General features: G+C 48.1%; 51 protein-coding genes (1 of these 51 running past the window's edge). 26 read left to right on the forward strand and 25 right to left on the reverse strand.

What is annotated here, in order from left to right:
• Positions 1–443: 443 nt before the first annotated feature.
• The 4 genes from RYZ26_RS04815 to RYZ26_RS04830 all read right to left on the reverse strand — a co-directional run bounded on the left by RYZ26_RS04815 (position 444) and on the right by RYZ26_RS04830 (position 2756).
• Positions 444–1496: a D-alanine--D-alanine ligase family protein gene (locus tag RYZ26_RS04815; protein ID WP_317682026.1), complete on the reverse strand. Its 1053-nt coding sequence runs from the start codon at positions 1494–1496 to the stop codon at positions 444–446.
• An 83-nt stretch (positions 1497–1579) separates the two neighbouring features.
• Positions 1580–2251, reverse strand: coding sequence for a hypothetical protein (locus tag RYZ26_RS04820; RefSeq protein WP_317682027.1), 672 nt, complete (start codon positions 2249–2251; stop codon positions 1580–1582).
• Positions 2248–2445, reverse strand: a complete 198-nt coding sequence (locus tag RYZ26_RS04825) for a hypothetical protein (RefSeq protein ID WP_317682028.1) — start codon at positions 2443–2445, stop codon at positions 2248–2250. The genes RYZ26_RS04820 and RYZ26_RS04825 overlap by 4 nt, the downstream gene beginning before the upstream one ends.
• A 2-nt stretch (positions 2446–2447) precedes the next feature.
• Entirely contained in the window at positions 2448–2756 is a 309-nt protein-coding gene (locus tag RYZ26_RS04830) for a hypothetical protein (protein ID WP_317682029.1), read from the reverse strand.
• 285 nt (positions 2757–3041) lie between these two features.
• Between RYZ26_RS04830 and RYZ26_RS04835 the strand changes: the two genes are divergently transcribed.
• A complete protein-coding gene (locus tag RYZ26_RS04835; RefSeq protein ID WP_317682030.1) occupies positions 3042–3953 on the forward strand; it encodes a sensor domain-containing diguanylate cyclase in 912 nt (303 codons plus the stop codon).
• Between the two features lie 255 nt (positions 3954–4208).
• On the opposite strand, the gene RYZ26_RS04840 is transcribed toward RYZ26_RS04835, so the two are convergent.
• Positions 4209–5444, reverse strand: a complete 1236-nt coding sequence (locus RYZ26_RS04840) for a DEAD/DEAH box helicase (protein ID WP_317682031.1) — start codon at positions 5442–5444, stop codon at positions 4209–4211.
• A 502-nt stretch (positions 5445–5946) separates the two neighbouring features.
• Here RYZ26_RS04840 and RYZ26_RS04845 point away from each other — a divergent pair.
• The gene (locus RYZ26_RS04845; RefSeq protein ID WP_317682032.1) at positions 5947–7119 is read left to right on the forward strand and encodes a hypothetical protein; all 1173 of its coding nucleotides are present in this window, start codon (positions 5947–5949) and stop codon (positions 7117–7119) included.
• Positions 7120–7238: 119 nt separating this feature from the next.
• Entirely contained in the window at positions 7239–9878 is a 2640-nt protein-coding gene (locus RYZ26_RS04850; RefSeq protein WP_317682033.1) for a hybrid sensor histidine kinase/response regulator, read from the forward strand.
• 326 nt (positions 9879–10204) lie between these two features.
• Here RYZ26_RS04850 and RYZ26_RS04855 read toward each other — a convergent pair whose 3' ends face one another.
• Positions 10205–10501, reverse strand: coding sequence for an MTH1187 family thiamine-binding protein (locus RYZ26_RS04855; RefSeq protein ID WP_317682034.1), 297 nt, complete (start codon positions 10499–10501; stop codon positions 10205–10207).
• A gap of 165 nt (positions 10502–10666) precedes the next feature.
• On the opposite strand from RYZ26_RS04855, the gene RYZ26_RS04860 reads away from it, so the two are divergent.
• Entirely contained in the window at positions 10667–11101 is a 435-nt protein-coding gene (locus tag RYZ26_RS04860; RefSeq protein ID WP_317682035.1) for a hypothetical protein, read from the forward strand.
• 4 nt (positions 11102–11105) lie between these two features.
• Here RYZ26_RS04860 and RYZ26_RS04865 read toward each other — a convergent pair whose 3' ends face one another.
• Positions 11106–12005, reverse strand: a complete 900-nt coding sequence (locus RYZ26_RS04865; protein WP_317682036.1) for a DMT family transporter — start codon at positions 12003–12005, stop codon at positions 11106–11108.
• 148 nt (positions 12006–12153) lie between these two features.
• Between RYZ26_RS04865 and RYZ26_RS04870 the strand changes: the two genes are divergently transcribed.
• The gene (locus tag RYZ26_RS04870) at positions 12154–13023 is read left to right on the forward strand and encodes a helix-turn-helix domain-containing protein (protein WP_317682037.1); all 870 of its coding nucleotides are present in this window, start codon (positions 12154–12156) and stop codon (positions 13021–13023) included.
• Between the two features lie 123 nt (positions 13024–13146).
• Positions 13147–14868, forward strand: a complete 1722-nt coding sequence (locus tag RYZ26_RS04875) for a bacteriohemerythrin (protein WP_317682038.1) — start codon at positions 13147–13149, stop codon at positions 14866–14868.
• Positions 14869–14908: 40 nt separating this feature from the next.
• Here the strand turns inward: RYZ26_RS04875 and RYZ26_RS04880 are convergent, their stop codons facing one another.
• From RYZ26_RS04880 to RYZ26_RS04895, 4 genes are read right to left on the reverse strand one after another with little or no spacing between them, the layout of a single operon-like run.
• Positions 14909–15682, reverse strand: coding sequence for a substrate-binding periplasmic protein (locus tag RYZ26_RS04880; protein WP_317682039.1), 774 nt, complete (start codon positions 15680–15682; stop codon positions 14909–14911).
• 21 nt (positions 15683–15703) lie between these two features.
• Positions 15704–16252, reverse strand: a complete 549-nt coding sequence (locus RYZ26_RS04885) for a SiaB family protein kinase (protein ID WP_317682040.1) — start codon at positions 16250–16252, stop codon at positions 15704–15706.
• Positions 16253–16266: 14 nt separating this feature from the next.
• Positions 16267–16644, reverse strand: a complete 378-nt coding sequence (locus RYZ26_RS04890; protein ID WP_317682041.1) for a DUF1987 domain-containing protein — start codon at positions 16642–16644, stop codon at positions 16267–16269.
• 18 nt (positions 16645–16662) lie between these two features.
• Positions 16663–18150: a SpoIIE family protein phosphatase gene (locus RYZ26_RS04895; protein WP_317682042.1), complete on the reverse strand. Its 1488-nt coding sequence runs from the start codon at positions 18148–18150 to the stop codon at positions 16663–16665.
• A 95-nt stretch (positions 18151–18245) separates the two neighbouring features.
• On the opposite strand from RYZ26_RS04895, the gene RYZ26_RS04900 reads away from it, so the two are divergent.
• Entirely contained in the window at positions 18246–19013 is a 768-nt protein-coding gene (locus tag RYZ26_RS04900) for a substrate-binding periplasmic protein (RefSeq protein WP_317682043.1), read from the forward strand.
• Here RYZ26_RS04900 and nikR read toward each other — a convergent pair.
• The gene (nikR, locus tag RYZ26_RS04905) at positions 19010–19417 is read right to left on the reverse strand and encodes a nickel-responsive transcriptional regulator NikR (RefSeq protein ID WP_317682044.1); all 408 of its coding nucleotides are present in this window, start codon (positions 19415–19417) and stop codon (positions 19010–19012) included. The two genes, RYZ26_RS04900 and nikR, sit on opposite strands and share 4 nt — an antisense overlap.
• A 126-nt stretch (positions 19418–19543) precedes the next feature.
• Between nikR and RYZ26_RS04910 the strand changes: the two genes are divergently transcribed.
• Positions 19544–20311, forward strand: a complete 768-nt coding sequence (locus RYZ26_RS04910) for a DUF4198 domain-containing protein (RefSeq protein WP_317682045.1) — start codon at positions 19544–19546, stop codon at positions 20309–20311.
• A gap of 15 nt (positions 20312–20326) precedes the next feature.
• Here the strand turns inward: RYZ26_RS04910 and RYZ26_RS04915 are convergent, their stop codons facing one another.
• The 5 genes from RYZ26_RS04915 to RYZ26_RS04935 all read right to left on the reverse strand — a co-directional run bounded on the left by RYZ26_RS04915 (position 20327) and on the right by RYZ26_RS04935 (position 25291).
• On the reverse strand, positions 20327–21958 hold the full coding sequence (locus tag RYZ26_RS04915; protein WP_317682046.1) for a sensor histidine kinase: 1632 nt from the start codon (positions 21956–21958) through the stop codon (positions 20327–20329).
• 386 nt (positions 21959–22344) lie between these two features.
• A complete protein-coding gene (locus RYZ26_RS04920; RefSeq protein WP_317682047.1) occupies positions 22345–22752 on the reverse strand; it encodes a hypothetical protein in 408 nt (135 codons plus the stop codon).
• A gap of 104 nt (positions 22753–22856) precedes the next feature.
• Complete coding sequence (locus RYZ26_RS04925; RefSeq protein WP_317682048.1) at positions 22857–23636, reverse strand: substrate-binding periplasmic protein; 780 nt, start codon at positions 23634–23636, stop codon at positions 22857–22859.
• A 197-nt stretch (positions 23637–23833) separates the two neighbouring features.
• Positions 23834–24337 (reverse strand): peroxiredoxin, encoded by a 504-nt coding sequence (locus RYZ26_RS04930; RefSeq protein WP_317682049.1) that lies wholly within the window; start codon positions 24335–24337, stop codon positions 23834–23836.
• Positions 24338–24391: 54 nt separating this feature from the next.
• Entirely contained in the window at positions 24392–25291 is a 900-nt protein-coding gene (locus RYZ26_RS04935) for a LysR family transcriptional regulator (protein WP_317682050.1), read from the reverse strand.
• A gap of 97 nt (positions 25292–25388) precedes the next feature.
• Here RYZ26_RS04935 and RYZ26_RS04940 point away from each other — a divergent pair, with 97 nt between their 5' ends.
• On the forward strand, positions 25389–26012 hold the full coding sequence (locus tag RYZ26_RS04940; RefSeq protein ID WP_317682051.1) for a class I SAM-dependent methyltransferase: 624 nt from the start codon (positions 25389–25391) through the stop codon (positions 26010–26012).
• A gap of 7 nt (positions 26013–26019) precedes the next feature.
• Here the strand turns inward: RYZ26_RS04940 and RYZ26_RS04945 are convergent, their stop codons facing one another.
• Complete coding sequence (locus tag RYZ26_RS04945) at positions 26020–27846, reverse strand: DEAD/DEAH box helicase (protein ID WP_317682052.1); 1827 nt, start codon at positions 27844–27846, stop codon at positions 26020–26022.
• 97 nt (positions 27847–27943) lie between these two features.
• Positions 27944–28570, reverse strand: coding sequence for a cell wall hydrolase (locus RYZ26_RS04950; protein ID WP_317682053.1), 627 nt, complete (start codon positions 28568–28570; stop codon positions 27944–27946).
• Positions 28571–28858: 288 nt separating this feature from the next.
• On the opposite strand from RYZ26_RS04950, the gene RYZ26_RS04955 reads away from it, so the two are divergent.
• Positions 28859–29509, forward strand: coding sequence for a pseudouridine synthase (locus RYZ26_RS04955; protein ID WP_317682054.1), 651 nt, complete (start codon positions 28859–28861; stop codon positions 29507–29509).
• Between the two features lie 63 nt (positions 29510–29572).
• Here the strand turns inward: RYZ26_RS04955 and RYZ26_RS04960 are convergent, their stop codons facing one another.
• Both RYZ26_RS04960 and RYZ26_RS04965 read right to left on the reverse strand, forming a co-directional pair.
• A complete protein-coding gene (locus RYZ26_RS04960) occupies positions 29573–30220 on the reverse strand; it encodes an MlaC/ttg2D family ABC transporter substrate-binding protein (protein ID WP_317682055.1) in 648 nt (215 codons plus the stop codon).
• A 15-nt stretch (positions 30221–30235) separates the two neighbouring features.
• Positions 30236–31042, reverse strand: coding sequence for an MlaA family lipoprotein (locus tag RYZ26_RS04965; protein WP_317682056.1), 807 nt, complete (start codon positions 31040–31042; stop codon positions 30236–30238).
• Positions 31043–31339: 297 nt separating this feature from the next.
• Here RYZ26_RS04965 and RYZ26_RS04970 point away from each other — a divergent pair, with 297 nt between their 5' ends.
• From RYZ26_RS04970 to RYZ26_RS04995, 6 genes are all read left to right on the forward strand, one after another.
• Positions 31340–32266, forward strand: a complete 927-nt coding sequence (locus RYZ26_RS04970; protein WP_317682057.1) for an ArsR/SmtB family transcription factor — start codon at positions 31340–31342, stop codon at positions 32264–32266.
• 19 nt (positions 32267–32285) lie between these two features.
• Entirely contained in the window at positions 32286–33206 is a 921-nt protein-coding gene (metF, locus tag RYZ26_RS04975; RefSeq protein WP_317682058.1) for a methylenetetrahydrofolate reductase, read from the forward strand.
• On the forward strand, positions 33203–34270 hold the full coding sequence (locus RYZ26_RS04980; RefSeq protein ID WP_317682059.1) for a homocysteine S-methyltransferase family protein: 1068 nt from the start codon (positions 33203–33205) through the stop codon (positions 34268–34270). Before metF ends, RYZ26_RS04980 begins: the two co-directional genes overlap by 4 nt.
• Before the next feature lie 95 nt (positions 34271–34365).
• Positions 34366–37002 (forward strand): methionine synthase, encoded by a 2637-nt coding sequence (metH, locus tag RYZ26_RS04985; protein WP_317682060.1) that lies wholly within the window; start codon positions 34366–34368, stop codon positions 37000–37002.
• 176 nt (positions 37003–37178) lie between these two features.
• Positions 37179–38156 (forward strand): hypothetical protein, encoded by a 978-nt coding sequence (locus RYZ26_RS04990; protein WP_317682061.1) that lies wholly within the window; start codon positions 37179–37181, stop codon positions 38154–38156.
• Between the two features lie 17 nt (positions 38157–38173).
• Complete coding sequence (locus RYZ26_RS04995) at positions 38174–38566, forward strand: hypothetical protein (RefSeq protein WP_317682062.1); 393 nt, start codon at positions 38174–38176, stop codon at positions 38564–38566.
• 75 nt (positions 38567–38641) lie between these two features.
• Here RYZ26_RS04995 and RYZ26_RS05000 read toward each other — a convergent pair whose 3' ends face one another.
• The 3 genes from RYZ26_RS05000 to RYZ26_RS05010 form a co-directional block, all read right to left on the reverse strand.
• A complete protein-coding gene (locus RYZ26_RS05000; RefSeq protein ID WP_317682063.1) occupies positions 38642–40054 on the reverse strand; it encodes a mannan-binding lectin in 1413 nt (470 codons plus the stop codon).
• Positions 40055–40234: 180 nt separating this feature from the next.
• A complete protein-coding gene (locus tag RYZ26_RS05005) occupies positions 40235–41134 on the reverse strand; it encodes a response regulator (protein ID WP_317682064.1) in 900 nt (299 codons plus the stop codon).
• Positions 41135–41199: 65 nt separating this feature from the next.
• The gene (locus RYZ26_RS05010) at positions 41200–42780 is read right to left on the reverse strand and encodes a hypothetical protein (RefSeq protein ID WP_317682065.1); all 1581 of its coding nucleotides are present in this window, start codon (positions 42778–42780) and stop codon (positions 41200–41202) included.
• Positions 42781–42906: 126 nt separating this feature from the next.
• On the opposite strand from RYZ26_RS05010, the gene RYZ26_RS05015 reads away from it, so the two are divergent.
• The 7 genes from RYZ26_RS05015 (at position 42907) to RYZ26_RS05045 (ending at position 51540) form a co-directional block, all read left to right on the forward strand.
• Positions 42907–43392 (forward strand): thioesterase family protein, encoded by a 486-nt coding sequence (locus tag RYZ26_RS05015; RefSeq protein WP_317682066.1) that lies wholly within the window; start codon positions 42907–42909, stop codon positions 43390–43392.
• 97 nt (positions 43393–43489) lie between these two features.
• Entirely contained in the window at positions 43490–44536 is a 1047-nt protein-coding gene (locus RYZ26_RS05020; RefSeq protein ID WP_317682067.1) for a GGDEF domain-containing protein, read from the forward strand.
• A gap of 68 nt (positions 44537–44604) precedes the next feature.
• Entirely contained in the window at positions 44605–46383 is a 1779-nt protein-coding gene (locus RYZ26_RS05025; protein ID WP_317682068.1) for a chloride channel protein, read from the forward strand.
• 72 nt (positions 46384–46455) lie between these two features.
• Positions 46456–47142, forward strand: coding sequence for a hypothetical protein (locus RYZ26_RS05030; RefSeq protein WP_317682069.1), 687 nt, complete (start codon positions 46456–46458; stop codon positions 47140–47142).
• 54 nt (positions 47143–47196) lie between these two features.
• Entirely contained in the window at positions 47197–49497 is a 2301-nt protein-coding gene (locus tag RYZ26_RS05035; protein WP_317682070.1) for an ATP-dependent helicase, read from the forward strand.
• A gap of 147 nt (positions 49498–49644) precedes the next feature.
• On the forward strand, positions 49645–50643 hold the full coding sequence (locus RYZ26_RS05040) for a lipid A deacylase LpxR family protein (RefSeq protein ID WP_317682071.1): 999 nt from the start codon (positions 49645–49647) through the stop codon (positions 50641–50643).
• Between the two features lie 21 nt (positions 50644–50664).
• Positions 50665–51540, forward strand: a complete 876-nt coding sequence (locus RYZ26_RS05045) for a 50S ribosomal protein L11 methyltransferase (protein ID WP_317682072.1) — start codon at positions 50665–50667, stop codon at positions 51538–51540.
• Between the two features lie 89 nt (positions 51541–51629).
• On the opposite strand, the gene RYZ26_RS05050 is transcribed toward RYZ26_RS05045, so the two are convergent.
• Complete coding sequence (locus RYZ26_RS05050) at positions 51630–53330, reverse strand: methyl-accepting chemotaxis protein (protein WP_317682073.1); 1701 nt, start codon at positions 53328–53330, stop codon at positions 51630–51632.
• A 203-nt stretch (positions 53331–53533) separates the two neighbouring features.
• On the opposite strand from RYZ26_RS05050, the gene RYZ26_RS05055 reads away from it, so the two are divergent.
• The 3 genes in view from RYZ26_RS05055 to cysS are tightly spaced (at most 1 nt apart) and all read left to right on the forward strand, a layout consistent with a single transcriptional unit that may run on beyond the window.
• On the forward strand, positions 53534–55180 hold the full coding sequence (locus tag RYZ26_RS05055) for an NAD+ synthase (protein WP_317682074.1): 1647 nt from the start codon (positions 53534–53536) through the stop codon (positions 55178–55180).
• Entirely contained in the window at positions 55177–56511 is a 1335-nt protein-coding gene (gene gltX, locus RYZ26_RS05060; protein WP_317682075.1) for a glutamate--tRNA ligase, read from the forward strand. The genes RYZ26_RS05055 and gltX overlap by 4 nt, the downstream gene beginning before the upstream one ends.
• Position 56512: 1 nt before the next feature.
• Positions 56513–57671, forward strand: partial view of a cysteine--tRNA ligase gene (gene cysS / locus RYZ26_RS05065; protein ID WP_317682076.1) — the 5' portion only. 212 nt of this gene lie beyond the right edge of the window; 1159 of the gene's 1371 nt are visible here — the first part of the coding sequence; the start codon lies at positions 56513–56515; its stop codon lies beyond the right edge, outside the window.

Below are 57671 nucleotides of genomic sequence, written 5' to 3' on the forward strand. Positions count from 1 at the left end.
GCCTTGAGGCAGTGGGAGCCATTGCTCAACAGGCGACCTTTAAAAAAGCAGGAACGCTGCCGTCTCATGAACCTGCTCTATGAAGCTATCGCGTCTCTTATTGTGCCCGAACGCCCAGGCAGACGGGAGCCAAGATGCGTGAAACGAAGGCCAAAAAACTTCCAGCGTCTAACCGCCCCGAGACATGAAATGATTGAGTGCCTTCACCGAACCAAATACAAACCCAAAAACGCCTTAACTTAGTGCCATTCGAGGCTGCCCCCGGAATTAAGGACTGCCCGAATTAAGGACTGCCCCGGAATTAAGTGAAAGGCGTTCAATATAAATCACAATGTACAGAGAGACTCGGAATATCAGATGAACCGAAAATAACAGTAACGCATAACTGTGCGATATTTTGAACCCTCCTTATGCACTTAAAAATTAATAAAATCAACACCAATCTAAATTGCTGGTTTTAAATCGACAAAAGAAGAACATGTTCTGCTCTGTTCTATACAAGTGTGTTGGCTACTACGTTTTATCGCAAATTCAATGATGTTTAGAATTAACGCGTCATAAGGCATGGCCCCATCCATGTTACAGGAACGCGGGAAGTAGCTTGTTTCAGGAGTAAGGCCGGGTACAAGGTTAGCCTCAATAAAATGAGGGATACCTTTTGCGTCCATTTTGACATCTATACGGCCAAAATCTTTTACTTTAAGAATTGAAAATACTTTCTTTGCCAGTTCGGATACACTGTCCGAAACAGGACTTTCAACAGCCAAGACATGCTCTTGATTACTTGATTTTTCAAACGCCCCCAGAACACGATCTCCCTTCGAGTTTTTCTGTGCAATAATCTCTACAGGGTATGCGTGTCGGGTGTTCGTACTGAGGTCTTCGAGTACAGCGACTGTGAATTCTCTTCCAGGCAAAACTTCTTCAACAATTGAACTTCCGCCGTACTGATTGAAGATTTCTTCAACTTTCTGAGTATAGCTGAGCCAATCATGAACGATAGAATTTTCATCCACCCCATTTCCGTTGGCGGCGTTTAAGGGTTTAACAAATAATGGAAGTGGCAGAGGAAGTTGCGTCTCACTCTTTATGCCATCTGGCTGTGTTAAAAAGAATTTAGCCGTGGGAATGCCATTCTCTAACAAAATCGTTTTGGCCTTACCTTTGTTAGAGTCATATTCAAGGGTTGCTTCACCTGAGCCTGTATGGGCGATATGATGCTTTGTAAAGAAATCAGATAGATTGATTTTGTTTGGATCACAGATGTATTTGACACAAAGAACAACAAGGTCAGGTTGACGCTTTACAATATCTTCCAAGTCCCCTTTGTTGTGTGCTTCTCTGAAACTAACATCCGTATAATGTTGCTGTAGGATGTCCCTGATTATTCGACAGGTTTTTATTGACCCAAAACCCGTTTCTTTCATCGCTCTGGTATCTGTCGAGACAATTTCAATGCGTTTGTTTATTTTTGTAACTGCATGGTTGGTTTTCATTATTTGATCATTTCATCGAATGAATAAGTGGAAAGGGACTTCCAAAAAGCAGCAGTCGTCCCTCATGAATGGAATTGAATAAGTTATGGGCGTAAGCAACTGTTGGCAGATTGGGTAAATGAGGCATCGCATTCCCAATCGTTACCTGAATAATCAAGATGGGCATTTGCAGGAAGTTTGACAGGGTTACATTTCCCTTGGTCTGCTTTGAAACCCCGCAGGCATTTCCAACCGACCTTGTAGCCACTGTCGTCAAGATAAGCATTTTCAGGGACTTTTATTTTGATGCATGCGTTACTTGTTGCTTGGAAGCCGCGAATACATTCCCAGCCTTTTTCATATAGATTTGGAGACAGAAAAGCATTTTGAGGGATGTTAATTTTCAAGCACGTGCCACTTTGCTCTCTATATCCCCGCTCACACTCCCATTCATATCCACCATGACTTAAAAAGGCGTTCTTTGGGATTTTTATTGCGATGCACCTTTTATTGTTTCGTTTATATCCACGTAGACAATCCCAGCCTTCGCTATAAGAACGCCCTGTTAAAAATCCATATTTAGGGACTTGAATTTGTTGGCACTTATTTTTTGATTTTATATAACCTTTATTACACTCCCAACCTGAGCCGTATTTCTCTGCATGAGCGTTTTTTGGGATCGTTTCAGCAATCGTTGGATAAGGCCAGTTCAAGGAAAGGGCGAAAACTATAACTGTTAAGTTTCGCAATAATCTCGATTGAGAATGATTGTTCATTTTTTGCTTTCATGTTTTCGTTCTGCTCGATCCATTCTGTATTGAGTAATGATGTTTTTTAATTGAGCGGCTAGTCCATAAATACTCAATTCATTTTTGTCAGAGCTTTCCTCTTCGACATTATCTAAGGTATCAAATGTTTGGGGTTTTCCATCATCTTTGGCAGAATGCTTTGCCGTTTTTTTGTAGGACATCATTATCCTCCAAACTTATAGTCAATGTGCAAGTCTTCCAGAATATTACCATTTGCAAGCCGGTCATTTTGCAGGGCTTCTGTAAGTTCTTTTGATGTGACGATTAATGCACGGGTAAGTGACTTGATCTTATTTTTGCTGTGTAAGTGAATAACCGTCAGAACTCTCTTATACGCAATGAAGTTCAGTCCTTCGATCAGTTCCTCATCCGTATCGACCTTATAAGAACCAGCCGGTTGGATTTCATCTAAAGCACCAATTTTAAAGGGATGCCTGAAAATGACGAGTTTTGTGCTTGTACGAATAGTCATGGCGGCCTCCTATCAAGGTGGCGTTACGTTACTGTGATATACAAGAAAGAAAGTGACTCTATTATTTATGGAGTCTAAAAAAAATTGTATAATGCGATTATCAGATAGATAAATTATAATATTTTAAGGGCTATCCCCGGTAAATATCGCATATTTTATTATAATACATCCTGAATAAAATAGATATTTTTTTTATTTTTTTCTTCAAATGGAAGATTGTTATTATTTTTCAGATGGGGTTAATGTCTGATTATTTAGGCCTTTTCAAAGAGAGGATCACTCCAAGTGCCTGATGATGATAACAATCAACAAGATTTGATTGAGTGCATTTTAGAAACAATCCGGGAGCCTTTTTTGGTTTTGGATCGTCATTACAATGTGATTAAAGCCAGTAAGAATTTCTGCCATTCTTTTGGTCTCAACAAACCTGATGTAGAAAACCAACTTCTTTTCAATGTAGGAGAAGGCGAGTGGGATATTGCTAAATTGAAAAGGCTTCTTGATGAAGTCATGACTAAAGGCACGACTATAGAGGCATTTCTTGTTGAACACCGTTTTTCAGATATTGGCGATAAAGTATTTTTGCTAAACGCCCGAACCGTCATTGCACAGGAAGAAAGCGATTTAAAAATCCTGCTCGCCTTTGAAGATATTACTGAACGTAAGAAAAAAGATGATGAGATACTTCGCCTCGCGATGACCGACCCGCTAACGGGACTCTCAAACAGAAACAGTTTTACATCTGGCCTTGAGAGAGCAATTAAATTTGCTCGACGCTATGGGCATGGCATTTCTCTTTTGATTATCGACCTTGATAAATTTAAAGCGGTTAATGATCACCATGGACATCCTGTTGGAGATCAATTGCTGAAACAGGTTGCAGCTATTCTTACCAGCAGAATTCGAGAAGTTGATCAAGTAGCAAGACTGGGGGGAGATGAATTTGCTGTTATTTTGGGAGGTGTGACAAAGAAAGAAATGGTCAATGAGATCGCCCAAAATTATATAAACAAAATTATGGAACCCTTTCATATTGAGAAAAGCGAAATCCTAATAGGAGCGAGTATTGGACTAGCCCATTTCCCGGAAAACGCTAACAATGCAACAAACCTCATTAAATGCGCAGATGTCGCTCTCTATAGTGCAAAAAAGGACGGCGGGAATATTTTTCGGGTTTATCAAGGTTACCTGGGATAGTTCCCTGTGAATTGTGCCTTTTCCGGCTGTCTGTTATTGGCTAAAAGCAGACTTTGCATTTTCAGTAACAGTACTCAGCTATGGCGCAACAGCGGCAAGCCATTAACGCGTTAATTCCTCTCTCAGATGTCATTACGCAATAAATGCGGGATGAAAGATAGAAAAGGCGGCCATAGTGGTCGCCTTTTTGATTCTACTAAGAGATAAATGATGTCATCTAATGACCCATAGCGGAAACAATCTTTCGCTTTGGTTTTATCCTGCCCTTTTCTTAGGCTTACCTCGATAACGTTTTGACTTTGCCCGGCGGTTTGGTGACGGGCGAGAACCTCGTTTTGTTGGCTTGGGCTCGTGCTGAGAGGGTTGACCACCTGAAATATCAAGTTGGTGCTGCATCAGTTTTTCAATATCACGAAGGTAGGCCTGTTCACTTGGGTCACACATGGAAATCGCAGCACCAGATGCCCCGGCTCGTGCTGTACGGCCGATACGGTGGACGTAATCTTCGGCTACATTTGGAAGTTCGAAGTTAATGACGTGGCTGACATTGTCGATGTCGATGCCGCGTGCGGCAATGTCTGTTGCCACCAAAACACGAACGTCACCGTTACTGAAGTTCTTAAGCGCTTTTTGCCGCGCTCCTTGTGACTTGTTGCCATGAATAGCCGCTGCTGTGATACCCGCCTTCTCAAGCTGTTGCGCCACCCGGTTGGCGCGATGTTTCGTCCGTGTGAAGACGATGGTTTTATGTATGGATTTGTCACCCAGGATATTGGTCAGCAACGTCTTTTTATCGGTGGCGGGCACGTAGTATACGCTTTGGGCAATCCGTTCAACCGGTGTTGATTGCGGTGTCACCTCGATACGGATGGGGTCGTGCAATATACTGCTGGCGAGCCCTGAAACCGTTTTGGGCATGGTTGCAGAAAAGAACAGGGTTTGGCGTTCTTTTGGCAGAGCAGCAATAATTTTTTTAACATCATGGATGAAACCCATGTCCAACATACGGTCCGCTTCATCCAATACAAAATGCCAAATGTAATCGAGTGAAATATGCCCCTGGTTCATAAGGTCTAAAAGACGACCAGGTGTCGCAACAACAATATCAACACCGCGCTGAAGTGCGTTCACCTGACGTTTTTGACTGACGCCACCAAAAATAACAGTATGTCGGATGGGCAGATGTCGCCCCAGGCTTTCAATTGATTCACCGATTTGAATTGCCAATTCACGGGTAGGTGCAAGAATGACGCTCAAGGGAAATTTTGGTGCAGGTGGCTCCCAACCTTCAGCAAGTTCATGCAAGATGGGCAGGCTGAATGCTGCTGTTTTGCCCGTGCCTGTTTGTGCAATCCCCAATAAATCGCGTTTTTCTAAAAGAGAAGGAATTGATTGTTCTTGAATGGGTGTTGGATTTTCAAACTGTTGTTCTCGCAGTGCACGCAACAATGGCTCAGACAGGCCAAGGGCCTCAAAATTATTAGATTGCATAAAGATTCTTCCGGCCGCGCATAACATCCAGCTTCGATATAGGGATGAACTTCGGCATTTTTTAGCATCCCGAAGCGCAGGGCGGGGCATTTAATAAATTATTTTCAAATTCGAGATATTGTCACGCTGGTTTTTCAGCGGAATTGCGCGATCACGAATGAATAATGAACGCCTGATTTGCGCCTAAAAACGGAATTTGTCAATCGATCAATTGAATTTATATTATAATTGCTATGCATAATGGTGCATTTATTGCGGCTTGTCTCAAATAGTTGAGCCCCCAAATTTCCTGCGATTACATAAAAATAAGCACTATAGATTTTACTTTCTGGCTATAAACAGACTCTACTTTTTCCTCCTCTGCGCTTTTACTGTTAACTGGAGTTACGACGAAAACATCTTCGCCATTTTCTGTATCATCGTTGTAAAATATGCTATAATTTTTGCTCAAATTTGATCAATAGTAGAATTAAATCAATGAATTATAAGCTGAGAATGTTCTATGTCGGATAGCACAATTGCAACAGCTGAGAAAGACAATGGCCCGGATTGGGAGAAAATTTTCACGGACCCTGAACGCGGATTGATTTCCCTTTTGGAACGGAGCGATAGCAAAGAAAAGCTGCTGCAGGTTTTCGAAGTTATTTTGGGGACTCTGTTTGATCGTGACGGTGATAGCGCGATTAAAGAGCGCTATATCAACGAGCTGAAGTTCTTCACTTCCGGGGATAAAAAGACCTTTGAAGGCTGTGTATCCATTTCCAAAACGATCCTGCTGACGATTAAGGAAGACCGCCTGCAGAAGGCATCTCAAGCTGCTGTGGTGGAAGCCGAACCTGTTCGCCGTGTGGAGAAGAAGAAAGATAAAAAGCTCGAACAGCTGGGCGAGATTATCATGGGGGATTACAGCAAGACCCTGAATGCCATCGCCCTTGGCACAACGGACGGCCCGTTGGGGAAGACGCCGTTTATCCTGTCACCGGAATTCCATGAAGCTTTCTGCGCTGCCTTTGAAGGTAAGTGTCTGGATCGCATGGCATTGGAGTGTGCCCAATTCGCCAAGGATAATCCGCGCTATCAAAAAGACTATGAAGAAGTCTTTACCAAAAACACGCTGAAAGATCTGAATTTTCGCGAAAAGGCGTGGGACGTCTGGCGCGAGGTCTGGAGTGATGAGTTAAAGCCGCACAAACTGCCAAAGAAACCTGCTGCCCCCAAGGGGGTGAAGGCCTTGGGGGCGGCCTTTAGTAATAAACATACGGAGGCCCTGTCAGAGTGGGAAGATGCCTGTTTTCACGTTAAAGAATATAATCTGGAATTTGAGAACTTCACCAAGACCCTGTGTTCTCCACATGATCAGTATGATGCGCCGACCGCAGATGACATCACTCTGATGGTCAAAATTTTCGGGATGACCCCCAACGTGTTTGAGAAGCAAATCACGGGTATTCATCAGTTGATTGAACAGGATATCGAAAATAAAGCGGGGGCCTTTGCGGAATTTGCAGGCAAGCGCAATATCGATCTGAGCTTGCTCTATGTTTTTTACAAAACACCCGATTATATTCTGGGGGAAGAAAACTATCTGACGCTTCTGATGCGCAGTTATAAGAAAAGCCAGGTACAGGGGAGTTTCCCTTACACGTTCAAATATCTGCAAAGCTATATTGCTTAATGCGATTAATGTTTGTCTTTATGGAAGTGCGTAGACCGAAATTTCCTCAATTCATTTGAAACCGCTGATGTTCTATGGAAAGATAAACTTCATAAACACTAAGATCATAAAAAGGTTTCATGAGAGCAAAAAACGACGAGAAATTTCCGCTCCATATTTTCTCGATAGTGCTGGGTGTAGCGGCATTGTTGCTGTTGTCGATTGCCTGGTTTGCGTATCATAACATGCAGACATCCACGGTGAATGAGGCAAGGCTGGCGCAGCTCAGCAGGCTGCAGTCCGATATCGTCTATCTGGATGAAGTTCTGACCATGTCGGCCTATATGGCGGCCAAGACCGGGGATCGGGACTGGATCTTGCGCTATAACAGTTTTGAACCCAAGCTCATTTCAGCCATTGAAGAAGTGATCACGGAAGTTTCTGATCCGGACCTTATTCAGGCGATCCGGTCTACTCAATCGGCAAATGATATTCTGATCAAATTGGAAAGACAGGCCTTTGGTGAGATAAACCGGGGCAATTCAGATCAGGCCTGGTTGCTTTTATCCGGGGCGCAATACCAGAAGCAGAAGCAGATTTATAAAGCAGGTATGGATCAGGCCTTAAATCGTCTTTCTCAATTGTATCAGGATTTAAAAACCGAACAGAAGACCCAGACCGTCACTCAGATTACTTTAATTTTTATGTTGGTGTGCTTGCTGTTTGTTTTTTTCACGCTGGTCGTTATTCGGATTAAATATTGGAACAAGAGGGTTGAGACGCTGGTTTTTAAACGCACAGAAAAGCTGCGTGTTGCACAGCAGGCGTCCAAGCAGGCTGAGCAGTTTTTGAAGCGTGCGCAATCTGTGGCACAGATTGGCAACTGGCGCCTGGACCTTCAGAAAAAGGAACTATGGTGGTCCGATGAGATTTATCGGATTTTCGGCCTGGATCAGGAAAAAGACAGCGCGACCTATGAGACTTTTTTAAGCCTGATTCACCCCGATGATTTCGAAAAGGTCGAGGAAAATTATCGCAAATCCCTGTCCTTAAATGCTTTCTCTGATATTGAATATCGCATCCTTCGTAAAGATAATGGGGACGAACGATGGATTTCGGGGAAGTGTGAGCATCGACGCGCCCCCGACGGGACGGTCATTCGTTCTGACGGGACCATTCAGGATGTTACTGAACGGGTCGCTGCACGGATGGAAAATAGAAAGAAAGACCAGCAGCTTCGCCTCGTTTTGGAAAATATTCCCGGTGCAGTTGTTGCAACTGATCAGGATCTACATATTGTCTTTGCCAGTAGCCACTTTGCCAACCTATACAACGTCCCGGGCGAACTTTTGGAAGTCGGGGCTTATTATCCGAATCTCCTTCATCACCTTGCCAAGCGGGGAGATTATGGCTACGACAATATCGAAGGTATTATTGCTGATCGACTGGTGTCGTTGCGAAATCCGCAGGATAAAGTGTTTGAGGATTATTCACCGGACGGGACAATCTTTCGGGTGTCCCGAAAGACAACGGATGAAGGCATCACTATTACGATTGTCAGTGACATTACGGAACTGAAAAAAGCCAAGCAAAAGGCCGATGATGCCAAAGAAGCAGCGGAAATGGCGAATAAGGCGAAATCAAGCTTCCTTGCCTCCATCAGTCATGAAATCCGAACGCCCATGACCGGGGTGATGGGCTATGCAGATTTGTTGATGGAACATGATTTGCCGCAAGATTGTATGCAAAGTGCTGCGCGTATCAAAGGGGCGACCAATAATCTGCTGGGAATTGTGAATGACCTTCTGGATATTTCCAAGCTGGAAGCCGGGAAAATGGAAGTAGAACATATCAACTTTCTGCTGGCTGACTTGCTGGATGAGGTTGTTTCCAATTTCAAGCTCAGCCGCAAGGGGGATGACAATATCAGTCTGCAAATTGAATTGGCCGACGATGTGCCCAAGGCGCTGAATTCTGATCCGATGCGTATCCGGCAAATTCTGATTAATCTTGTTGGAAATGCTCTGAAATTTACTGAAAATGGCACAATTACCATTCGGTGCAGGAAAGAAACGCTGGATGCAGCACGCGAATTTATTAAGGTGACAGTCTCAGATACGGGGATCGGGATTAGTCCAAGCAAGCTTGAAAATCTGTTTCAGGAATTTACCCAGGCGGATGCGTCCATTTCTCGAAAATATGAAGGAACCGGGCTTGGCCTGTCAATCTCAAAACGGCTTGTGGAGCTTTTGGGTGGTGAGATCGGGGCGAAAAGTGTGGAAGGAAAGGGGAGTGATTTCTGGTTTCTTCTACCGCTTGTGCAAGCCGGAGAAGAGGTGGTTGAAAAGGTCAAGAAAGGACCGAAAGCCGGGGATTATCTGGCGGTTAAACCCCTCAGAATCCTTCTGGCCGAAGACAATCGCATCAATAGACAACTGATCAGAAAATTCATTGAATCTTATGGGCATACGGTTGTGGGGACGTGTGATGGACAAGAACTGCTGGAGAGTTGGAATAAAGAGAGCTTTGATCTTATTCTCACCGATGTGCGGATGCCGAATATGGACGGGGTTGAAGCCACGCGGATTGTTCGTGAGAAAAGCGACATTCCTATCATCGGCATTACCGCAGATGCGCTGAAGGAGAATATTGAGCAATATATAAATGACGGGATGAATGCCTGTGTCTATAAACCGATCAACTGGTCAGAACTGGTGCTCACCATCAATCGGGTGCTGAATGAAGAAATTCATGTGCTTAAGTCAGAGGTTGAATTATAAAATTGAAATATTGATCTTAAGGGTGAAAAGCCCTCTAATGCAGAAATTCTGAATGTGAACGAAAAAAATAATCCTCCATGCGTCAGGTTGACATGGCCTTTCTGGCTCTTATTTTATGAGGCTAATTTACAGTTTTTGCAGATGAGCAAGGGGCGCTGTCCAATCTGGGTGAATTCAAAAGGTCGGCTGAATGACGACAAGCTTGTTCTCTTACCTGTTTTACCTATGTTGTAAAAGATGAAACCTTCTCAGATGCATCCTTGCGCGACCTTATGAAAAGCGGAAGGTAAGGAGAGGTTTTGGGGGCGCAGTTACCCCCTGTTGTCTTAATCCAGCTTGCTTTGAACAGCGCTGACTTTATCTTCCAGACTTTGTTCCTTGTCCGTCCGTGTCGCCATTTTGATGATGGAACTGACCCGGGGTGCCCCCATCTTGTGGACTTCTTCGTGGCATTCCTTAACGGCTGCCATCACGTCTTCCCATTCACCTTCAATATTGGTGCCATAGGCATGAAGATTGTATTTAAGCTTGTGGGCATCCAGAATTTTCTGACAGGCGGCAACGTAAGGCGACAGAGATCCTGCGACCTGGGGGACCACGCTTAAATCCATCAAAATTTTCATAATGTGAGTTTCCTTTATTGATTGCTGGCAGAGCCTACCATTATTTTGCGGGTCTTTGGAATATGTCACAATTTTTTAAACCTGTAGGCGGCAGATTTTTTTGTCATTTTTCATTATTCGGGCTAAGGTAGGGGAAGAACAAAGAAAAAGAAGGAAGACTGCACCATGGAACTCTCGTCTGCTGAATTGAAAGCTTTGCTCGCTGAGGCCGAAACCAAGATCACTGAGGAAATGGAGGCAAACCGTTCCCTTTCTGAGGAAAACGAACATCTGAATACGGCCCTGAATGATCTGATGGCAGCTCAAATGGAAGAGGCTGAACAAATCGTTCAACTGACCGAGAAATGCTGGGAGCTTGAAAAAGCCCTGGAAGATGCCTTGCAGGAGAAAGCACAGGTGATTGACCTGGTTCAGGGGATGAGTGCGGGCTTGACCGACTTGAAGGCCAAGGCAGATCAGGCCATCGCGCGCGCCAAAACAGAGACCAGCCGGGTCAACCTGGCCTCTGAACTTCAGAACCTGGCAACAGATACGATCAATTCTGACCTTGATAAATATTTGGATAAATTGGCCGAACCTGTTCAGACAGGTCGAGAGTAAAAGCTTATTTCGCAGGCTCGGTTGCGGGAAGCGGTGGTTTTGACGTCTTGGTGAACATGATGATGTTCCCTGTGATGGCAAGACCGATCCCGAGCACAGCATTAAAGGTCCACTGATAACCTTCCACAAAGGTGGAAATGGTCAGTGCTACGATGGGAAAGAGGATGGTGACGTAAGCGGCTTGTGCAGACCCTACTCTTGAAAGCAGCAAGAGATACGCGGAAAAACCCAGAACAGACCCCACAATGGCCAGGTAGAACATGGCGAGCCAATAGGTTGGTGCGGCAGGGATGACGATGGGATATTGGGCAACCTGAATGATGATCATCAGGATAATCGCGCCCAGACACATCCCCCAGGCGTTTGCGGTGATGGGGGAAACCTCTTTGGTATTGAGGTGACGCGAAACCATATTCCCAAACGAGAAAAACAGCGTGCCAAGACTGGCGAAACCGATACCCAAGAGATTGTCAGCGTTCTCGCTTTTAAAGATATCGGGTCCGAACAAACAAATTAAACCTGTCAGCCCTACAACGCAGGCAAAGATGGTTTTAGGGGTAATGCGTTCCCTAAAGAAAATGCGGGCGTTTATGGCGTTAAACAGAACGGATAGAGAGAAAATAACCGCGATGAGGCCGGACGTAATATAAGCCGCTGACAGATAAAAGCAGATGAAGTTCAGGCTGAAGAGACAGACTGCCTGAAGTAATATCCAGGGCCAGTGCCCGCGTCTGGGGATGACGAGTTTTTTAAGCAGGACAAGGGCGAGGATGAAGATGACGCCAGCCGTTGCGAAACGGTAAAAGACAGACACGACCACAGGCACATCACCGATCTGCAGCGCAATGGCAATCCAGCTGGTCCCCCAAATGAGAACGGTTGCGGCGAATAGAAAATAAGTCATGGTCGATCTGTGCCTTTCGCTTTTTGTTTGTATGGTTCACAAAGGCTAGCACGCCACTTTGGAGGTTGTTTTGCACAATCTTGCGGTCATTGAACGCTTCTGGTGCACAAGATGATGACCTGCCTCTCGGATGTGATATGATGACGTTATGAATAAAGCTGTGAAAAAATCTGTTGGCACCCACCTGGAGACCCAGTCCAATGCGAAAATGCTGTCGCATGTGAAAGTGGGGGGCGATTGTGCGCTTACCATCTGGACCAATGACAGTGGGCAGGTGTCTTATGACCGTACAGAAGGACATACGTTCAGTTTCTATCTGAATGGTGGGCAAGGGGTGTCAAGACTGGATCACGGCAAGGTTCAGGGCTGGCCCGGGTCCATTTGTGTCTTTCCACAGGGGCATTCCTCCAGCTGGGAAATCAACGAGCGCTTTGAATTCCTGCACGTTTATTTATCCGATCAGGAACTGCGCCGACAATTTGCGCAGACTTTTGATAAAGACGCCCGCCTTCTGGACGTGCGCGAACATACCTTCATCAATTCAGACCAGTTGAAACAAGCGTTTGTCCAGTTGCAGAATGCTGCCTTTGATGAAGACCCGATGTATGCCGAAGAAGGGGTGACATCCCTTTTGTGTGAGGCCATGGCATCTGACGTTCTGGGGGAATTTAGACGTCCCTCTCTGACAGGTGGTTTGTCGCCTAAAAACTTGAAGATTGTGAAAGACTATGTGATGGCGAACCTGGATCGTCCCATCACTCTGAGGGAACTGGCTGCCCTGGTGAATTTAAGCGAGTATCACTTCCAGCGTAATTTCAAGGCACAATGCGGTGTTTCCCCTCATGTGTGGATGACTCATCTGCGTATTGACCATTCAAAGCATTTGATGGGGCAGAAACAAAGCCTCGCAGATATCAGCAGTGCCTGTGCCTTTTCCAGCCAAAGTCATTTTTCCCGAACGTTTAAAAGCTATACCGGGATGACGCCGGGGGCATATCTGAAAAATCTACACGCTTGATTTAAAATAGATCAATGATAAAAGATGCGTGGATTTTATTGCTCAGTGGTTGAAACAACTAAATGAAATATTCTTCGTGAAGTGTTAGACTGCTTTGGGCGAAAATAAAAAGCGGTATAAGCCATGGCGGAAAAATCGACCTTACTAAATGATACGCTATATTTCATCAGCCAGAAGGGATGGCTGAAAGAAAAGGCTGACTTCTTTGTTGAACTGGCAAAGCATCTGGCTGACAAGCTGGATGTCAAATATGCCTTTATTGACAGGTTGGTTGAAGGTCGCCCGGACAGTGTGGAAACGCTGGCCCTTTATGCTCATGGGGAAATTATTCAGAATATTGAATATAGTCTGGCGGGCACACCTTGCGAAAATGTCATCGGCAAAGACATCTGTTGTTATACTTCTGGTGTGCAGGCGCTGTTTCCCGAAGATGACCTGCTGGTGGATATGAAGGCGGATAGCTATGGCGGCATTCCACTGTGGGATTCCAAAGGGGCACCCGTGGGGTTGATCGGTGTGATTGATGACAAACCTTTCAAGGACCCGGACATTGTGCAGTCTCTTCTTCAGATCGTTTCCATGCGGGCCTCTGCCGAGATTGAAAGCCAGATTGCGATGGCAGAGATTGTCCGGCGGGAAAATCAGTTGGAACAGTTGAACGCAACGCTGGAACAACGGGTGGAAGAACGCACACGAGAATTGGAACTTGCCAAGGATATGGCCGATAAAGCCAATCAGATTAAATCGGATTTTCTGTCGTCCATGAGCCATGAACTGCGCACGCCCTTAAATGCCATCATCGGGTTTTCGGAATTGATGAATGGGAACGTCAAGCAACAGCTGGCGGAAAAACATCAACAATATGTTGGTCATATTCATGCAGCAGGCAAACATTTGCTGGACCTGATTAACGAAGTTCTGGATATAGCGAAGGTCGAGTCGGGCAAATCGGAACTTTTGATTCAGGCCGTTGACCTTAACCGGGTCGTCAACGATTGCATTGAATTATCGACGCCTTCTGCAGGTGCGCAAAATATCTCTATTGTTTGGGAAAGGGGGCAGGAAAAGCTCTATGCCTTAACGGACGAAACCCGCTTTAAGCAGGTTCTCCTCAATTTGATTTCTAATGCGATCAAATACAATGTGCCACATGGTGTGGTGACGATTGCGGTTGAAAAGACGGATGCAAAAAAGATATGGGTTTCTGTTAGTGATACCGGGATCGGCATCCCAGAAGAATTTCATGGCCGGGTGTTTAAGGCCTTTGATCGACTGGATACCGGGCGTATGCCGAATATTACCGGGACGGGTGTTGGGCTGACCGTTTCGAAGGAACTTGTAGAAACTTTGGCAGGCGAGATCGGTTTTTCAAGTGTGGCAGATGAAGGCAGTGTCTTCTGGTTTACCCAGCCTGATCTGACCGGATTTGAATGGAATGATGCTTTTTTGGTGCAGGTTGATGCGATTGACGATGATCACAAGGTCCTTATGGGCCTGTTGAACCGGGCCAGTAATACAAAGTTGAACGATGAAGAAGTAGATCAGGTGCTGGTCGAACTGATCGATTACACCAAGTTCCATTTTACCCGCGAAGAAGCCATCATGGCAGCCTGTGATTATCCGAAACGCGAAGGCCATGCGGGGGAACATAGAAGGATTGAAGGTAAGCTGCGCGACCTTTTGTCAAAATGGCAGTCAGACCATTCAAAGGAAACCAAAGAAGTCCTGACCGACTTTTTACGGTCCTGGCTGGTTGAACATATTTTGACGACAGATACCAAGATTACACCGTTCATTGACGGCAAAGAAGGTTTGGTTGCTGAGGCCGTTTCGGGTAAATCTTGATAACAACCAAGAACTGATCACACCGGATCAGCGACCCAGTTTAAGGCCGCTGAATTTTGGTGTCGTGGATTTTTTCCATTTCTTCATACAGGCCATTTTGTGTCATTTCTTTAAGCGCCTTGGCGAAGTCACGGGTCAGTTGTTCTTTGCGCGGGTGGCCTTTTGCAATCAGGGGCGACTGCAGATTGGCTTTCAGTGGAGGTTGCAGAGCGCGCACTTTTTTGCCCTTTGTCGATTCAATGGATTTCATTTGCTCGTAAAGGCTGACAGGGTCGCTGATGATGGCATCAAACCGTCCGCCAAAAAGCATGGGGGGAAGTTTAGACAGAAGAGCAACGGCTTGGACTTTAATGTCATCATGGTCTTTTAAAATTTCTTCCAGCCCGCCTGCTTCGCGGACTATGCCAACTTTTTTACCGTAGAAGGATTTGATCTCCCCGGATGTATAGGCGGAGTCTTCCGGGACAATAAAGTTGATCGTATCCAGGAAAATTACGTCCATATAATCGAAAAAGGGATCAAAGTTTTCCCCGCGCCAGGCAGACGCAACCAGGTCAAACTTTTGCTTTTTGGCTTCTTCCACACAACGTGGCCAGGGCACAATATATGTTTCGGTTTTATAGCCTGCATGTTCAAAAACGCGGGAGACAAAATCCGGAACCAGTCCTTTGCCCGGCAGATGTTCACCGCCAAGTTTACCCCAAGTGGTGCCACACATGGTGATCACGCCTTTATCTGCTGCCAGTGTCTGAGTCGCAAGCCCTGTAAAAACACAAGCCATGAGCATCGTTTTAAATGTTGTGCGTTTATCCATGGTTTGGCCCCCTTTTTATCTTTAAATATATGCCGTTATTGTAAAAAACTTTTTGCTTTCATTCGCATCTTCAAAGGAAAAATCAAATCCCTTTCTGGCGCGCCTTGCAATCTCGATCATGCCGACGCCTGCGCCCTTGCTATATTCCGGCGTTTCGTTTCTGAGCTTTTCTTTGAACAGGGCTTTTAATTCTGCCGCATCCAGTTTGCGAATTTCGTTGAGATTATTTTCCAGACGGGAAGCATGTTCATTGCAAATCAGGTTGCCACAAGCGATGAATTTGTGGCCGTCCTTTTCCCCGATGGACAGAGCGCCATATCTTAAATCAATGGTGATAGGGTCTACATCCTGGGCCTGGTTTTTGGCGGAATAGCGCACCACATTCTGCGACATCTCGATAAAGATCGAAAAGAGATCACGACTGGTTTTTTTGTCCATTTCTTCCAGTTCGAATTTTTTCTTCAAGGTCTGCCCGACACCCAGAATCATTTCTTCTGACATAAAGCCTGTGAAGCAGAAGTTCACACCGTCTTGTAGCATTTCGTCATGTAATGATTTTAAGCTGAGCATGGGGGCCTCATCTTTTAGGTCTGAACGATTTTGAAATTGGCATTTTCCATATCTTCGCCGTATTCTTCGCCAATCTCTTCCATACCATCGTCATCTTCTGCGACACTCCAGATAATATTGACGGGCTTTTCTTCGGCGATTTCATCCAAGAGCAGCAGGAAATGCATGATGCGTCGCGCCGATGATGAATTGAAATAGATGAAGCTGAGGTTGACGTTGATTTCCGCTGCCTGAATACCTGAAATGTTCTCCTTCAGCTTATTTTCTGCCTGTTGCAGGATATCAGATGCTTCTTCTGAATAGGACTCGCCAGAAATGATAATTTCCCCGGTCAAAAAATTCATATCGACCAGTGGTGTGGAGTCAGTGCCTGGTATTTTGAAACCTTCCATTCTTCCCTCTGTTTTTCTTTATTTCTGGACCTTGAAGCCGATCAGGGAAACGTCGTCTCTGCGCACTTCGTGCCCCTGATAAACGGATAGTTCTTTTAAGAGCATACCTGATTGTTCGGCGATTGGAAATTGAGATATCTCGCTTAGAAGTTTCTGAAACCGTTTGCGGCCAAACATCATGCGTCTGGGCCCCCCCACCTGGTCAACAAAGCCATCGGTTGTCATGTAATAGGTGGTGTTCTGTTCGGGTTCAAAAATGTGCTCGATATAGGTCTGGTTTTCCGGGATTTCAGGATAACCGACCCCTTTGCGCGTTGCTTTGATCCGTTTGACTTGCCCGTCGCTGACGCAATAAAGATCAACTCGTGCACCGACAAAATGCATCTTCTGTTTTTTGTCGGTGATGTAGATCAAGCCCAGTTCAATACCATCATCGGTCTGGGTTTCACCCGTGTCCTGGCCCAGTGATTTACGCATCAGTTTATTGAGGGTCTGCATCAGTTTTTCACATTCACCGGGCTGGGTTTCCAGTTCAGCACGTTCTAGCGCGCTGTTGAATACCTGTGTCATCAGCGCACCGGGCACGCCATGTCCTGTGCAATCCCCCAGTACGATCAAATGACCATCCCCCCAGAGACGGCACCAATAAAGGTCCCCGCCCACAATGTCGCGGGGTTCCCAGATGACAAAATGTTCCGAAACCGCCTGTTTCAAAATGGCATTTGATGGCAGCAGTGATTTCTGAATGCGACTAGCATATTTGATGCTGGCATGGATTTCGGCCGTTCGTTGATTGACCAGGTCTTTCAGGTGGTTCTGGTATCGTGAAATCTCATCACCGGATTGTAAAAGGCGCTGTTGCAGGCCGTTGTAAGCTTCAATCACGTGACCAAGTTCGTCTTTACTTTGCCAGTCCACCAGCACGGCTTGGCCCAATTGTCCGCTTTGTTTGTCAATGGCGTCACGCAACAGGGTCAAAGGCCGCCCGATAAAGAGCTTGTTGGCGATCAGTGCCGCACCGATCAGGGCAAATAATAACACCACCAGCACAATGGCAGTGACCTGCAGCTTTTCTTCCAGTTCCGACTGGATTTGTTGTCCGGTTCCGGTGACGACCAGAATGCCGACGGTGCGCCCTTCGGTTTGTTCAAAGTAGACAATGTCGCGGGTTAGGCGAAATTCTTTCTTTTCAGCAGGTTGATCATAGGGACCTTTGCTGAAATTTGGTGTGCCACCGACTTCGTCTAAAATGGCTACATCGCGTATATATGGCAGTTTGACGATCTGATCAAGGGCGGCCTTGAGACTGTCGTCATCATATTCCCAGACGAATTGGGCGAGCGTGGTACTTTGGACATTGATCAGGTTTTTCAGGTTGGACAGGAGCTCTTTTTCCTGTTCGCGGTAATGCATCACGGATTGAATTGCAAAGACAGCAACTTCAGCGATCATCACCAGAGGGATGAAGATGGCGAGGATTTTTATGGTGAGCGATTTGACGTGCATTTATTTTCCACCTTATCTCTGGTTGATGCTATTATATCCAAATAGATAAAGCTAATGCTATTTTTTGATTTGTGATTTCAAGGTGTTGGGGGCATATGAAAGTCAGAACAATCTTCCTTACCTGCTTGCTGGTTGCATCGGTTGTTTTTCCGCTGCATCAAGCCAAGGCAGGTGATGTCATTACCGTAGGTTTTAAAGCGGGCAAGGCACCTTATGTCATCCCCACCAAGCCCTTTCAAGATAGTGACTTTGATATGTCCAAAGACCTTGGCATCGAAGTTGAAATCGTCAAAGAAGTGTTCGCCCTGTCCGGCAAAACGGTGAAGCCCGTCTATATGAATTACAAGCGGATGGAGAGTGAGCTTTTGAACGGCAAGATCCAGATGGGGTCTAACCTTCATAAAGGGGTTGAAGGTGTCTTTTATGCGGATAATCATGTGCGTCTGTTTGATCATTTTGTCTATCCGTCAAATGGCAAGGTGAAGGTCCATTCCTTTGCGGACATGGTGGGCAAGCGTGTTCTCTCTTTCCAGAATGCGACCAAATTTTTGGGCGATGATTATCGTGCGGCGGTGAAAACAGCCAAATCCTATCGAGAGATCGATGATCAGGAAAAGCAGGTTAAAGCGATTGCGCAGGACCGCGCTGATGTTGTCTTGATGGATATTTCAATCTTTAAATATTTTGCCAAGAAACATGGGAATGCAGATCAGGCCTTTAACTTTTCCCCCATGTTTCCAAGCCCGTTTTTCTTCTCATCCGGTTTTTCTGATGAGGCATTGCGCAATGAATTTGCCGCAGGATTGCAAAAGCTGAAAGATAGCGGCAAGTATGATGAGATTTACAGCAAGTATACGGACTAAAGCGGTTTAATCGGGATCAGGTGAAGATGGCCGTTTTTGACGCCTGTCTGTGATGTGATCTGATCGGCAAGGGTTCGTACTTCGGATGTCTTGCCGCGCAGCACTGTGGCTTCAAAACAGTTGTTTTCATCCACATGCAGATGCATGGTGGCGGTCGGGATACTGTGATGATGATGCTGGGTCTCGATCAATTTTGACGATAACATCCGTTCTTTGTGATCATAGACGTAGCTGACGCAACCCAGGCATTCTTCATCCTGCGGTTCCAGTCGGTCTGAATGGGATAGAAGATGGCGAATGGCATCACGGAAACCTTCGGATCGGTTCGTGTAGCCTTTTTCCTGAATATAGTGATCGAACTTTTCTAGCAGATCGTCATCCAGTGAAATCGTGATTCTTTCCATCTTGTGCTCGCTTTTCAGATCAGGGTTATTTTAGTCAAAATTTATTTAAAGGGGCCAGCCTTGGATTGACAAGTGGATATTAGTATGATTTTTTATAAAAAAGTATGAACATCTAAGATCAGTGGTATGACGAATAAATTTTTGGCCCTTTTTGTTTTGGCAACTTTCCTGTTTACAACGCCAGCATTTGCTCATTTTGTGGAGCTGACGGCAGACAAAAACTTTCTGAATGTGGATAACGGAAAGACGGTTTCGTTGGAAATGACCTTTACCCATCCCTTTGAAGGCGGACCGCTTATGACCATGGTTCGCCCGCAGAATTTCGGCATGCTTCATCGCGGCAAAAAAGCGGACCTGACACAGGACCTGAAATCAGTAAGCGGGTTTGAAAATCTGAAATGGCAGATCAGCCAAAAGCTGAATCGCTTGGGCGATTATATTTTCTATGTGACCCCGAAACCCTATTTTGAACCTGTTGAGAATAAGTTCATCGTTCATTATACCAAAACGGTGATCAGCCACGGTAATGGCGATGGTTGGGATGATCTGGTTGGTTCGCCCGTTGAAATCCGTCCCCTTAGTAAACCTTATGGCCTTTGGACATATAACTTGTTTCGCGGTGTGGTCCTGCACAATGGCAAGCCTGTTCCTTATGCCGAAATCGAAGTGGAACATAAAAACGAACAGAAGATAGCTGCGCCCAATGACAGCTATGTCACGCAGGTGATCAAAGCAGATGGCAATGGTGTTTTTGCTTACAGCCTGCCAAAAGCAGGGTGGTGGGGTTTTGCTGCCCTGATCGACGATGGGGAGACTATGAAAGGCGCGGATGGTAAAGACTATGCGGTTGAAAAAGGCGCGCTGATCTGGGTGATGGCTGAGGATATGAAATAGGTGTTTCCGGCAGATTTATCTGAAGGAACTATGCGTTGTGATGGGCATGATGATGGAAAATTCACTGCCTTGACCGACATCGCTTTTCAAATTGATGGTGCCGCCCATATGTTCCACAATATGTTTGACAATGGAAAGCCCAACGCCCGTGCCTTGCACATTCTCTGAATGGTTTTTTGAACGGAAGAATTTCTCAAAAATCAGATCATGGTCTTCGATGGGGATGCCAGACCCGGTATCTTTGACGAAAATTTCGATTTCTGTGTCTGAATGGGCGCGACATCCAAAATCCACTGTGCCGCCCGGTTTGTTATATTTCACCGCATTTCCCAACAGATTGGAGAGCACCTGTCGAAATTTTGCCCGATCCACATAGATGGTACGGTCTGTTAGGGGATGGCCCTGCAACGTAATGTCTTTTTCTTCGGCTATAGGGGCGAAGAGTTCGTAGCATTCTTTAAAAATTTCGCGTGGCTGAATCTCTTCAAATGCATAGACCGTATGGCCGCTTTCAATGCGGGCAAGATCCAGCACGTCATTGACCAGTTCCAGCATATGGGCGCCTGCGATATTGATCTGTTTGACCTGTTTCAGTTCTTTCTGCGTCAAATTACCCGAACGATTGTTTTCCAATAGTTGGGAAAAACCAAGGATACTGTTCAACGGGGTTCTGAGTTCATGGCTCATGGACGATAGAAAATCAGATTTCGCCTTGCTGCCCATGGCGGCTTTTTCCATGGCCGATTGCAGCTCGGAAATATGCTTGGCTTCTGTCCGTCTGAGCTTTTGATAGAGGGCAAAGGCCAAGAGATAAAAGATAAGACTGACGAAAGAGGCAAAAAAAGACCTCAGATAGCTTTGGGTGGTGAAATGCTGTATTAGTTCGGGCTTTAACAATCCACTGACCAGCCATCGACTGCTATCAACTTTTTGTTCGTAAAGGATTTGATTGATAAGGTCTTCAGAAAGCCAGAAATCTTTGCCCAGTTTATCGCGTGCGCCGATGCTGAGTGCTTCGATCAGGTAGTTTGTATCGCTTCTGGAAATGATGACCGTATGACCTGATTTTTCATTTCGCCGGATAATCTCCGTCAGTTCGGAGGCGAGAAAACTGACGAAGAAAATACCTTTCTGCCCTTGGCTGTAATTCCATTGGGCCATCATATCATAATGATAATGGAAAGGTTGCGGGTGAATGTAGGGTTCATACGAAATTGGATGGGCGTGTTGCTGTAGATAATTTGCAAAGGTGCGCATATCGGCCTGGCATTGTTCCCCAATGATTTCACCAAACGGTTCCGGGGAATAATCGCCTTGTGGAGAGCGGATGGTAAATGCGTGAAAGCCCGGGATATATTGATCGATGCGCGCACGTACAGATTCGATCAGTTCATCGTCATCTGGATTGGCCAGAACTTTTTCAAACAGGACCGTGTTGTCTTTTGCAAAGGCGGAGACAAAATTGCGTCGATTTTCCAAAAGCTTTTCAATCTCTGAGGCAACCGTTCGCACTTCATCTTGCAAAAGCGTCTTTTGGGAACTGGAAAAAGTATTGATCTGCTCAAACGTGAACCACCAGATCAGACCGACCGAGATAATCAATACGGTCGCAAAGGCGATTAAAACTTTGTTGGAAACAGTGAGCATGATCGAGTTCCATAAACACAAAGGCAGGTTATATTGTCCCTATTTTCTAAAGATTTGTAAATAGCTACAAATTGCAGGAGACGAAAACCTTTATGATAGCTGATTGAAGGGCGTCATTTATGGTCCATCTGTCGGCTATGTATTTTTTGCGAATGTTGTTCCAAGGAAACCAGATCGAGCCAGGAGGTCAGGCTGAAGAGGTGATTTGGGGCTTGTGCAGATGATGCTATAAAAAGGTCATGAGGGGGATTTTGTTGCCAACGGATATGATGATGAAGGCATTGCGCTGGCGCACGATTGACGAGTTTTGCCCACCATATATCCCTTCTAGCCGACCCGCCGACTGTTGCCGATGCGGGGCGGTCTTTCATTGACATTCTTCTGGATTATAGGTCCAGCAGTTTCTGCGGGTTTTCGATATATTCACGATATTTGCGTACGACATCTGCTTTCAGGCGCATGGTGCGATCGCCATCTTTGCGATAGCCGTGATAGTAATTTGCCAGGCTGTTGTAACTGATAAAGGCATCATCAAACAGCCAGATTTCCATACAGCCTTTTTTATAGGCGGACGGGAGACGGTCGAGTGATTTGGGGATTTCTGTCGGAACAGGTCGCAGCGTGCCTTTTTCATCGGTCTGAATGAGAATGTTCAATTCTTCAACAGCCTGTTGAATTTGTTGTTTTTCATCTTCGCTTTGCACCGAATTCAGCATATCGGTTAAAAGCTGTTGCGAAACCTGGGGGCCGTATTTTTCGATTAAATGGCTGGCTTTAAGTTGATCTGCAGACATGGAAAAAACCTCATACTCACTAAGACATATAAGATATGCGTCAACTTGTAGGGTGGGTCAAGGTGCATCCTATCAACTATACGAAATAATTTTCAACCTATGGATCAGTCCTGATGATCAATATAGGTGGAGATTTCATTCAATGTATATTTACGGCGCAAATCTGCAAAATCCTGAGACGCCATTACCTGTTCCAGGGCCTTTTGGTAGGTTTGGATTTCGGTTTCATCGAAGTCTTTGCTAAAGGCGAAATAGAGATCAATTTGGCGCAAGGGGAAGACCTCTTCATAGTCACGCCCATCAATATTATTTTGCTTCATCAGATAGGATGTGGCCTGTAGGGGATAGGCCAGCAAATCAACGTGATCGTTGTGGATCTGATAAATGTTCTTTTGCGGGAATAAGTCGCGTTTCAGGTTTGCAAGCGGCATCCCCATTTTACGCAAAGCCTGTTCAGGGGCCGTGTTTTCGATGGTTGCTATTTTATAGGCTTTTAAATCATCAATGGAGCTGAACTTAAATTTCTTTTTCTTTTTCGCAATAACCCCAAGATTGACGGTCAGATAGGGACCGACCCATTTAAACAGCTTTTCACGTTTGGCATTACGCCCGATGGTGATGCCAACGCGCCGGGTTGCTTTTTGCAGTTCGGTATAAAGCCGGTTGAAGGTAACGGGCAGAATGTGGATCATACTTTCAGTTTTACTTACCTGCTGATGGACAAGCTGAAACAGGTCAGCCGACAAGCCCTGAACTTTGCCTTCTTCATCATGCATGGTGAAAGGCGGAACGCGATGTCCCATGACACGCATATCAGCTGCATAAGTTGCAGCGCCGATGATCATGGCGATCATAAAAACTATGAGAAAAGCTGACTTTTTCATATATACCCAAAACCCCAAGTTCTCGAAAGCATAGTCGCCCTGTGAGTTTGTCGCAAGGGGTAATTACATATAAGGGTATGTTGTTGTTATCGTGCATCTTCCAGTTTTAGGGTCGTGAAATAATGGAATTGGGAGTATAAAAAAGGCGACGTATAGACGTCGCCTCAAGGGGTGATACACTAGCGTGAAAAGCACGTTTATCCGAGCTGCCCCAACAACGTGGTCGCATCGGATACTTCAAACTTGCCGGGGGCTTCGACATTTAACTGTGTGACGACACCGTCATCCACCAACAAGGAGAACCGTTGCAAGCGAACGCCCATGCCGCGCTCTGTCAAATCCAGTTCCAACCCCAAGGCTTTGGCCCATTTGGCACTGCCATCACCCAAGAAACGGATTTTGCCAATGGCGTTTTGGTCACGACCCCAGGCCGCCATAACAAACCCGTCGTTGGTTGCGACACACCAGACTTCATCGACCCCTTTGGCTTTCAGCGCATCCAGGTTTTCAAGATAGCCGGGCACATGCTGGGCCGAACAGGTGGGGGTATAGGCACCGGGCAGGGCGAAGATGGCGATCTTCTTGCCTTTTGTGGCCGCGCTGACATTGACATTTTCAGGGCCGAGGGGGCAGGCGTCGCCAAATTCAGTTGATTCTGCAAGGATGCCGTCTGGCAGTTTGTCGCCAATTTTAAGGGTCATGAGTTTGCTCCGACTGATAAGAATAAGTCGAACCTATATAGGTTGGTGTCAAAGTCACGGCAATGGCGGGCGGGCAAGTTCTTCTGCCAGCAGGTCAAAAATCAGACGGATTTTCCGACTGGTATGGAGTTCGCGATGGGTGACCAGCCAGATGGGAAAGGTCATGGGGGTATGGTCTGTCAACACGCGCTGGACTTCCGGGCAAAGTTTGGCGACGTCCGTGGACATCAAACCAATGCCCAAACCTTTGCGCACCATCTCCCAGGCGAACAGGCTGTTGGCTGAGGTCAGTTTGAAATTGTCAGGCCCCAGGCTAAAGCCAAAGGACGTCAGAATTTTGATCAGCTCGTCAGATTTCCCAAACCCTACGAAATCAGCCTTGTTGACCGCATCAACGGTCTTGGGATAGCCAACTTTTTCAAGATAGTCAGGGCTTGCATAAAGACTGGCATCCGTTTCCCTGATCATTTTGGCAATCAAGTTGGGCTGGCTGGGACGACCATGGCGGATGGCAATGTCAGCTTCGCGTCTTTGTAAATCCTGAATATCATTTGAAATCACCATCTCGATGGTAATGCCGGGATAGAGCTTGCGGATTTTACGCATGGCGTTGGGCAACAGGAAGACGGCCAGAACATCGGTTGCTGTGATGCGTACGGTGCCCTCGACCGATTGAGATTGCCCGGATGCGGCAAGGGAGACCCGATTAGCTGCTTCCCCCATGGCTTGTACATGTTCTAGAAGTTCCATACCTGCTTCTGTCAGGCGCAGGTTTCGGCCCACCCGTTCAAAGAGCGTGACATTCAGATGGTCTTCCAGGCTGGCAACCTGACGACCGACGGTGGGCTGCGTCAGGTTTAATGCCTTGGCTGCTGCCGAAAAGGAGGCTTCTTCCGCACTGGCCAGAAAGGCGCGGACCTGGTTCCAGTCAAATGATATTGCCTTCCAATCCATGCATATATGTATAGCTTCTGTGTAAATTTAGGCAATTTATTTTTAAAAATGCATATGAGACAGTAAGGGAACAAATGCCCCCTATGGAGAAGAAACCTTGAAAAAGATCAGCCGCTTTTGGGATCGTCACGCCAAAGGCTATGCCAAAAGCCCGGTGGCCGATGAAGCCAGCTATCAGAAAAAACTTGAGCAAACTCGGGATTTCATGACAACTGATATGGAAGTTTTGGAAGTCGGCTGTGGTACCGGGTCAACCGCCATAACCCAATGCCCGAATGTGCGCCATATTCATGCGGTGGATGTGTCTGAAGGCATGCTGGAAATCGCCCAAGAAAAGACCAAGGCAGCGGGCATTGAGAATATATCCTATGAACAGGCCATGTTTGAAGAAATCGATGTGGGTGACAAGCGTTATGATATGGTCATGGCCCATAGTTTGATCCATCTGCTGGAAGATCGTGATGAGGCTTTGCGCCGGATCAAAAGTTTTCTGAAACCCGGTGGATTGTTTGTCAGTTCAACCGTGTGCATTCAGGGCAAGATGGCCTGGCTGCGTTTTATCATTCCCATCGCCAAGGTCTTTAGCCTCCTGCCGATGGTGAAATTTTTTAGTGTGGCCGATTATATCGCCAGTGTTGAACAAGCTGGATTTGAGATTGAGGTCCAATGGCAACCGCCTTCCGGACAATCGGTCTTTGTGATTGCCCGGAAGAAAGCGTGATCCGGATTTAGTCTTTTTTCTTCGGCTTTTTGCGTTTTATCGGGGCCATGCCGCCTGTATCCTTTTTGCCCTTTGGCTTATAGGATTTCTTCGGCTTGCCACGTGGTTTGTCACCATCCTTCTTGAAACCGTCACTGTTCTTGCGGTGCGGTTTGCGTGCCGGGCGGTCCCCGTCAAATGATTTACGGTTGCGTGGGCGACGTTTGGGGCCTGTGTCTTTGGAAAGATCGGGCATACCGTCCAGTCGATCAACCGTGACGGATTTTTCAATCTTGCGGGTTGGGCCGATAGCTTCCTGAAATTTTTCAACGGCACCGGGGGCCAGTTCCACGTAAGTGACTTCCTGCTGGATTTTGATCGCGCCGATATCAGATTTGGTGATATGGCCCGCGCGGCAAAGCATGGGAAGCAGCCAGCGGGGTTCGGCATTGTGTTTGCGACCCACGGACATGGAGAACCAGACGCCATCTTCAAAATCAACGCGCACGGCCTTTTCTTTGCGATCACGTTCTTTCGGTTCCGGGCGGTCCAGCAGTTCTTCCGGGGCGGGCAGTTTTTCGGTTTGCAGGCGGATCAGGCGGGCGGCGATCTGTTCAGGCGTGAATTTTTCCATCAGCTCGGTAACAAACGCCTGTTCGCTTTCCTGAATTTCTTCACTGAAAGCCGCATCGTTCAAGAAACGATCCCGGTCTTGTTTCAAGACCTCATCTGCTGACGGTGGCTTGGCCCAGTCAGCTTCGACTTTGGCATGTTGCAACAGACGTTCGGTTTTGCGGCGTTGGTTAAACGGCACCACAAGGGCACTGACACCTTTGCTGCCCGCACGGCCTGTACGGCCACTGCGGTGAAGAAGCGCTTCGCTGTTGCGCGGGATATCGGCATGGATCACCAGTTCCAGACCTGGCAGGTCGATACCACGCGCAGCCACGTCGGTTGCCACACAAACGCGGGCACGGCCGTCACGCATGGCCTGCAGGGCATGACTGCGTTCGTTCTGGCTGAGTTCCCCGGACAGGGCGACGACTGAAAAGCCACGGTTGGTCAGGCGGCTTGTCATATGGTTGACGGTGGCACGGGTCGCACAAAAGATAATGCTGTTTCTTGCATCATAATAACGCAGGATATTGATGATGGCATTTTCCCGGTCATTCGGTGCGCAAAGCAGGCTGCGATATTCAATATCCACATGCTGTTTCTGTTCTTCGCTTGTGGTGACCCGAACGGCATTGCGCTGATACCGTTTGGCAAGGTTGGCAATGCCACGACCCACGGTGGCGGAAAACATCAGGGTGCGGCGATCTTCCGGCGTTGTATCCAGAATACATTCCAGTTCTTCACGAAACCCTAGGTCCAGCATTTCATCGGCTTCATCCAGCACGACGGCTTTCAGTCCAGATGTATCGAAATAGCCGCGTTCAATATGGTCGCGCAGTCGCCCCGGTGTGCCGACCACGATATGGGCACCACGTTCCAGGTTCTTGCGTTCCGTGCGCATATCCATCCCACCTACGCAAGATGCGATCTTGGCACCGGTATATTCATAAAGCCATTCAAATTCCCGTTTCACCTGCAGGGCCAATTCACGGGTTGGTGCGATGATCAGGGCAAGCGGGGCTTGGGCCTGTGCGAACCGATCTGCCTCACCCAACAGGTTTGGCGCCAGGTTTAAACCAAAGGCAACGGTCTTGCCGGATCCTGTCTGGGCGGAAACCAAAGCATCGACATCTCGTAATTCAGGGGCCAGAACCGCTTGCTGGACAGGGGTCAGGGATGCATAGCCACGGTTTTCAAGGGCTTGCAGCAAGGTAGGCTTGAGGCCAGTAAGTTCGCTCATAAATGTCTTTCTGAAGGAGGGGTGTTAAAATAAGGAAGCCGCCAATCCAAAGGCAGGTTTGGCGGCATCATAGGGGAAATGTTTTTTATGGAAAGGCTTATTTCAAAGAAAGCTGAGCCGTTTTGGTATCTTGCTCTGTATAGAAAATATGTCGGCCGATCTTTGCGGTCCGTTTCAGACGGCTTGCCCAGTCCGGGTTGACGTAATCAGCATGGTACCATTTGGCTTCTTGCGTCGGGTCTTCATAGATGCCAGCCAGAAAAAGACGGGCAACCTGCTGGGCATTGCGCCAGGCGGTCAGCTCTTTCGGATCGTCTTTCTTGCCATCACACCACCAGGAGAACTGGCAGCGGTGCAGGCGCTGTTTGCTTTTGGACTGTTTGACCACATTGCAGATATTGTTTGGGAACTTCTCGTCTGCCACACGGTTCATGGTCACTCCGGCCACGGCCAATTGACCCGCCAGCGGTTCAGAACGGGCTTCCCAATAGATGTTAAGGGCCAGGCAACGTGTCTGTTCAGTCTCTACAATCAGGTTATGAGACATAAAGCTGTTGAATTCGCGCGCGAAGGCTTGCGCTGAAGGTTCAACGTAGGTGCTGGTTTTTTCTGCCGGTTCAACGGATTTAAAACCTGTTGTCCCAAAGAAGACAGCAAAACTGATAAACGTAATCGGGAGCAGGCGAGCCCACAAAGGGCGCACAGTCTGATTGCTCGAACTCATGTCATTATCCACATAATTGTTTCAAATTCAGGTCCGACAATATCTGGCGATTAATCCCTATAATCGCTTCTCATTAAAGTCATGGCTGAATAATCTTCGTCAGCCTGGGGGGTCGGACTTCAATGCGCATTTCTCAAGCGCGCGGTAGATATATGTAAAACTGCATATGAAGTCAACCCCCTTTTGTTGCAGCGCAATAAATGAAGGTTAAATTGCAATATTGTTGCCCAAATGAATTTTTGAACCTAATTTGTGAACAGCTTTTGCCTATTTCAGATTGGTTTCGAAATGACTTTTAAATACCAGCCGCCAGAAGGCCCCTTGGACGTCCTGTTTTGGGACGCGAATCTTATTGTTCTTAACAAACCCAGCGGATTGCTCTCGGTCCCGGGGCGCGCTGTTGATCATAAGGACTGCTTGCAATCGCGTGTGGAAGCAGAGTTTGGCACGGCACTGGTGGTGCATCGTCTGGACATGGATACTTCCGGTGTGATTGTGATGGCCTTTGATAAAGACACACTGCGCGATCTTTCAAAACAGTTCGAAAACAAAACAACCGCGAAGACCTACGTTTGTTTGGTCGCAGGCATCGTCGCAGAAGATAGTGGTATTGTTGATTTACCGTTACGATGTGACTGGCCCAATCGTCCCTTGCAGATGGTAGACCATAAACAGGGCAAAAAGGCTGAAACCCATTGGCGGGTGCTGGAACGGCATAAAGATCAAACGCGTCTGGAACTGACACCGATTACAGGGCGTTCGCATCAATTGCGGGTTCATTGTCTGTCTATGGGGCATCCCATCATTGGGGATCGTTTTTATGCCCCGGCGGATATTGTCAGCCAGAGTGAACGCCTGTGTCTACATGCCCAGTCTTTAAGCTTTACTCATTCGGTGAGCGGGGAAAGGATGACCATTACAGCGGATTGTAATTTCTAAAAGACTGGCAATAAAAAAGGCTGCAAAAAACTGCAGCCTTTCTTAATTATATTTAAATCAGACTTAGTTGGCAGCCGCATCAACCTTGTTAACCAGCTGATCTGTCTTATTCTTCAGCGCATCAATCAGGTCCTGAACCTTGCCACCATTCTGTTTGATGACAGAGGTGAATTCAGCACGTTGTGTCTGGCTCATGCTTACACCAGCGATCAGAACGTCAACGATTTTCAGCTCACCAGATTTGTTGGACTTCACACGCCAGTCAACCATAATGGGTTCACCTGCTTGCTCACGTTCAATCTGGGAACGTACAATTGCATCTTTGTCATTTTTGGTCAGAGACTGAACAACCGTCAGCTTGATGTCATCACCGGAGTAATCAGCGAAACGTTTGGAGTAAGTCACAATGATGAAGTCTTCAAAGAGGTCAAGATACTCTTCTTTTTCCTCTTTTGTCGCTTTGCGCCAGTAACGGCCCAAAACCCATTTGCCAATCGCGCGAACATCAAAACCTTCGTTCAGCAGTGTGCGAAACTCGATTTGTTGTGTTTCACTGTCTTTGGCATTTCTGAAGGAAGCCATAGCTTTATCAGACATGGTCTGAACGAACGTTTCAGCACGTTTGCCAAAATCACTGGCGTGCACTGTTGTGGAAGCGATTGCAATGCCAAGAGCTAACACTGCAATTGAAAAAAAGCGTCGGGTCATCATTGATCTTATTATTCCTTATCGCGCTTCTGTGAGTTCTTCATCACCAGGCGAAGGTGAATCGAAATCAAAAGACAGGTCAGGGGCCTTGGTCACTTTTGGGCCGTCCTGGTTTGCGATTTCAGCAGCGCGGCGCTGACGATAGAAACTGCGATAAGCGGCATACGGGTCAAGCGAGTTGTTACGCATGTCTTCAATCGCATCATAGTAATAAGCACGTGTGTCTACAGCTGTTGCAAGACCGCGTGACAGAGGAATGCCGCTTTGATCTGTGTTATTTGCCCAGATGTTAATCGGGTCAGTGAAATAGTCAACAACACGGCCAACGGCATCACGTGGGTTGCTGGCACCGAAAATCGGCAGCACAATATATGGACCTTCGCCCACCCCCCAGGTTGCCATTGTCTGGCCGAAGTCTTCACTGTGTTTTTTGAAACCCATTTCGGCAGCAGGATCACCAAAACCCAGAATGCCGACTGTAGTATTGATTGCAAAGCGCGCAGCAGTGTCGCCTGCGCGTTCGCCTTCGCCCTGAAGTACATCGTTTAACAGCACAATTGGCGTGCTCAGGTTAGAAAGCATGTTGTGGATGCCTTCCTGCAGGGGAGGTGGCATCAGGCCACGATAAAGTGTTGCTGCTGGACGCAGGAACCATGTATCGATCAGGTCGTTGAAACCAAAGACTGCACGGTTAACTCCCTCAAATGGGTCATTAACCTCATCAACGCTCTGTGGTTGACTTGCGCAACCAGCCAGAATCACACTAACAGCGGCGATTCCGCTAATATTTTTTAACCAACTTTTTTTCTTTACGGGCTTTTTCATCGTACACCGAAATTATTGTTGCTGTCCCATTCGTGTTGTTTATCAATGGGTTAAACGACTAGCCATTGATAAACAACATCCCCTCCAGAGGCACGCAAGATCATATGGATCTCCCATCCACACCAAAGTTCGATTATTGAATTACCATAGCGTAACCTAAAACACTAGTCCTCTAAAAGGTTAATAAAGGATCAATTTCTCGTGAGTGTCACATTTTTACCACAAATACGTTTTTAGACTTGCAATCATATAAAGATATCTTTATGTCTTGAATAAATTTTATCCAGTGAGGCGTATATGGACACTATCTTATCAGCTTTAAAGGCAATCGGGGAGCCAACGCGCATGCGTGTGATGGCTTTATGTGCGCAAGGCGATCTGACGGTATCTGAACTTGTCCATATTCTGGGGCAGAGTCAGCCCCGAGTCTCTCGTCATTTGAAGCTATTATGTGAAGCCGGATTATTGCAGCGCTTGCGCGAAGGCAGCTGGGTTTTTCATCGTTTGTCGGTAGAACCAGAAAATCTGGACATGGTCAATAAACTGGTTGGGATTATCCCTTATGATGATGAAGTGATCGTGCGCGACCGCCAGCGGCTGGAAGAAGTGAAACAGGATCGCGCTGAAAAAGCAGCGTCTTATTTTAACCAGAACGCCCAACGCTGGGAAGAAATCCGCGCCTTGCACGCTGATGACCACGAAGTTGAAAACGCACTCTTAAATGTGTTGGGCTCAAGCAAGGCAGAAGAATTCCTGGATATCGGGACGGGTACCGGGCGCTTGCTGGAATTGTTCTCCCCCCATATTCGTCAGGGCTGGGGTGTGGACCTGTCCACTGAAATGCTTGCCATCGCGCGTGCCAAGATCGAAGAAGGTGGGCTTGCCAATTGTGCGGTTCGTCAAGGTGACATGTATCAGGTGCCGTTTTCAGCAGATAGTTTCGATCTGGTGACCATCCATCAGGTGCTTCACTATACCGATGAACCTGCAACGGCCATTGGTGAAGCAGCACGCGTATTAAAGAGTGGAGGCAAATTGGCTGTTGTCGATTTTGCCCCCCATGAAGAAGAAAGCCTTCGTACCCAGTATCAGCATCGCCGATTGGGCTTTAGCGAAGGGGAAGTAACAAGAATTTGCCAGGACTGTGGACTGAACGTGACAAGCGTTCAGCACCTGCCTGGTACGCCATTGACGGTGACCGTTTGGGTCGCTGAGAAAGAATAAAACCTGGAGATATATTAAAGTGACTCTACAAGAAGAAAAACAAGCTGTTTTAAGCGGTCTTCCCGTTGCAGCGCCTTTGCCTAAAGACGTGAGTGTGTCGTTTGAATTTTTCCCGCCAAAAACGGAAAAGATGGAAGAAACCCTGTGGTCATCCCTAAAACGCCTGGAGCCACTGAACCCGAGCTTTGTCTCTGTAACCTATGGTGCCGGCGGGACAACGCGTGAACGCACGCACAACACGGTTGTTGATATTCAAAAAGAAACAACCATGTCTGCTGCGGCTCATTTAACATGTGTGGGTTCCAGCAAGGCAGAGATTGACGAGATCGCGGACCGTTACTGGGAAGAAGGCATCCGTCATATCGTTGCTTTACGTGGCGACCCTGAAGAGGGGTATTCTGAATATAAGCCACATCCGGAAGGCTATGCCTATGCGGTTGATCTGGTCGAAGGTCTGAAAAAGCGTCATGACTTTGAAATCAGCGTGGCGGGTTATCCTGAAACCCACCCGGATGCGCCAAGTGCTCAGTTTGATATCGACTATCTGAAAAAGAAAGTTGATGCAGGGGCGAACCGCGTGATCACGCAGTATTTCTTTGAAGCCGAAACCTTCCTGCGCTATCGCGACAAGGCAGCTGCTGCTGGCGTGACCGTGCCGATCGTGCCGGGCATTCTGCCTGTAACCAATTTCAAGCAGGTTTTGAAATTCTCTGATGCCTGTAACACGAATGTTCCCGCCTGGATGGCAGACCTGTTTAATGGTCTGGATGACGAACCGGAAACCCGCAAACTGGTTGCGGCCACCGTGGCGTCTGAACTGTGCCGTGTGTTGCATGCCAATGGGGTCAATGACTTCCACTTCTATACGCTTAACCGTGCAGACCTTACTTATGCGTTCTGCCACATTCTTGGTGTTCGCCCGAAAGGAAACCAATCATGACAACCCGTGAAGAACGTCTGGCTTACTTAGAAGCCGAATCCAAAAAACGTATCATCATTTTGGATGGTGCCATGGGGACGATGATTCAGCGTTATAACCTGGAAGAATCCGATTATCGCGGTGATCGTTTTGCTGACTGGCAGCTGGATGTGAAAGGCAACAACGATCTGTTGTCCATCACCAAGCCGGAAGTGATTAAAGAGATCCATAAGGAATATCTGGAAGCAGGCGCAGACATTCTGGGCACCAACACTTTTTCATCTACCACAATCGCGCAAGCTGATTACGAGATGGAAGAACTGGCCTATGAAATGAACGTTGAAAGTGCGCGCATTGCCCGTGAAGTGGCTGATGAGATGACGGCCAAGACACCGGATCGTCCGCGTCTTGTGGCAGGGGCCATGGGCCCGACCAACCGGACTTGTTCTATCAGTCCTGATGTGAATGACCCGGGTTTTCGTAACGTTTCCTTTGATGACTTGCGCATCGCTTATAAAGCAGCGGCCAAAGGTCTGCTGGAAGGCGGATCAGACATTCTGATCGTGGAAACCATCTTTGATACGCTGAACGCCAAGGCAGCTTTGTTTGCGATTGAAGAACTGTTTGATGAACAGGGCTTTTCTGTGCCGATCATGATTTCAGGGACGCTGACCGATGCCTCTGGTCGGACACTTTCCGGTCAAACGGCTGAAGCTTTCTGGAATTCCGTTCGTCACGTAAAACCATTTTCTGTTGGTCTGAACTGCGCGTTGGGTGCTGACCTGATGCGTCCGCACATTGCGGCACTTTCCGGTGTGGCTGAAGTACGTGTCTCAACCTATCCAAACGCTGGTCTGCCAAACGAAATGGGCGGTTATGACGAAACGCCTGAAGATATGGGCGCGGCTTTACGAGAATGGGCGGAAAGTGGCCTGATCAATATCGTTGGCGGTTGCTGTGGTACGTCCCCTGCGCATATCAAAATCATTGCTGATAGCGTGTCTGATGTAACCCCACGTAACGTACCGGAACTGGATGTGCAGATGCGCCTGTCCGGTCTTGAGCCCTTTAATGTAGCTTCATGATTCCTGTCATTCCCGCGAAAGCGGGAACCTAGGGAAACAGTAAAACTGGGTCCCCGCTTTCGCGGGGATGACAATTGGAAAAGAGATTTAAAGTTATGACGACTCAACAAGCGACTTTTATTAATATCGGCGAGCGCACAAACGTTGCGGGTTCAGCCAAATTTAAACGCCTGATCGCCAATGAAGAATATGACGAAGCCTTAAGCGTTGCCCTGCAACAGGTAGAAAATGGCGCCAACATTATCGATATCAACATGGATGATGCCATGATCGATAGTGAGAAAGCTATGGTGCGTTTCTTGAATTTGATTGCGGCAGAACCGGATATTGCCCGCGTTCCTGTAATGATCGACTCATCCAAATGGTCGGTGATCGAGGCGGGTCTGCAATGTGTGCAGGGTAAGGCGGTTGTGAACTCCATTTCCCTGAAAGAGGGTAAAGAAGAGTTTGTGGAGCATGCCAAGAAAATCAAACGTTATGGCGCAGCTGTTGTCGTCATGGCCTTTGATGAAAAAGGTCAGGCTGATACCAAAGATCGCAAGGTCGAGATTTGTAAGAATTCTTATGACATTTTGGTCAATGAAGTGGGTTTCCCGCCGGAAGACATCATTTTTGACCCGAACATCTTTGCTGTAGCAACCGGGATTGAAGAACATAACAACTATGCGGTAGATTTCATCGAAGCCGCGCGCATCATCCGTGATGAATGTCCGCACTGTCATATTTCTGGCGGCCTGTCGAACGTTTCCTTCTCGTTCCGGGGCAACAACCCTGTGCGTGAAGCCATGCACTCTGTTTTCCTTTATCACGCCATTCAGGCAGGGATGGACATGGGCATCGTAAACCCGGCCCAGCTGGAAGTTTATGATGAAATCCCGGCGGAATTGCGAGAACGCGTAGAAGACGTGATCCTGAACCGTCGCGATGATGCAACCGACCGTTTGCTGGAAGTCGCCGATGAATATAAAGGCAAGGGTGGGTCCAAAGCAGCTGCAACTGATTTGTCCTGGCGTGAAAAGCCGGTGGCAGAACGTCTGTCCTTTGCGTTGGTGAAAGGGATCGACCAGTTTATTACCGAAGATACCGAAGAAGCCCGCCAGCAGTTTGATGAACCGATCGAGGTGATCGAAGGTCCGCTGATGGACGGAATGAACGTGGTGGGTGACCTGTTTGGCGCGGGTAAAATGTTCCTGCCGCAGGTTGTGAAATCTGCCCGTGTGATGAAAAAGGCCGTGGCTTACCTGATGCCCTTTATCGAAGAAGGTAAAGAAGCCGGTTCCGAAAGCGCTGGTAAAGTGCTGATGGCAACCGTTAAAGGCGACGTGCATGATATCGGTAAGAATATCGTGAGCGTTGTTCTGCAATGTAATAACTTCGAAGTCATCGATATGGGCGTTATGGTCCCGACCCAGGATATCCTGGATGCGGCCAATGAAAATAACGTGGATATCATCGGTCTGTCAGGACTGATCACACCGTCCCTGGAAGAAATGGTCAATGTCGCCAAGGAAATGAAACGCCTTGAAATGGACATTCCATTGCTGGTCGGTGGGGCGACAACGTCCAAGGTTCACACAGCTGTGAAAATCGATCCGAACTATCAACATCCGACCATTCACGTGCTGGATGCTTCACGTGCGGTTGGGGTCTGTTCAAACCTGCTGTCCAAGACCAAACGTCCGGCCTTTGAAGCAGAAATCGCAGCGGACTATCAAAAGGTCCGTGAAGCACGCGCGAAAAAGCAGAACAAGGGCAACACCATGACCATCGCAGAAGCCCGTGCGGCCAAACAGCCGATCGACTGGGATGGGTTCAAGGCGGTGAAACCTGCGTTCTTAGGGACCAAGACATTCGATAACTATCCACTGGAAGACCTGGTGGATCGGATCGATTGGACACCTTTCTTCCGTACATGGGAATTGGCGGGGACCTACCCGAAAATCCTGAATGATGAGGTTGTGGGTGAAACGGCAACCAACCTGTTCAAGGATGCCAAAGAGATGCTGAACGATATCATTACTGAAAAATGGCTGACAGCCAAGGCCGTCATCGGCTTCTGGCCAGCCAATGCCACAGATGATGACAGCATCCGCCTGTTCAAGGATGAAGATCGCAAAGAAGATCTTGCGGCTTTCCACATGGTGCGCCAGCAAATCCCGAAAGCTGAAGGCCGTTATGACAACTGTCTGGCCGATTATGTCGCACCATCTGGTGAAGACTATATGGGCGGCTTTGCGGTTACAACGGGTCATGGCATTGACGTTAAGCTGGAAGAGTTTGAAGCTGCACACGATGATTATCGCTCCATTCTGCTGAAAGCCTTGGCGGACCGTCTGGCGGAAGCTTTTGCGGAACATATGCATGAACGTGTGCGCAAGGAATTCTGGGGCTATGCATCTGATGAAAATCTGGATAATGAAGCCTTGATCAAAGAACAGTATCAAGGCATCCGCCCGGCCCCGGGCTATCCGGCATGTCCCGAACATTCAGAAAAAGAAACACTGTTTGATCTGCTGGATGCGACAAATCAGGCGGGGATTGAGCTTACCCACGGTTATGCTATGACCCCGACCGCTGCGGTCAGTGGCTTCTATTTCTCACATCCGGAAGCGAAATATTTCGGTGTGGGACGCGTGGAAAAAGACCAGGTAGAAGATTACGCTCGTCGTAAATCCATCAGTGTGGCAGAAGCTGAAAAACTTCTGTCGCCTGTCCTGGGATATGATGCTTAAATCTCTGGCCTTTATATTTTTCTTCAAGGAAAGGGCTCCTCGTCAGGGGAGCCCTTTTTGTATGACAACCCATCACCATGGTTTAAATTTTGACTCACCATAAACTCTATGAGAGTATTTTTCTCTTGAGGGTAGGTGTTATATCTTTAAGTTGATTTAAAGAAGAGGGTCATCAGATGAATGGAAAAATGAGAAGGGTCACATGCATTCTGGGTGCGTTTGCTGTGGTGGTGGCGTTGAGTGCGTGTAGCTCGACTAAAGACTATTCGGACACGGTCAAAGGGTTAAAGAGTGCATTCGATAGTTCATATCAATCATTTGAACGTATCGAAGAGCAGGTGCGCGCTGGCAGCAACAGGGAACTTGCAGAAACGATTGTTGATCGGAAGTTGACCGTTGCGGCTGTTCGCAAAACGTGTCGCCTGAGAAGTGATCGTTGTAAGTTGACTGTTTCCGGTGGAAACCTTGCAGGCATTCCGACAAGTTTACCCATTAAACACACGCTGGGCAACAGCACCAAGGCGATGAACTCACTGAAGAAATATGTGAGTTTGCTTCAAAAAATCGCGACAGTAGATTCAGCGGGGCAAATTGAAAAACATACAAATGATGCGTTTGCCAGTATCAAAAATATCAATGCAGATTTCTCCAAGATCAAGGCTCTTAAGACAAAGGTAGATATCGCCTCTGCATATGCGAAACCTGTTCAGGATCTGGTCAATTGGATTGTTGCTGAATATGTTAAGAAAGTGAAGCATGACGCGTTGGCAAAAGTAACGGCGAAGGCACAGCCAACAATCAAAGAAATCGGTGTGATACTTCAAGGAATTGAAAATACGGCAGTTTATGATGCAAAAGTCGAAGCTGAGAAGCTCTTCAAGAAAGCGCAAGATGATTATGATGATGCCGAAAACCGTGGCGTCACGGCTGATGATGTCGATGCTTTCGTCAAAGCCAGTATAAAATTTGATGCAGCTTTAAGTGTGAAAGAAGTGACATCATTCAAGGCCTTTGTGGATGCACATACCAAACTTAAAGAACTTCTGAACAATGAAGGTGAAGTCAAGTTCTCTGACGTCTGGAAGTCGATTAAGGAGATGAAGGACAAAGCTGAAGAATTCAAGAAACTGATTGAAGCTTTTAAAAGCAATTAAGACTGGGAGAGTGAGATATGCCAACAGCTGAAGAAATTGAAAAAACGTTTGAACAGGCACGAGATGCTCTGGAAGACCTGGATGAAGCACTCTTTGACGAGAGACTGGACATCAAACATGCCTCGACACTTGAAAATCGCACAGATGTACAGAAGAAAAGGCTGAAAGAGATCAGTGAACAACGCAAGCTTCTGAGCGAAGCAAAATCTGACCTGTCCCTTAAGACATTCCGCGCATTTGACAATGTCAGTAATCTTCCCGGGTTAATTGAGGAACTTGAAGAGAACAGCAAGCAAATCAAAAAGGATCTGGCTGGTTTGACTGAAAAAGTCGAATATGCGGAAAAAATCGCCAAGGTGCTGAAAGGTATTGCGAAGGCTGTGTCAGCGGTAACGTCCTTGGTGACGTGATTGATCCGAAAGTTTAATGAGATTTAGGGAGAGACCGCTGGGCCTCTCCCTCTTTTTCTGGCTGGTATCTTCAGATTAAGGCTGACATCCACAAACAGACATCTCATCCCAGACGGTGGTGGTCCAGTTGCCGTTCCATGTCAGGTTATAGCCGCCGCAGGTTTTGTTACAAGCTGCTGGGGCTTGTGCATTACTGCTGATCGGGCCAGCCTGAATATCGACCGCTTTGCCCTGTCCTGTTTGAATGTCAAAGAAGATGTGGCTGAGATTGCCGGAAGTGATGTTGTTGTTCGCCTTGGCACTCGTTCCCATATAGTTGTGACAACCGAAGCAGTTGGAGATGAATTTGGCGTTTAAATCCACATTCTGATAGGTGGTTTCTGCAATGGGGTTTGCCAGACGCAGTGAGCCGCGCTGGTTGCCAATGTCGGAATTTTGTGTTGTATCACTGACCCAGAGGGCGCCCAGGATGAAATAGTCTTTCAGTTTTTGCATGCCAGGACCAGCCTTGGCGAGCAGGGCCTTGACCTGTTGGTTTGTGGTATCAATGTCTGCATTGTTCTCATCCGCATTTGGATCACCCGCAGCCGTTCCATTTGGATACTGACGACAGATTTCACTGGGGATAATCGGGTTTTTGTTTTTGTCCATTGTCTCGTTAAATGGACAGGCTGACGTCAGAGACTTGAACCCGCCAGGCAGCGTTTTGGCGCATGTCTGGCTGGTGAATGACCAGGCTTTGTCTGTTGTTTCTGAACAGTTCGGCGCGTTGTTGTCATGCTCAAACGATGCCCAGACGAATTCGGGATGATCTTTGGTGGCAATGGCAATATGCATGCCGATCAACCCCAAAGTCTTGCCTTTCAGCTCCCCGCTTGTTGGTGTCTGTGTCAGGAAGCTGCCGGATGCGATTTCATCCTTGGTCAGCGTCTTCCAGCCGAACTTCAGCTCTGTTGTGCCAGCTGGGAAATTGCTAATTCCTTGTTTTGCCTGTTCAACGGCAGAGCCAGACAAGTTACACATGGCACGGTTGAAACGCATATCATAATGAACGATTTGTTTTTGTTGATCATAGATGGTACCGCCACCGCCAGCTTGTTCTGTGGTGAAGTGGTGTTTGTCCAGAGATGAGCGAAATGTCTGATTATCGACGATATTGTCGCAGGAATTGGCGGGTGATCCATCGGCCTTGAATTCCACCAGCGGATAGTTGGCGTCAACCTGGAACTGGCGAATATCACTATTTTTTGCGACAGGCGACATCAGATAGAGATAGGCCTGCCAGGAAAATTGATAGAAATCACAGAAATTGGAGCTTCCGTCTGGATTGCTTTTTGCAACTTCGCTTGGCATGGAAGGTGAGTTGACCCAGGCCGGGTCGATACCGCAAACGGTGTCGTTTGTATATGGTTTTGCGTATGATTGTGTGAAAAATGCCGCGCTCACCAGAAAGGCGAGGGCAAGACAGGCCTTTAGATAAAACTTCATGCTTATTCCCCGTTAATTAAGCTTTGCTGTTTTTCCTGGCGGGATTTTATTTTGCTGAATTTTGTCAGGATACAATATGGGGGATATTGAAAATTTTCAATGTATAATTGTAAAAAATACGACTTTTCAATTTAATGAAAATCTGCGATTGAGCTGGAAAAATGATTCTAAATAAAAGGTTTACAGTTTAACAGTTGCAACGACCTGATTGCCTTTGCCGATATAAATCAGGTCATCAAAGGACATGGATTTGGCAACGGCAATGCCGCGCCCGTGAGGGTCGAATAGGCGACACGGGTCAATTTCCATATAGTTTTCACAATCAAACCCGTCGCCTTGATCAATGATGGTCATGACGATTTTATCGGCAGATTGTACCAGTTCAATTTCCACGGTTTTGTTCTGATTTTCCGGCAAAGCAAGGCGGAAATCAATTTCGCTTTTCCACTTGTCTTCCATGATCAACTGGCTTTTGCCATCATAAGTGATGCCCAGGTTGCCATGTTCAATGGCGTTGGTCAGCAATTCATGAATGCCCACTGTGACCCGGTCCGGGTCGGGATAAGCGGTTGCCAGAAGGCCTGTCAGCAGGTTCATTTCGGATAGCGTGCGGATGCGAAATGTCGCGCGTTCAACAAAGCGCAGGCCAGATTTCAGGGACTGACGTTCTTTTTCAATTTCCTGAAAGCGTAGCTTATATTCCATGGCCGATTGCACAACGGCCTGCAGCAGTTTTTGCTCCGTTGATTTTTCCAGGAAATAATAAGCACCGGAGGCCAGAGCTTCAGTAATGATATTTGTGTCATTGTCGCTGGTTTGCAGAATAACTGGCAGGTGGCGAAACTTATCGGCTGCCTTGATGGTGCGCAGGCAGTCCAGCCCGGACATGCCATCCGGTTTGCTGAGATCCAACAGAATAACGTCATATTCTCTTGAATTGTCATTCAGCGCTTTTAACGCCCCTTCGCCGGAATCATGAATATCCAGCGCAAAGCCCTGCCCATCAAGTTGATGAGACAGCTGATCGCGCGCGCCCGCGTCGTCATCTGCGATCAATAAGCGAATGGCTGAGCTGGTCATTAATTTCCGTATCCTGTCCAAAAAACTGGCGTATTCTAGTCATTATTCAGAAAGGCGTAAAGCGATTAACCGCATCTGTCCGGTTGCAGCCCCGGGAAGCGTTTGCCGGAAAAGGCACAACGGTTATTCCCTTTCCGTCCTCCAATGGCGCGGCAGAAGTCACGCTGGCTGGCCCCTTTTAACTGAATACCGGCAATCTTGTTTTCTTCATTGAACGCCAGGTTCAACAGCCAGAGGGTGGGGTCATTTTCCATCTTCAACAGGGTTGCGCGATGGTTACCGACCTGGCCCTGCCCCCGGCTGTAACAGCCATAGGCCTGCACGGGCAGCATCATCATATATTCAGCGGCCTCTTCCCCGCTTAAGGTCGGGGCGACCACATCTTCAGTACTGTCAATCAGCTGATCCGGATTGGCAGAAAACAACAGGCGGGCCTGATCGCGCACAACAACGGTGCTGTCCATCAACGTGGTCATACGTTGTTGATTGGAATCTTTGGTGTTTTTTAACAGTGTTGCGATCTTGCTCAGCGTCTTGTTCATGGCGTTTTGGGCTGTTCTGCCCGCACGCCCTGTTTTGGCGGCAGGTAGACTAAAGCCAGCTTCGGTTAAAAGGGCAGCGATGTCTTCGCCGGTACATTGGGCGATATAATCGACATTTTGGGCAAATAAGGCGTGGGGCTGCAACATACGCCATAAGACCATGGCACTGTCACGCGCTGACAGCCCCAGTCGTTCCTGCAACGCGCCTTGGATGGCCTGGCAGGTCGAGGCAAGGGCTTCGGATGGCACACTCCAGAACCCGCTTTCCAGATCGCCAAGGGCCATGCGGGCGGACTGATCGCCGATCTTAAAGGTTAAAAGGTCGTTATAGGCATCCGGCACATTGTGATGCAGGGGCAGCACGCTGGTTTTGCCTTCAACAGATAAAATGCTTGTCAGGTTGGTTTCCCCTGTTTTCCCCAACAAATTGATCGCACTGCCAAAACTTTCCAGATAGGAAATATTGAATTGCGCAATATCTTTCAGGTTGGCTTCTTCCACAAGTGCAATGCGTTGGGAAAAATCGTCGGCCAAGGCGGCAATGGCATCGGCGCGTTCATTGGAATAAAGCGCATGTTTGGTGTGATAGGATTGGATCAACTTGCCCGCATCTGTTGCCAGATCATCCATGATCTCTTTTAACAGGACCATTTCCATATTCACGCTCAAGGGCGCACGCCGCGCAACAAAATAGGGGGTCAAGGGACCTTTGGCCTGAAAGGTGGTTTTCCAGTCAGCAGCCTCTTTTTCAAAGATGAAAAGCGGGATGGGCGGGAATTTCAGGTTGTCACCGTTTTGCACGTGGGCCAGGACCACAACGCTTTTGGTATCATCTGAGGCAATATCGCTGATAAAGCCTGTGACTGAACTGCCCGCTGTTTCATGATTGGCAATCAGGTTGATGTAATCGGTATTGCTGGTCAGGGGGGATGCGTCAATATCAATGGCCGCGATGCGCTTGGTGATCTTGTCATATGCAGTTGTCGGGTTGAACAGGATTTTCACAGGTTCCTGTACTTTGGGTTTGGGTTCTTCCTTGCAGGCGTTAAGCGTGGTCATCAGTAACCCGCAAACCAAAGCAGTAGCGATAAATTTAAAGCGCATCTGTTTTTAACCCTCTTCCTGCTAAATCCCCTGAGCCTATGGAAGGCCCTGATTTCTTCTTATTGACCTGAGTTGTGAGACAGCCTATCACGACTTTTTGGAAGTGTTGAGCGAAGAGTTGATAAAATGAGTCATATTCACACCCATAATGAAACCGTCCTGCCGGAATGGATCGATTACAACGGTCATATGAATGTGGCGTACTATGTTTTGGCCTTTGATCACGCAACTGACGCCGTTTTTGAAAAAATTGGCATAGATGCCTCTTATCGCGATGGGGAAGAGAAATCGGTTTTTGTGGTCGAATCGCATGTGACTTATGAGGATGAAGTCTGTGAAGGAGAGGCTTTAACAATTTTTTCTTATGTAATCGGCTATGATTCTAAACGCATTCAGCTGTTTCATGAAATGTATGCCAAAGATGGCACAAAGAAATGTGCGAGCAATGAAATTATGGCTTTACATGTGGACTTAAAAACACGAAAAACGGCGGAATTATCGGAAAAATTCAAAGACTTGCTTGAGGGGTTGAAAATGCGTTCCCACGAAGGGGAAGCCCCGAACGGGCTGGGACGTCAGATCAAATCTCTGGAGCACAAGGCAAAAAAATAAAAGATAATTACATTTTTTCCTTGGACTAATCCAAAGGATGATTATTCTAAAGTATAGTTTCTTTGGAATGATAATAAAAAAACGGAGAACTAGGGACTTGGAATATACCGAAAACGCAGATCAGGCACTTGGTTATGCACGTCTGGCTATTGAGAAAATGGGCGAGATCGGAATACCTGCGAACCCCCATAATTTTACCATCTGGTTTCATTATTATGCGGGGACATACCCGGATCTGAAGCGCACGCTTGATATTCTGATTGCCAATCAGCAGGCATTCACCGAAACACGCAATTCCGAGATTTTCCAGAAATTCTTTACCCTGGATCAGGAAAGCGCGACCCTGCATGACGCCACCACCCGTGTGGAAGGCGAGCTGGGGCGTCTGGTGTCCACCATTGGCAAGGCCGATGACGGCTTTGCGCATTTGGACAGGGCCTTGACTTCTGCCAAAGACCAATTGGCGGGCGTTGACGAAAAAGAGGCTGTGGTGGAAATCGCAACCTCGCTGAGTGAGAATATCGCAAGTGTTCTGTCGGAAAACGGTCAGCTTGAAAAGAAACTCAAACAGTCAGCAGATGAAATTTCTGGCCTGAAAGAAGACCTGGAACGCATGCGCCGCGAAGCCATGACCGATGGGCTGACAGGCATTGCAAATCGCAAGCTGTTTGATCTGGAATTGCGCAAGTCTTCCATGAATGCCATGGCGAACGGGGAAGACCTGTCTTTGTTGATGCTGGATGTGGACCACTTTGCCCGCTTTAACGATCATTTCGGTCATCAGGTTGGTGATCAGGTTCTGAAGCTGGTGGCTGTCACCATCAGCGAATGTATCAAGGGTCAGGATACAGCGGCGCGCTTTGGCGGGGATGAATTTGCTATTATCTTGCCGCGCACCAATCTTGAAAATGCCATGAGCCTTGCAAAACACATCTGCAAGCGGGTCAGTTCCAAGAATATCGTCAACCGGGCAACCGGGGAACGGCTTGGTAAAGTGACCTTGTCTGGCGGGGCATCCCTGTTTGAATATGGCGAACCGGTCAGCCAGTTGCTGGTGCGTTCAACAGAAGCGTTGGGCCATGCGGTTAAATCCGGTCGCAACCAGGTTCTGTCCCAACAGGATTTGCAAGGCTCTGTTGCCTAAAATATACCTGTCGTTAACATTTCTGGTGCACAATCAGGATAGCCGAATTCTCAGGAAGGATATCTGACGTGCCACAGGGGCGAAACAGACCCAGTCCATTTATCATGTTTATGCGCAAGCTGGTGAATAATGACCAGCTTGTGATTACCTTGTTGGCGGTGATCCTCGGCGCGATTGTTGGCACACTTGCGATCCTGTTTGTTGAGAAAATTGATTTCTTTCAGCATCTGTTGCTGGGTGTCAGTGGCGCCTGGATTTCTGATCATATCGACGCTTTGCCGACCTGGCGCGTCCTGCTGGTGCCGACCCTTGGTGGTTTGGTGGTGGGGCTGTTCCTTTACTATCTGATGCCAGATGGCAAACCCAAAGGTCCGGCTGACGTGATTGAGGCTTGTGAATTGAATGGCGGTCGCATGTCGCCCAAAGAAGGTGTTCTGGCTGTGATTGCCAGTGCCTTTTCCATCGGGGCTGGTGCTTCTGTCGGACGTGAAGGGCCAGCGGTACATATGGGTGCATCCTTTGCTGCCTGGGTGTCAGACAAGCTGCAATTGTCCCGGTCCAATGCGCGTGTGTTGCTGGGCTGTGGCGTGGCGGCGGCTGTTTCAGCCTCGTTCAACGCGCCCATTGCAGGGGCCCTTTTTGCGCAGGAAGTGATTTTAAGCCATTACGCACTAAAAGCTTTTGCCCCTGTCGTCATTGCCAGTGTCTCTGGCACGGTTGTGGCCCATCAGGTGGTGGGAAATGTAAAAGGCTTTGAACTGGAAGCCTATAGTCTGGGATCATACCTTGAATTTCCGGCTTTTGTCGCCCTTGGCATTACCTGCGGCTTTATCGCCATTTCTTTTGTCTGGAGCATTCTGAAGCTTCAGAAGCAAACCGCCAAATTACCCGGCCCGGTCTGGATCAGGCCGGGGGTCGCAGGCTTTCTGGTGGGTGTCATTGCGCTTTGGTATCCCGAAGTTCTGGGTGTGGGGTATGAGGCCACCGACAATGCGCTCAAAGGTCAGTTGGCGCTGACTATGCTGATCGGGATATTTGTTTTTAAGTATATCGCTACTGTGATTTCGCTCGGTTTTGGATTTTCAGGCGGTGTTTTCAGCCCGGGCCTTGTGATCGGGGCTATGTGGGGCGGTGCGTTTGGGGTGCTTGCCAGCAGTCTCTTTCCCGATCTGTCATCGGGCGTGAGTGCATATTCTTTGATCGGGATGGCATCCGTGGCAGCAGCCGTTCTTGGCGCGCCGATTTCAACCACCCTGATCGTGTTTGAACTGACGGGCGATTATTCCATGACCATTGCGGTGATGTGCGGCTGTGTCATGGCGACCTTGGTCAATGACCAGATGGGTAAACAGTCTTTCTTCCTGGAACAACTAAAGGCTCGTGGGATTGATTTGGTCGGGAGTTTCAGCAGTGTGGTCCTGCAGGGGATCAAGGTTGATCATATATTAAAGCGCGAAGGGGCTTACATCAGTGTGGATGCGTCTTTGCGGGTCGTCAGAAAAGAATTGCTGCGCGCCGCAGGTGGTGTGGTTTTCGTGATTTCTCATGACCGAAGGCTCTATGGTGTGATCACTTGGGAAAGTCTGCCGGAAGATATTTTTGACGGGAATCTGGACAAGTTGATTATTGCGGGTGACCTGGCAGACCGTCGTCCACCCGTGCTTCAGACCAAGGATAATTTGGATATCGCAAAAGCGGTTTTTGAAGAGTCGGGTTACCAACAACTGCCTGTTGTCAGTACTGACAAGGACCGGGCTTATCTTGGCTGCGTGGACGAACGCGAGGTCATGGTTGCTTATAATGATGCCTTGTTGCGCAAACGTCGACAGGAACAGGGAACCGTGTAATTCCGGCTGTAGATTTTTTAAATCTTTTCATGGTATAAAGTTGCAACGAAAAAACTTATAGGTTGCTCTCGCATGGCGGATAAAGAAACGGCGACACTTGCACAGAAGAATACAGATGGCGCAACTGGCAGGACAGTATCAAAATGCCCTGCCACGACACAAATGAAAAAAAGCATTTCCTTTGAAGCCCATCGGCGCACGGTGAAATACATTTTCACGGTGACCCTTACTATTTCCATCATTACCGGGTTGGTGCTGATCTATTCTCAGATCACTGAACATGATTTGGTTTCGACCATGAGTGTGGCGATTTTGGCCGGGGTTTTGGGCAGCATGCTCAGTAGCCTGAATCGAGTTTATAATTTTGAATATAACGATAATTCCATTGATGCGCTGAATGTCTTGAGTGCGGATAAGACCTATTTGATCCTCTATGCCTTGGTCCCGCCGTTGGTTGGGGCGATATCTGCTGGTTTGTTATACTTGATGTTTGCAGCCGGGCTTATTCAAGGTGATATCTTCCCAATTTTCTCTTGTGAGTTGGGACCAGGGAAATGTGATGAGTTTCAAACATTCCTGTCTTCCTGGAATCCCAAGGATGCAAACGATTACGCAAAGATGATCTTTTGGGGTGCGGTCGCTGGCTTTAGTGAACGTATGGTGCCAAACCTGATTGGCAAAATGGCATCCAAGGTAGAAGATACAACATCGCCTGACCCGAATGTGGATGATAAGGATAAGGCAAAACAGCCTGCATAAATAAATTTTCGTTCTCCCTTTGTTTCTGTTAAAGGCGGTGGTATAACATCGCCTATGAACGATCCATTTGAATTTAGCGATGATGCTTACGACCCTCAGCCAGCCCCAGCGGTTCAGGGTCCGGCCCCTTATGTCACTGATCTGAACCCTGAACAGCGTATGGCAGTGGAAGTCACCGACGGTCCTGTGCTTGTGTTGGCAGGTGCCGGGACCGGGAAAACCCGCGTGCTGACCACACGACTGGCCCATATTATGGATCAAAATCTGGCCTATGCGGGTGAGATCATGGCCGTGACCTTTACCAACAAGGCCGCGCTGGAAATGAAAGAACGGGTGGCTGCCATTCTGGGCCGTCCTGTTGAAGGCTGGTGGCTGGGCACCTTCCACGCACTCGCCGCCCGTATCGTTCGCGCCCATGCCGAAGTTGTGGACCTGCAATCCAATTTCACCATCATTGATACCGATGACCAGATTCGTTTGCTGAAACAGATCATGGAAGCGGAATTTATTGATGAGAAAAAGAACCCGGCACGCAATCTGATGGGCGTGATCCAACGCTGGAAAGATCGCGGCCTGACGCCGGAAAAAGTATCGCCCAGCGAGGGGGCGGCCTATGCCGATGGATCAGCCAGCAAGATTTACAAACTCTATCAGGAACGCCTGAAATTCAACAACGCCTGTGACTTTGGCGATCTTCTGTTACATGTGCTGACAATTTTTGCAGAACAGCCACAAATTTTGGAACAGTATCAACGCCGTTTCCGTTACATCCTGGTGGATGAATATCAGGATACCAACGTGTCGCAATATCTCTGGCTACGACTGCTTGCCAAACAGCATAAGAATATTTGTTGTGTGGGCGATGATGACCAATCCATCTATTCCTGGCGGGGCGCAGAAGTTGCCAATATTCTGAAATTTGAAAAAGACTTTCCCGGTGCGAAAGTCATTCGTCTTGAACGTAATTATCGTTCGACCGAGCATATTCTGGGCGCGGCCTCTGGTCTGATTTCTTATAACGAAGATCGTCTGGGCAAAACCTTGCAGCCACAGATCAAGGAAGATGCCATCAAGGTTCGTGTGGAAAGCCTGTGGGACGGGGAAAGTGAAGCCCGTTTCGTTGGTGATGAAGTGGAAAATCTGCAACGAAAAGGCATCAATCTGGATGAAATCGCGATTCTGGTGCGCGCAGGTTTCCAGACCCGGGAATTTGAAGAACGCATGATCACCCTTGGCATGCCCTATAAGGTTGTCGGCGGACTTCGGTTCTATGAACGCGAAGAAATCCGCGATGCGATTGCTTATCTGCGCGTTGTTAATCAACCCAGTGACAGTCTGGCGCTGGAACGCATCATCAATAAGCCACGTCGCGGCTTTGGCCCCAAGGTTATGAGCACGATCCATGAGTTTTCCCGCAAAACCGGACAGCCGCTTTATAATTCTATCTGCGCCTTGATCGAAACTGATGAAATCGCACCAAAGGCACGGGGTGCTTTACGTGAACTGGTGGAATATTTCGAACTCTGGCGATCTTTAAAAGATGGGCTGGAACCGGATGATCTGGTCGGCCAGATTATGGATGAGTCCGGGTATATGGACTGGCGTGTGACTGAAGCCAAGAAGGGCAAGGACGTTAAAGCGCAGGGCCGTGTGGACAACCTGAAAGAATTGGTGTCCGGCCTGAAAGAGTTTGAAAGCCTGGCTGAATTTTTGGAACATGTTTCATTGGTGATGGACGTGAAAGACAATGCCGATGATCCCAAGGTTACGATCATGACCTTGCATGCCGCCAAGGGGCTGGAATTCGATAATGTGTTCCTGCCGGGCTGGGAAGAAGGAACTTTTCCCAATCAGCGTGCGCTGGATGAGTCCGGCAATACCGCGCTGGAAGAAGAACGCCGTCTCGGGTATGTCGGGATCACGCGGGCGCGCAAACGTTCCATCATTTCCTATGCATTGCGACGCCGGGTCTTTGGGCAATATAATGATATGCTGCCGTCGCGTTTCATCGATGAATTGCCGGACATGCATGTGGAAAAAGGCGGCGAGACGGGGACACCCAGTGGCGATTATGGCGGTGGAAATTACGGCTATTCCGGTTTCAGCAATAATGATGCACAGCGTTTTACCTATCGCGGTAAACGCGAAACCCGTGCTGAAAAGCTTATTACCATTGATGCCTATGACGTCAAAGTGTCTGATGCAGCGGAAGGTGGTTTTAAGAAAGGCGATCATGTCCATCACGGGAAATTCGGCAATGGTGTCATCTTGAATGTAGATGGCAACAAGCTGGATATTGCCTTTGCCAAAGGCGGACGTAAAAAGGTCATGGATAGCTTTGTCGAAAAAATTTAAGGCCCAGGCCTATTTAGTCACCAGATAGGGTGTTGGGTGGCGTGCTTGTTTGTCTGGTGATAGAAAACTGTGACTTTCTTAACGGACGATAAATGCGTAGGGTTCGTAGATTAGGCGTTCGTTTATTTTTTGGGTCGGAAGGGAAATATGTTTTTTCGTGCGCTTACTATCATCAGTCTGATCCTATCGGCTGTCCCCTCTAAGGGGGATGCTTTTGATCTGGAAGGCTGGACCGTAAACCTTGCCACCGAAAATGACATGTTCGGTTCTGACAATGATCGCCATTTCACTCATGGCACACGCCTGTCTGCTGCCCCACCGGAAGGGGAAGTTGCTGATTGGATGCGTGAGGGCGCAACTTATTTTCCGCTTTTTTCCGATCAGGGAAAGCTGCGCGCAAGTTATGCGCTGGGGCAAAATCTTTATACGCCCGCTGATATTTCGATCACCGATCCGACGCAAATGGACCGCCCTTATGCAGGCTGGCTCTATGGCAGTTTTGGCCTTGTTTCGGATTTAGGGGACCGGATCGACACGCTGGAACTGACGCTTGGCGTCGTCGGGCCGGCAGCCCTTGGTAAACAGACCCAGAAATGGGTGCATAAGATTGTCGACAGTCCGGACCCCAAAGGTTGGGAACATCAGCTGAAGAATGAACCGGGCGTGGTCTTGACGTATGAACGCAAAGTACGACGGTTTCTGACCATTGATACTGGGCTTTATGATCTTGAAATTGATGCGACCCCCCATGCGGGCCTGAGCCTTGGCAATGTTTTTACCCATGGCGAGGCCGGGGCGATGTTTCGACTGGGCTGGGATCTGGACAAAGACCGCGGTGGCCCTCCGCGCATTCGCCCGAGCTTGCCGGGCAGTGATTATTATTCAAAAACCAAAGGCTTTGGCTGGTATATTTTTGCCGGAACGGTAGGCCGTGTTGTCGGGCGCAATATCTTTTTGGACGGCAATAGCTTTACCAACAGCCATGATGCTGATAAAAACCGTTTTGTTGCAGACGCCCAAATCGGGATCGCCCTGCGATATAATGATGTGCGTCTGGCGTATACCCAGATCATCAGAACAAAAGAATTCAAAGACCAACAACAGCCGGACAGATATGGGGCCATCACGCTTTCCTATCAGTTTTAAGGCTTGAAGGAGCAATAGACCATGTCCGATATCCTGTGGCGCATTGATCTGTCTGTAACACCAGAACTGGCAGACGCTTATGAATTTGCATTGGAAGATTTTGTGGGTGCGGTGACACAGTATCTGGATGATGATGAACGCGCCCAGCGTCTGGAAGCTTACAGTGAGATTAAACCGGATGAAGCCGCGCTTACAGCTGCTGTCAAAGCGGTTGCGGATCGTTCTGGCGTCGATATGCCGGATTTGAAAATCACGGAAGTGGAAAATAAAGACTGGCTGGCTGAATATGCCCGCAAGTATCCACCGCTGCAAATCGGTCGCTACTTTATCTATGGCTCCCATTTCGATGGGCCCATGCCTGCAGGGAAAATTGCCCTGAAGGTAGAAGCCGCAACAGCGTTCGGCACGGGCGAACATGCCTCTACCAACGGGTGCCTGCAGGCTTTGAATAAACTGTCCAAACGTTATCGCTTTAATCGCCCACTGGATATGGGCTGTGGGTCTGCGATCCTCGCCATGGCAATCGCCAAGACCTGGAGTGCCTCTGTCGTTGCCAGTGACATTGATGCGCAATCCGTTGATGTGGCGCGTTTCAATGCAGAAGTAAACGGGGTTGGAAGTTATATTCTGCCCGTCTGCGGTGATGGATACGGCACACCGTCTGTGTCACGCAACGGCCCTTATGATTTGATCATGGCGAACATCCTGGCCCGGCCGCTGTCTGCGATGGCGAAAGATTTGGCGAAGAACCTGCAGCCGGGTGGCTTTGCCGTGCTGGCCGGTTTCCTGGAACGTGACGCCAACTGGGTCTTTGCCGCGCATCGCTGTCATGGTTTGAAACTGGTTGAACGCATCAAGGTTGATGGCTGGCAGACGTTGGTTTTGCGTAAGCGGTAATTGTCCCCCGGCGCAAGGCCGGGGTCTCTTGAAGGTGTTCCGGATGTTCAAAAGGTCCCGACCTTCGTCGGGACATGGTGTGTTACTAATTACCCCACATTCCGGATCGAATTCAGGAAACCTTCGACTTCCTTGTTTAAAAGATCAGTGGGTTCTTTCAAATCCTCTGCTGCCCAGGTGACCTGAATGGCGGTGTTGTGGGATTGCGCGGCATTGCGGGTCATCGACACAATGCGATCTGCCACTGCCTGGGCATCGCGGCTTACGTTCTGCACATTTTCTGCAATTTCAGTCGTTGTTGCATTTTGTTCTTCAACGGATGTGGCAATGCCGGAGGCAATTTCATCAATCTGGTGAATGGTTGCGCTGATATCTTCAATGGCATCAACTGCTTCACCCGTTGCCCCCTGAATTTGGGAGATATGCTTGGCGATTTCGTCTGTGGCATCCGCTGTCTGGTTGGCCAACGTCTTTACTTCGCTTGCAACAACCGCAAATCCTTTCCCTGCATCGCCTGCGCGTGCTGCTTCGATGGTGGCGTTTAGGGCCAACAGGTTGGTTTGTTCCGCAATATCCGTGATCAGGCTGACCACTTCACCAATGCGTTGGGCAGCTTCGGCGAGACCATTGATCTTTTCATTGGCCGCATCGGCTTTATAGACCGCCTGATTGGCAATGTCGGTAGACTGGGTTACCTGTTCGCCAATCTCCCCAATCGCGCGCGACAGTTCAGACGTAGCAGCAGCTACCGCATCCGCGTTTGTCGTGGTGCGTTCAGAGGCTTGGGCAACTTCCATGGACTGGCTGGTGTCGTTGCTGGAATTTTCTGCTCCATTGCCGCTGGCAACAGACAGGATATCTTCGGTTTTAACGCCCAGGCTGCTGATGACGCTGGAAACGGAACTTTCCAGCTTGTCTGCAAGGCTCATCATCTGTTCACGGTTGGCTTCTTCCTGTTGTTTTCGCGTTGTTTCTTGCGAGGCGCGCATATCTTCCATTTCCACCAGATTGTCTTTGAAGATGGAAAGGGCCCCTGCCATTTCGCCCACTTCATCTTTACGCCCTTCGGCGGGGATGGCGACGTCAAGCTGACCATTGGCGAGTGCCTGCATGGTCTTTGTCATATTACGAACGGGGCGCGAAATATTGGTGGCGACAAACATCGCGATGATAAAGGCACCGATCAGAACAGCAACAACGATGGATCCGTTAACCGAAATCGTCTGATCAATAGCTGACATGGCGAGAGTGAAATTATCGTTGGCTGACTTTTTCCAGATCACGACTTCGGCCCCGATGGCGTCGTTTAACTGAACAAACAGGTCATCCACTTCAAACATGAAGATCGCAGCCATGGAGGCATCATCCTTGGCCGCTTCCAACACATCCTTGGCGGCATTGGTGTAGATATCGCTTAATTCAACGATCTTGTTGACCGCTTTGGTTTCTTCTTCATCGAAGTCATAGCTTTGGGTCAGGGTCTGAATTTGGGCGGTCATCGCCGTTAGCTGTGCGGCAATCGATTCGCGCTGCTGGGCCTGTGTTTCTTCTTCACTTAAGCCTGTGCTGGCCCAGGCAATCATGCGCAACATGCCGCCATTGATCTCGCCCAGGCTTTGTCGAAGGTCGATGGCAGAGATAACTTTGGCCGTGTTTTTGTTAAATAGCTCATCCATTGTGGTGCGAATGGTCTGGATGCCAGCATAAGACAGCCAGGACAAAAAGATGAGTGCAATGGTGAAAACAACAGGGGAAACGAGTAATTTCCGCAGAATACTCCAGTTTCTCATTTCGGTGGCCTCTCTGATGCGCAAGTGGAATATTGTTAGTTTTCCATACAAATTATGCTTTCTTTAGAATATCTACAAGTTATGCATTGTAATGAATTGTAATCGCCGTTTAAGATTGGGAAATATGACGCAGTTTCATTGACATTCCGATCAATGAGGCATAGTTTGCGCAGGTTTTTTCAGTTCCCTCAGAAATTTGATCGATGACCAGTCCATTCAAGCTCGCTTTGGCCCAACTCAACCCCACCGTCGGTGCAATCCATAAGAATATGGAATTGCTGGCTGACGCCTATAAAAAGGCTGTTGATGAAGGGGCTGATCTTCTGGTCACGTCTGAGCTGTTGAGCACGGGTTATCCACCGGAAGATCTGGTGTTGAAACCGGCCTTCCAACAGGAAATTGAAGGTGCCGTCCATAAATTTATTGCCTCCACTAAAGGCAAAGACACAGCAGTCCTTTTGGGCACCCCCTGGCTGGTCGATGACCACCTTTATAATACGGCGCTGATGATTGTTGATGGCAAGATTGCGGACATCGTCTTGAAACGTCATTTGCCAAATTATGGCGTCTTTGATGAAATTCGTGTCTTCTCAGCAGGTAAGGAAAGCCGCACGATCCAATATAAAGGGCGCACGCTGGGCGTCATGATTTGTGAAGACATGTGGTTTGAAGATGTGGCAGCTGACTTGAAATTCCTCAATGCAGAGATGCTGATCATCCTGAACGGATCGCCCTTTGAGGCTGACAAGCCCATGGTGCGATATGATCTGGCAAAAGAACGTGTGGCCGAAACGGGCGTGCCGCTGGTTTATGTCAATCAGGTCGGTGGTCAGGATGAACTGGTCTTTGATGGCGCATCTTTCGTGATGGATACCAAGGGCGAACGCGTTTGCCTGATGAAACATTGGGAAGAAGAGATCGGTTTTGTCACGTTTGAAGACGGTAAAGTGTCTGGCCCCAAAGACAAGGATAGCGAAGGGTTGGACGCGATCTATCAGGCCATGGTTCTGGGCTTGCGCGATTATGTAAATAAAAATGGCTTCCCCGGTGTGGTCCTTGGTCTTTCCGGCGGGATTGATAGCGCCTTGTCGGCTGCTGTTGCTGTGGACGCGTTGGGCGCGGACCGTGTGCGCTGCGTGATGATGCCATCACCTTATACATCGAAAGACAGTCTGGATGATGGCAAAGGCTGTGCAGACTATCTGGGCGTTGTGTATGATACGGTTTCCATCGAACCTGTAATGGGCGCTTACGATCAGATGTTGGCCCCGTTGTTTGCCGGGCGCGATGCTGACATCACCGAAGAAAATATCCAGTCGCGTGCGCGTGGTCTGTTGTTGATGGCTATGTCCAACAAATTCGGCCATATGCTGCTGACCACTGGAAACAAATCTGAAATGTCGGTTGGCTATGCTACCATTTATGGCGACATGTGTGGTGGCTATTCTGTTTTGAAAGACGTCTTTAAAATGACGGTCTTTGCCTTGTGTAAATGGCGTAACGTGAATAAACCTGACGGGTGCCTGGGACCGGATGGTCCGGTGATGCCTGAAAATGTGATTTCCAAACCGCCTTCGGCTGAACTGCGTCCTGATCAAAAGGACGAAGACAGCCTTCCGCCTTACGAAATTCTTGACGACATACTGGAATGTTTGGTCGAGAAAGAGTATTCCCTAGATGACGTTGTGGCCGGTGGTCATGACGCTGCGGTGGTACGCCGCATCTGGACCTTGCTGGACCGTGCTGAATATAAGCGCCGTCAGGCCCCCCCGGGTGTGAAATTGACCTCACGTGCCTTTGGCCGTGATCGCCGCTACCCCTTAACCAATGGTTTTACGAGTCTGATATGACCTTAAAAGTTCGCTTTGCACCTTCACCTACTGGCCACCTGCATGTCGGGAACGCCCGTATGGCCCTGATCAACTATCTTTATGCCCGCAGCGCTGGCGGCACCTTCCTGTTGCGTGTGGATGACACCGATCAGGAACGTTCCAAGCCGGAATATGAACAGGGCATCAAGGATGCGCTGACCTGGCTCGGCCTGAACTGGGATGAAGAAGAACATCAGTCTGCCCGCATGGAACGCTATGAAGAAGTGTTTGAAAAGCTGCGCGCAGAAGGTCTGGTCTATGACTGTTACGAAACACCGGAAGAACTTGATTACATGCGCAAACGCCTGCGCAACCGTGGCAAACCGCCGATCTATGATCGTTCCGCACTGGATCTGAGTGACGAAGACAAAGAAAAACTGAAGGCCGAAGGTCGTCAGGCGCACTGGCGTTTCAAACTGCCAGACGGTGATATCGAATGGACCGATTTGGTTCAGGGCGACAAGAAGTTTGCCTCTGCAAATCTGGCGGACCCGGTAATCCGTCGCGCTGATGGCACATTCCTTTATATGATGCCATCTGCCATTGATGATATCGATATGGACGTTACCCACGTTCTGCGAGGTGAAGATCATGTGTCAAACACTGCCGTTCAGATCGCTATGTTTAAAGTACTGAATGACGGCAAGTTCCCTGAATTTGCCCACATGCCGCTGCTGTCTGGCACAGAAGGTGAAAAACTGTCCAAACGGATCGGGTCGCTGTCTCTGGCCGACCTGCAGGAAGACGGCCTGGAAGCCATGGCGATCAATAGCCTGCTGGCTCATCTGGGTACATCTGAAAATATCGAAGCAACTGATGATATGGATGCGCTGGTGAAATCTTTCGATATTGCAAGCTTTGGCCGGGGTACACCGAAATTTGATTCCAAAGAACTGGATCGTCTGAACGCCAAACTGATCCACGATATGGATTGGGCAACAGCGTCTTCTCGTCTGGATATCGATGGTGCGGACGAAGCTTTCTGGGAAGCAGTACGTCCAAACTTGTCGCGTCTGAATGATGCCAAGGACTGGGCGGCGATTGTTTATGGCAAGGTGACACCTGTGATCGAAGATGCCGATTTCGCTGCCAAAGCCATGGACGTTCTGCCGGAAGGGAATTGGGACGACACCACCTGGAAGACCTGGACCAATGCAGTGAAAGAAGCAACGGGTGCCAAAGGCAAAGGTCTGTTCATGCCATTACGTCAGGCTTTGACCGGAATGAACCATGGGCCAGAGCTTGGCGTTTTGCTGCCCTTGCTTGGTCGTGACAAAGTAATCGCCCGCCTTAAAGGGGAAACAGCATAAAATGACACTTCACATCTACAACACACTGACGCGCAAGAAAGAAGCCTTCAAACCGATTAATCCTGATCATGTCGGGATGTATGTCTGTGGGCCGACGGTCTATGACTTTGCCCATATCGGCAATGCGCGTCCGGTGATTGTGTTTGATGTGTTAAACCGTCTGTTGAATAAACTTTACCCCAAGGTCACCTACGTGCGTAACATCACCGATGTGGATGACAAGATCAACGCCAAGTCAAAAGAGACTGGCGAAGATATCCGCACCATTACGGAACGCACTGCGGCCATGTTTCATCAGGATATGGGCGCGTTGAATGCGGGCAATCCTGATGTGGAACCACGCGCAACCGAACATATCGCAGAAATGATTGAACTGATCGAAGCTTTGATCGAAAACGGTCATGCCTATGCTGCAGACGGTCATGTGTTGTTCCATGTGCCCAGCATGCCGAACTATGGTTCGCTTTCTGGGCGAAATATGGAAGATATGATCGCTGGTGCCCGTGTGGAGGTTGCGACTTATAAGAAAGACCCGGCGGACTTTGTGCTGTGGAAGCCATCAGAAGATGACGTTCCGGGTTGGGAAAGCCCCTGGGGGCGTGGTCGTCCGGGCTGGCATATTGAATGTTCGGCGATGAGCCGTAAGTACTTGGGCGATACGTTTGATATTCACGGCGGCGGGCATGACCTTGTCTTCCCCCACCATGAAAATGAGATTGCCCAGAGCTGCTGTGCGAACAAGACCGAGAAATACGCCAATTACTGGATGCATAACGGTCATTTGATGGTCGAAGGCGAAAAGATGTCCAAGTCTTTGGGTAACTTCTTTACCGTTCATGACCTGCTGGAAGAGACACCGGGCGAAGCGCTGCGTTTCTATATGCTATCTGCGCAATATCGCTCTCCCTTCGATTTTACCAAAGAAGGGGTGGCTGAGGCAAAATCCACGCTGGATCGTTTCTATACAGCGCTTCGTCAGAATGCGGATGTTGAAGCTGCTGACGTTGAAGCACCCGATGCCTTTATGGATGCCTTGAAGGATGATTTAAACACGCCTTTGGCCATTTCCATCCTGCATGAAACCCTGACGGCCTTTAACAAGGAACCATCTGCTCAAAACAAAGGCCAGCTGATGGCTTGTGCGGCGCTTCTCGGCATTC

Origin of the sequence: Terasakiella sediminum, assembly GCF_033100395.1 — a bacterium.
Lineage (GTDB): Bacteria > Pseudomonadota > Alphaproteobacteria > Rhodospirillales > Terasakiellaceae > Terasakiella.

Bases quoted from the DNA above. Each gene is read 5' to 3' on its own strand.
- RYZ26_RS04815 (WP_317682026.1), bottom strand. From the start codon at position 1,496: ATGAAAACCAACCATGCAGTTACAAAAATAAACAAACGCATTGAAATT.
- RYZ26_RS04820 (WP_317682027.1), bottom strand. From the start codon at position 2,251: ATGAACAATCATTCTCAATCGAGATTATTGCGAAACTTAACAGTTATA.
- RYZ26_RS04825 (WP_317682028.1), bottom strand. From the start codon at position 2,445: ATGTCCTACAAAAAAACGGCAAAGCATTCTGCCAAAGATGATGGAAAA.
- RYZ26_RS04830 (WP_317682029.1), bottom strand. From the start codon at position 2,756: ATGACTATTCGTACAAGCACAAAACTCGTCATTTTCAGGCATCCCTTT.
- RYZ26_RS04840 (WP_317682031.1), bottom strand. From the start codon at position 5,444: ATGCAATCTAATAATTTTGAGGCCCTTGGCCTGTCTGAGCCATTGTTG.
- RYZ26_RS04845 (WP_317682032.1), top strand. From the start codon at position 5,947: ATGTCGGATAGCACAATTGCAACAGCTGAGAAAGACAATGGCCCGGAT.
- RYZ26_RS04850 (WP_317682033.1), top strand. From the start codon at position 7,239: ATGAGAGCAAAAAACGACGAGAAATTTCCGCTCCATATTTTCTCGATA.
- RYZ26_RS04855 (WP_317682034.1), bottom strand. From the start codon at position 10,501: ATGAAAATTTTGATGGATTTAAGCGTGGTCCCCCAGGTCGCAGGATCT.
- RYZ26_RS04860 (WP_317682035.1), top strand. From the start codon at position 10,667: ATGGAACTCTCGTCTGCTGAATTGAAAGCTTTGCTCGCTGAGGCCGAA.
- RYZ26_RS04865 (WP_317682036.1), bottom strand. From the start codon at position 12,005: ATGACTTATTTTCTATTCGCCGCAACCGTTCTCATTTGGGGGACCAGC.
- RYZ26_RS04870 (WP_317682037.1), top strand. From the start codon at position 12,154: ATGAATAAAGCTGTGAAAAAATCTGTTGGCACCCACCTGGAGACCCAG.
- RYZ26_RS04875 (WP_317682038.1), top strand. From the start codon at position 13,147: ATGGCGGAAAAATCGACCTTACTAAATGATACGCTATATTTCATCAGC.
- RYZ26_RS04880 (WP_317682039.1), bottom strand. From the start codon at position 15,682: ATGGATAAACGCACAACATTTAAAACGATGCTCATGGCTTGTGTTTTT.
- RYZ26_RS04885 (WP_317682040.1), bottom strand. From the start codon at position 16,252: ATGCTCAGCTTAAAATCATTACATGACGAAATGCTACAAGACGGTGTG.
- RYZ26_RS04890 (WP_317682041.1), bottom strand. From the start codon at position 16,644: ATGGAAGGTTTCAAAATACCAGGCACTGACTCCACACCACTGGTCGAT.
- RYZ26_RS04895 (WP_317682042.1), bottom strand. From the start codon at position 18,150: ATGCACGTCAAATCGCTCACCATAAAAATCCTCGCCATCTTCATCCCT.
- RYZ26_RS04900 (WP_317682043.1), top strand. From the start codon at position 18,246: ATGAAAGTCAGAACAATCTTCCTTACCTGCTTGCTGGTTGCATCGGTT.
- nikR (WP_317682044.1), bottom strand. From the start codon at position 19,417: ATGGAAAGAATCACGATTTCACTGGATGACGATCTGCTAGAAAAGTTC.
- RYZ26_RS04910 (WP_317682045.1), top strand. From the start codon at position 19,544: ATGACGAATAAATTTTTGGCCCTTTTTGTTTTGGCAACTTTCCTGTTT.
- RYZ26_RS04915 (WP_317682046.1), bottom strand. From the start codon at position 21,958: ATGCTCACTGTTTCCAACAAAGTTTTAATCGCCTTTGCGACCGTATTG.
- RYZ26_RS04920 (WP_317682047.1), bottom strand. From the start codon at position 22,752: ATGTCTGCAGATCAACTTAAAGCCAGCCATTTAATCGAAAAATACGGC.
- RYZ26_RS04925 (WP_317682048.1), bottom strand. From the start codon at position 23,636: ATGAAAAAGTCAGCTTTTCTCATAGTTTTTATGATCGCCATGATCATC.
- RYZ26_RS04930 (WP_317682049.1), bottom strand. From the start codon at position 24,337: ATGACCCTTAAAATTGGCGACAAACTGCCAGACGGCATCCTTGCAGAA.
- RYZ26_RS04935 (WP_317682050.1), bottom strand. From the start codon at position 25,291: ATGGATTGGAAGGCAATATCATTTGACTGGAACCAGGTCCGCGCCTTT.
- RYZ26_RS04945 (WP_317682052.1), bottom strand. From the start codon at position 27,846: ATGAGCGAACTTACTGGCCTCAAGCCTACCTTGCTGCAAGCCCTTGAA.
- RYZ26_RS04950 (WP_317682053.1), bottom strand. From the start codon at position 28,570: ATGAGTTCGAGCAATCAGACTGTGCGCCCTTTGTGGGCTCGCCTGCTC.
- RYZ26_RS04955 (WP_317682054.1), top strand. From the start codon at position 28,859: ATGACTTTTAAATACCAGCCGCCAGAAGGCCCCTTGGACGTCCTGTTT.
- RYZ26_RS04960 (WP_317682055.1), bottom strand. From the start codon at position 30,220: ATGATGACCCGACGCTTTTTTTCAATTGCAGTGTTAGCTCTTGGCATT.
- RYZ26_RS04965 (WP_317682056.1), bottom strand. From the start codon at position 31,042: ATGAAAAAGCCCGTAAAGAAAAAAAGTTGGTTAAAAAATATTAGCGGA.
- RYZ26_RS04970 (WP_317682057.1), top strand. From the start codon at position 31,340: ATGGACACTATCTTATCAGCTTTAAAGGCAATCGGGGAGCCAACGCGC.
- RYZ26_RS04980 (WP_317682059.1), top strand. From the start codon at position 33,203: ATGACAACCCGTGAAGAACGTCTGGCTTACTTAGAAGCCGAATCCAAA.
- metH (WP_317682060.1), top strand. From the start codon at position 34,366: ATGACGACTCAACAAGCGACTTTTATTAATATCGGCGAGCGCACAAAC.
- RYZ26_RS04990 (WP_317682061.1), top strand. From the start codon at position 37,179: ATGAATGGAAAAATGAGAAGGGTCACATGCATTCTGGGTGCGTTTGCT.
- RYZ26_RS04995 (WP_317682062.1), top strand. From the start codon at position 38,174: ATGCCAACAGCTGAAGAAATTGAAAAAACGTTTGAACAGGCACGAGAT.
- RYZ26_RS05000 (WP_317682063.1), bottom strand. From the start codon at position 40,054: ATGAAGTTTTATCTAAAGGCCTGTCTTGCCCTCGCCTTTCTGGTGAGC.
- RYZ26_RS05005 (WP_317682064.1), bottom strand. From the start codon at position 41,134: ATGACCAGCTCAGCCATTCGCTTATTGATCGCAGATGACGACGCGGGC.
- RYZ26_RS05010 (WP_317682065.1), bottom strand. From the start codon at position 42,780: ATGCGCTTTAAATTTATCGCTACTGCTTTGGTTTGCGGGTTACTGATG.
- RYZ26_RS05015 (WP_317682066.1), top strand. From the start codon at position 42,907: ATGAGTCATATTCACACCCATAATGAAACCGTCCTGCCGGAATGGATC.
- RYZ26_RS05030 (WP_317682069.1), top strand. From the start codon at position 46,456: ATGGCGGATAAAGAAACGGCGACACTTGCACAGAAGAATACAGATGGC.
- RYZ26_RS05035 (WP_317682070.1), top strand. From the start codon at position 47,197: ATGAACGATCCATTTGAATTTAGCGATGATGCTTACGACCCTCAGCCA.
- RYZ26_RS05040 (WP_317682071.1), top strand. From the start codon at position 49,645: ATGTTTTTTCGTGCGCTTACTATCATCAGTCTGATCCTATCGGCTGTC.
- RYZ26_RS05045 (WP_317682072.1), top strand. From the start codon at position 50,665: ATGTCCGATATCCTGTGGCGCATTGATCTGTCTGTAACACCAGAACTG.
- RYZ26_RS05050 (WP_317682073.1), bottom strand. From the start codon at position 53,330: ATGAGAAACTGGAGTATTCTGCGGAAATTACTCGTTTCCCCTGTTGTT.
- RYZ26_RS05055 (WP_317682074.1), top strand. From the start codon at position 53,534: ATGACCAGTCCATTCAAGCTCGCTTTGGCCCAACTCAACCCCACCGTC.
- gltX (WP_317682075.1), top strand. From the start codon at position 55,177: ATGACCTTAAAAGTTCGCTTTGCACCTTCACCTACTGGCCACCTGCAT.